Raw genomic sequence first — 57671 nt, forward strand, 5'->3', positions numbered from 1 at the left:
TCAGCCAGAAGGCGTATGTGGTTTCCGACACGACGGTCAACTTCAATCTGAAGAGAGGCAGCGCATACTGCTTCAAGATGACGGTGGTCAACGGCAACGCCATGACGCCGAACTTCACGGTCGGCAACGGTGAAGTGCTGAAGACGCAGTTCGTGGCGAAGATCGGCAACGACTACTACTACAGAGTCTATGCGATCGGCACGCCGGGCCAGAGCACGGGCGTTTACACCACCCTGCCGGGCAATGCCCCAGTGAAACACTGTGCAGTAACGATTGCGTAGGAGCTTTCGTAGGACTTCCTACGTGGAGCACAAAACAAACCAATCGCGGTTTGCTTCCGTGGTTGCCGCCGTAGGCGCGAAAGACGCTGCGCGTCCGCGTAAGACGTTGAACGTCCCGTCAAGCATTGCACGGTGACGATTGGATAAATGCTTCTAAAGGACACTCCCTTGTGGAGCGAAACACGCCATAATCGCGGTTTACTTTCGTGGTTGCCGCCAGAGGCGTGTCCCGACTGGAGGTCCTTCCCTATAAGCAACGAGGGCCCAGTCCGGGAGTTTTCCCGAGGCTGGGCCCTTTTCTATATTCCATGCTTTTCTTTTTCAGATCGGATGCAGAACGATGGCTTCCTGTGTCTTTAGGCGTTTTTCCCCTTGTTCTTGTAGGACTTTCCCTGTGGAGCGGAAAGTAAACTCCTCGCAGTTTGCTTTCGTAGGGAACGCCGTAGGCGCGGAAGGCACTGTGTGCCCGCGTCCCGACCGGAGGTCCGCGAAAGACGCCGTGCGTCCCCTAATAAACAGCAAGGCCCTCACCCCGGGAGAATTTCTGGGGCGGGGGCCTTTTGTGTTTTTATTATATTTTACAGATTGGCTCGCTCAAAAGGTTAGGAATCGTATGCATTGAACAGCGTTTCTGGTTAGATAGTGAATCCCAAAATGCATAAAAAATTGTAAAAGAATCCAGGAAAACTGTAAATACTCGTGCGCGTTAGACTGCTATACTGATAGACGTAAAATTGGCATAAGGATGCCAAAATTTGAATAGGAGGAGTGAATTTTATGAAAAAAACTGGAAAGCTTTGGCGGCGGGTCTCGGCCTGCGTTCTGGCAGTATCCATGCTTTGTAGTATGGCAGTACCAGCTTCCGCCGAAGCGGAGTCCTCCCGACGTGGAAATGTTAATTATGTTTCCAATCAGGGAGAGTTGTTGGAAACCCCGCTGGTGCAGCTGCCTCTGGGAGCAGTAAAAGCGCGTGACTGGTTGGAGAACCAGCTTTTGCTGCAAAAGGACAATTTGACCGGCAATATGAAAAAATTCAACAATTACAACTATGAGACCAGTGAATGGCTCAACCACCAGAGCGGGGATAACTGGGAAAAAGGCACCTACTTCTTCCGCGGGTTGGTGGCATTGGCGTATGCGTTAGATGATGCCGAATTAAAAGAAGAGGCGCAGCAATGGGTGGAGGCGATTTTAAGCAGCCAGACGGAGTCAGGCGCTTTTGGCCCCACCAGCAGCCTGGGAAATTGGTGGTCCCGTATGCCTGCCCTGATGGGAATGCGCGATTATTATGAGGCTACCGTTCACCAAGGGAATCCGGATGAGCGGGTACTGCCTTTCTTTGAAAAATACTACCGTTATCAGGCAAAAGAACTTCCCAACCGGCCCCTCAGCGATTGGGGCGACGCCCGCGGGGGAGACAATCTCGAATGTGTTTTCTGGTTTTATAACCAGGTATATGATCCCGCAGACCCGGAAGCCAGCCAGTGGCTGCTCGATCTGGGAACGTTGCTCTATGAGCAAACCTGGGATTGGCAGGACAAATGCAACAATACGACAATACGCGAGCATGTAGTCAATACCACACAGGGAATCAAAGCGCCGCCGGTTTATTATCAGCTTAGCGGCGATGAGGCGGATAAAGTCGCCTATCGTAATGGTATTTTCAATTATAGTGTGGATCATGGCCGAATTGACAATCAGCCCAATGCCGATGAACGGGCTAGGGATAATCGTTCGACACGCGGCAATGAGACGTGCAGCGTGGTGGAAGGATTGTTGACAGCGGAAATATCGGAGCGTATCTTTGGAGACGTCTGGACGGCGGATCACATGGAACGCTTGGCATACAATTCGCTGCCCGCTTGCTTTACGCCGGACTTCAGTGGACAGTGCTATTATCAGCTGCAAAACCAGGTGATCTCCACAGTGGGATACCATGAGTTCGATTGTGACCACGGAGATGACATCGCTTATGGCGCTCCGGCCGGGTACGAATGCTGTTTCCCGAACTGCCACATGGGATGGCCAAAATTTGTCCAAAATATGTGGATGGCAACAGAGGACAATGGGCTTGCGCTGGTGGCCTACGGGCCAAACAGTGTGACCGCTAAGGTTGCAGACGGAAAAACGGCACAATTTGTGCAGGAAACGGATTACCCCTTTAAGGATGCAATCCACCTGACTTACAACGGGGAAACCGCGGAATTTGAACTAAAACTGCGCATTCCGGAATGGTGCGAAGCTCCGGAAGTTTCGGTCAATGGAGAGGAACAGGAAGGCGTTATTACCGGCGAATATTATACCATCAAACGCGACTGGCAAGCCGGTGATGAAGTCGACGTACGCCTGCCGAGCGAATTGGAGACCTCCACCTGGTACAACGATTCGGTTGCTGTGGAAAAAGGCCCCCTGATTTTCAGCCTCAAGATTGAAGAAGATTGGCGCACAGAAGACAGCAACGACGCCCGCGACATTCAGCAGGCACATCAGGAGCAGTCCCCTCTGCGTGAAATTTATCCGGCAAGCCGTTGGAACTATGGATTGATTGTCAACCGGGAAAATCCAGCGGAGAGCTTCGAGCTTGTGGAAGCAGAAGATGTGGCGCTTCAGCCCTTTAGTGTGGACAATGCGCCCGTTATCCTAAAAGGGAAAGGCCAGATCATCCCGTCTTGGACGTTGGACGGTAATATCGCCGGCCCGCAGCCCTTTGGCCCGACCCCATACGATGAAAGCTTGGTCGAGGATATCGAGCTGATTCCCTATGGATGCGGCCGCCTGCGTGTTACCCACTTCCCCAAAATCGGAGAACCTTCCGATACAATCATAAAGACAGCGGATGTGGATGCGAAGGAAGTTACAGTCCATGGAACTACTTATCAGGAATTTGACAATGTTGTGGTACCCGCAGCGCGCGACTATACCCTGGAAATTCGCGGCGAGGGAACGGGAAGCGTCATCATTAACGGAAAATATTCTCAGGAGATCGATCTTTCTTCCGGACCGGCGACCATTGAAAACCTGAAGGGATTGATCCCCGGAGACCTCCGTTTTGATGCCGGCCAATACAACAATATCCGTTTGGTGGATGCACGGGCCGATCAGATCGAAGTGATTCCGATTCGCCGGACAGTGGATACCATCAAGATTGTCCACACAAAGCGTTCGGACGATGTGGTGAAGGTCATTACAAACCTTGATCCCCAGGAGACGCCGTTCCGCGTGGAATATGGAACGCAGGAAGGGGTCTATACCAACACGGTCACTGGGTTTGAAACAGGGACGATCACACTTTCAGGCATTGATCCAGAAGAGACCTGTTTTGTACGGATTGCAGCCGTTATTAAGGGCGAAGAAGTTACAGCCGAATGCGCTGTTGAACCTGGTTCGGAGGATATTCTAAAGCCAAATCCCGATGTACCACAGGCCTCTTATACCGGATTTGGAACCGTCGAAGATACAGAACGCGATTGGCTTCTGTATGATCCGGAAGGTTTGGTAGAAATCCAGGAAACACCGGACAACCGCTCGCAAATTCATTTCGGAGTAGGCGAGCGCGTAAAAGCGGTTTTGGATCTGGAAGAAGCTTACGATTGGTCGGACTATGTTGCAGAAGCACAAGTTACCATTGATAAAAACGAATACCGGGATGTAGGGCTGATTTTCCGCGGAACAAAGTTCGGCAACAATGCGGATGAATATTATGGATACTACGCCGGTATCGGCAAAAATGGTATTGTGATAGGCTATGCTGACGGAGGCTGGAACCAGCTTGCTGGGATTCCGCGCGATTTCCAGGCAGGCCAGACTTACACCATTAAGGTAGTCGCCCGCGATGAGTACTTTGCAGTCTATGTAGACGACGAGCTGGTATACCGCTTCCATGATAGCCGTTATGCGGTTGGAACCGTTGGTTTCCGCTCTTGGAAAGAAGCCTTTACGGCGAATGGAGTCCAAGTCCGTCCGGTGACAGAAGAGGATTTGAAGGTCTTTGAAGGTTTTGTAAATGAGGATGATCAGCCTGATTCGGAATATCCACCTTATGTCGAAGCGAATTTCTCGGATGATTTTTCCGATGTAGACGCTTCTAATGCCGCTTGGACGAAGCATGGTGCAACTGACAAAATTCAGATTTCCGATGGATTGTTGCACTTTGGTTCAGACGGCGACGTCAAAGCAATGGCGGGAGACGATACATGGAGCGATTATGTTGTCAAGGCCGACATCACGTTGACACAGGATAACACACAAAATGCCGGTATTATTTTCCGCAGTACCAATGAAGGCGCTGGAGCCAATAATTTCCATGGATATTATTTTGGCATCGGACACAATTATTGGATTATGGGCTATGGCGATGGAAATTGGTATCAGTTGGCCAGAGAAGAAGGATTTGACTTTAAAGTGGGAGAACCCCACACGCTTCAGGTCATTGCATGGCATGATACCTTCCAATTCTACATCGATGGAGAATTGGTATACCGTTGGGCAGATGCAAATAGCCGCTATCAAACCGGCAAAATCGGTATGCGCAGTTATCAGCGCAGCTTTGATGTGGATAACGTCCTTGTGCGGCCTCTAAGTGCGGAAGAGCTGGAGGAAATGCAGAAACCCACTGTATTGGATGTAGATGTCACTTCCGCGTACAATACCCTGATGGCTTACTATCCGCTGAATTCCGGCGCAAACAGTTATAAAGTGCTATATGGAACCGAGCCAGGTGTTTACACCCATGAGGAAACCAATATTGCGCATCACCCAAGCCATGCGAAGGACAAAGTCGCTTTCACCGTTCCAGAGGCGGGGACCTATTATGTGAAGTTTGTTGCTCTCAAGGACAATACGGTGATTGCAAACTCGGAAGAATTGGAAATCACGACCGATTTCCGCGCGGATACCATGGAAGACCGCGAGAAACTAGTGGATGTTTTGGCACAGGCAAAGGCAGTTGACACATCCAACTTTACTGAAACCAGCCTGGCCCGTTTGGAGCGCGCCATTGCAGATGCGGAAGCACTCCCAGAAAATGCCAGCCAGATGGCAGTCTGCATTGCAAGGAGCATTCTTTATGCAGCCATGACCACGCCGAATTCCCCGGACTTCCCCAATGAGCCGGACGTGCCGAGCGAGCATACGCTGACCGTCACCTTCCCGAAGACGGTGGAACTGAGCATCGACGGCGAAAAGCAGACGATTGCAAACCTGCTGGGCAAGTATTCGGCCAACGTGATGGCGGACACCGAACTCAATCTGGCTTTTGCACCGAGCGTGGAAGGCCGCGAGATCGCAGGCATCACCGTGAATGGCGAAGCGGTGGCGGAAGAGAACTTTGACGTTACCGAGTATGTCTACAGCGCGGCTATGCCGAACGCGGACACCACAATTGAGCTTGGCTTCACGGTCGTTGACAAACAGAACCTGCGCGCGGCAATTGAGATTGCAGAGGGCAGGGCGGACGAGGCCGATGCAGCTGTTCCGTCCGTAAAGGAAAAGTACGAAGCGGCTTTGAAGGCGGCGAAGGACGTCGAAGCCAAGAAGACCGCAACGCAGGACGAGATCAACACCGCATGGAGCAACTTGATCGACGCACTGCATTATCTGAGCTTTGTCGCAGGCGATAAGAGCCAGCTGGAAATCCCGATGGAGATCGCAGAGTCCATCAACCGCGACCTGTTCACGCCGGACAGCCTGGCAGCGCTGGACGAAGCGTATGCAGCAGCTGCTGACCTGATGGACGACGAGGAAGTTCTGGAAGCGGACATCACCGCAGCAGTGGATGCGCTGTATGACGCGATTTACGGCTTGGTTTTCCGCGCAGACATCAGCGAATTGGAAGCACTGGTCACCAAGGGCGACAGCATTGTTGCAAATGCGGATCAGTACATCCAGAACGACGCATGGACGAGCTTTGAGACCATCCTGGCCGAAGCGAAGACCGTGCTGGACAACCCGAATGCGACGCAGGATGCTGTGGACACCGCAGTGAAAGACCTTACGGCAGCGATTTCCGCCCTGCGCCTGATCCCGGATAAGGATGCGCTGGAAGCATTGATCGGGGAAGCCGAGGCAATCAATACCAATAAGTACACGACGAAGAGCGTGGCAACGATGAAGGCCGCATTGAGCACGGCAAAGGCAGTTTTGAACGACGACCAGGCGACCGAAGAAGAGGTTGCGGATGCAGTCGAAGTGCTGGAGAACAGCATCGACGGCCTGGTCGAGAAGAGAACCTCCACGAGTTCGAAGGGCAGCACGTCTGCCAACATCGGCAACGCATACGGCGCAGCGGGCGTTGTATCTGCAAGCCAGAGCGTGGCAGCGAATGCGTATGTGGTTTCCGATACGACGGTGAACTTCACCTTGAAGAGAGGCAGCGCGTACTGCTTCAAGATGACGGTCGTGAACGGCAACGCCATGGCGCCGAGCTTCACGGCCGGCAACGGCGATGTGCTGAAGACGCAGTTCGTGGCGAAGGTTGGCAACGACTACTACTACAGAGTCTATGCCATCGGCACGCCGGGCCAGAGCACGGGCGTTTACACCACCCTGCCGGGTCAGAACGCTACAAAACACTGCACGGTAACGATTGGCTAAGTATTTCCTTAGGGCTTTCAATGTGGAGCAAAAAGCGAACTCCTCGCAGTTTGCTTTCGTAGGGAACGCCGTAGGCGCGAAAGACGCTGTGCGTCCGCCGTAGGCGCGAAAGGCACTGTGTGCCCGCTGTGCGTCCGATTGGATAATCGAAGATACTAGAATAAAGGGGAAAGGGCACTGCCTTTCCCTGAAAACGGCAAGGACCCAGTCCTCGGAACTCCGAGGCTGGGTCCTTGCTGTTTTTAGAAAAATTTTGGCTCAGGGAGCAGAATCATCTGCTTCATCGATAGGAATACGGACAAAGACTTTCCGATTTTCCATAGGATTTCTTGCTACGATGAAGTGTTCATAGCATTTCTTTCAGTTGTTCCAGTTGCTCTACCGGCGCCAGACAAGCCCCATTTCGGCATAGATAATACATCACACCGTTTGCCGGGATAGGATAATTCGCGGTATATGGAGCAATTTTTTCCAAGGCCGGTGCATTATTTGTGTTTTTCACCAAGATATGGATAGGTTGCTTTCGAAGAAACGGTTGGGCCTCGGACGGGACAGAACCAACGGTAGAACATAAGAGGCTCTTTGGCGGATCTAAGGCCTCTTCCAACGCCAAAAGTGCAAAACAATGCGCCATGGAAAAATCGGCAATATTCCCTGCGAGAAAACGAAGCTGAAGATCCGCATACGTGCGCCAATCTGGTTCATTCGTCAGCGCAGCCAGACGAACCAGCACAAGCGTTGCCACCGCGTTGCCGGAAGGAAGCGCACCGTCATAGAATTCCTTGGGGCGGGTCAGCAGTTGTTCTGCATCCGATGCATAAAAGTAAAAACCACCGTGTTGGTTGTCGAAAAAGGAATGAACCATCGTTGTGGCAAGCGTAACCGCTTCGTCAAAATAGGAAAAATCAAAGGTTGTATGGTACAATTCAAGCAATGCCCAGGCGTAATAGGCATAATCATCCAATTGCCCTGGATAGGCCGCTTCTCCTGCCCGCCAGCGCACCAGAAGGCGGCTGTCGGCCGTGCGCAGATGCCTTTGCAGAAATGCGTGCGCTTGTTGCGCAGCTTCTAAATAGCGGACGTCATCCAAAACAGTATAAGCCTTCGTGAAGGCTACAATCGCCAGAGCATTCCAAGAGGTCAAAATCTTATCGTCCAGATGCAATTCCAGGCGGGAGAGGCGGTACTGGTAGACGGTTTTGCAAAGGCTTTCTATCTCTGCGGGCGGCTCCGTGTAAAGCGGATGATCCAAGAGATTGGGAAGATTCTGTCCTTCAAAGTTTCCACGGGGTGTGATCCCGAAATACGCACAGAAAGCAGCGCTATCCTTGGGGCCAAGTAGATGCTCGATTTCCTGCGGCGTGAATCCGTAATATGCCCCTTCCTTTCCGTCACTGTCCGCATCCTGCCCGCAGTAGAACCCTCCCTCCGGGGAGGTCAATTCCCGCAAGAGATATTGGAGCGTCTGCTCTGCCATCGTACGGAAAAAGGAGCGGCTGGTCATTTGAAATGCCTCCAGCGTGGTATAGGCGAGAAGCGCGTTGTCATAGAGCATCTTTTCGAAATGCGGAATGAGCCAACGACGGTCCGTGGAATAGCGGGAACAGCCGCCTCCGATATGGTCAAAGAGGCCGCCGCGATACATGTGGCCGAGCGTTTGGAGAGCCATTTCTTGCACTTTGCGATTTTTTGTCCGCGCCGCATACCGAAGCAAAAAGAGCAAATTGTGGCACATCGGAAATTTGGGCGCGGCCCCGAATCCTCCATAGTGGGGGTCGAAACGATCCTGTAATTGGCGAACCGCCCGGTCGGATAAAGACAAACTTGGCTCGGCTGCCCTGTGAAACTGCGCGGAGCGTTCTTGGAGTTCCGCGGCGATTTGCTCGCTGGAATGTAAAAGCATCTCCGGTTGTTCACGCCAGAGCTTAGAAACCTCTTGCAGCAGCTCTATAAGCCCCGCTGTTCCATATTGGGCATGTTTAGGGAGGTACGTTCCAGCGAAAAAGGGCTTTTGTGCAGGTGTCATCAAAATCGTGAGGGGCCAACCACCGGAACCGGTAAGCGACTGGCAAACCTCCATGTAGACCGTGTCGATGTCGGGGCGCTCCTCACGGTCTACTTTGATGGAGATAAACTGTTGATTTAGCAGATCGGCAACCTCTTCATCCTCAAAGGATTCATGTTCCATCACATGGCACCAATGACAGGTGGAATAGCCGATGCTCAAAAAGATGGGCAGGTTGTTTTGCTTTGCTACACGGAACGCCTCCGGCCCCCAGGGATACCAATCCACCGGGTTGTGGGCATGCTGCAAAAGATAGGGCGATTTTTCATGGATCAGATGATTTTCATGCATGGGGAAGATCCTCCTGTGCGGGATTATCCAGAAGATTGCCTTTATAATCGAACCGGGAGCCATGGCAAGGGCAGTCCCAGCTTTTTTCGTCCGAATTCCATTCCAATTGGCAACCCAGATGCGGGCATTGCACAGACACGACGAAAATCTCCCCGTGTTCGTCTTTATATACGCCCGCTTTTTTGCCGTCGTATTCTACAATTCCGCCGTGTCCTGGCGAGAGGGCGTCCAGCTCCGCGCGCGGTGGATTGAAGAAGGTACGCGACAACCCGGCGGTTGCATGCGCTGTTTCCTCGATCAGCATTTTGGCAGATGCAGAGGGCTTGAACCGCTGTGGAGAGAAGACTTCGGCGTCCGGATGGTTTCGTCCCATGATTTGGCTGGTCAAAATCTGTGCCGCCACCATGGAGGAAGTCATTCCCCATTTTTGGAACCCTGTGGCGACATACCAATGGGGCGTTGAGGAGGAGAACGGGCCGATGTAGGGAACGCCATCCAAGGTCATGCAATCCTGTGCAGACCAGGCGGCAATTTCACGGCTTTCCGGCCAATAGCGCTGTGCCAGCCGGCGCAGACGGGCATATCGCCCGCCTGCGGCATTTTCTCCGGTGCGGTGGCTTCCCCCGCCGAGAAGGAGTACATTTTCATCCGGCCGGAAGGAAAGCCCGTTCTCGTCGATACCAAGATACATTCCTTCCATCTTAGCGGTATTTTCCAATGCCAGCACATAGCTGCGCTCCTGATGCATGCGCATAAAATAATATCCCGGCATGTTAAGAAAGGGGTAATGGCAGGCAAAAACAATCGTTTCGGCCATCACCACCCCATGCGGCGTCAAAAGGCGATGCTCTTCTACCGATTGGACGGGCGTATGCTCGTAAATTTCCAAATGGGAAGCGATTACCCGCAAAAAGTGCAGGGGGTGGAAACGCGCCTGTCCGTCAAAGCGGACCGCAGCGCGGACCGAAAAAGGGAGTTCGGTACGCCTAGTAAAGTTTGCCTCGATGCCCAGCCTTCTGGCCACTTGTGCCTCCCGGACGAGGGGTTCCTCTTCCAGGGTGGAATACAAATAGGCAGGACATTGGGTGAATGCACAGTCAATGTCCAGTTCCGCGATCAGAGTGCGGTAGTGTTCCAATGCCTTTTGATTGGCGTGTGCGTACTGCTGAGCCAATTCTTCGCCAAATTGTTCGACTAGGCGGGCATAGAGCAAACCATGTTGGGAGGTGATTTTGGCGGTAGTATTTTTGGTTTGCCCGCTTCCTATCCGCTCGGCTTCCAGGACCACCGGGTGAAGCCCTGCTTTTGCGAGAAAGTAGGCAATTAAAATGCCCGCCATTCCCCCGCCGATTACCGCGACATCTGCACGGAGCTCTCCGCGCAGTGGGGGATAAGCGGGCATATCCGTTGTTTTACTCCAAAGCGACTCCATCAAGAACGAAACGCCTCCCTTCCATCCTTTTGGGAAAAGAGAGGAAAGAAATCTGTTTGATACATAAAAAACCGCCCTTCCATAAAGAAGTGATACTTCTAGTCTTTGAAAGGGCGGAAAAAATATACAGTGGATTGGAAGGGTCAGGTGGCAATCTGGACGGAAGGCCCCTCGACAGAGACGTCTTCCTCTGCGCGCAGCTTGACGGAGGAGGCGTATTCCGTCGGGGTCATTCCTGTGATGGCCTTAAACCGGCGGGAAAAATAATGGATGGTGGAGAACCCAAGCGCGTGTGCAATCTCTGTGAAGTTTTGCCCGCCCTGGCGGATCAGCCGTTTGGCGGCCTCAATCTTGAGCCGGCAAAAGTATTCCATCACCCCGCCTCCCGTTTTGGCGCGAAACATTTTTTGCAGGTTCGAGCGGCCGATCAAATTGTCCTGGCATACATCATCCAATGTGAGGCTGCGGTGAACATTGTTCTCCAAATACGTGATGATTTTGGTGAAGGTGTCCTGGTTGGCCTTTTCGCGGATGGAGGAACTAATTTTTAAATTTGCATCGACGATATTCCCTTTTCGAATCAGGTCGATCAGCATTTGTTCCAGGCTGATTCGAATCAGTTGTTCCGCCCCAAAGGGAGCGTTTTCGCGCCGCTCTAAGGGTTGCGAAGGCGGAGCGTCCAAAGGAGTCGCGTATGCATTGCGCGCCTCGCGGATCATGGCCGCCAAGAGCAGGCTTTCCGAATCGCTCACACGAAGAATTTTGTGCTCGAAGAAACGCATGGCGGGGGAATGGCAACAAAAATTAACCAGAATTAAGTTGGGTGTATGCGCTCCCCGGACCGATATGCTGTGGACCTCCTCCGGTTTATGGAAGATAATATCCCCCTTCCGAAGAAGATAGATGGCATGTTCCGTAGACACTTCAACTTGCCCATTGTCCACATAAAGAAACTCCCAGCAGTCATGTGCAACTTTTGGGGAAGAGAAGTCCTGTGTAAATTCATAATAATGTACAGAAATTAAATAATCGAGTGCGATTCCTTGATTGACCAGCGGGCTAAAAACATCCATGTCCTCACCACATTTCTTTTGCTTGGTTTCGTTCCCTTAAAGCCGTTTAAGGATATGATCGATAGAAACATTTTACACTAAAATTTTAAAATTTTCAATAGATTACTATGTAAAATATACATTGAAAAAGGAGGCTTGCAGAGAAATTTTGTCATTAACACGACATAACAAAAGCACCATCGAATGTGCAGACAGCGAATCCGATGGTGCTTCCATTGAGCGAATCTATGCTTATTCCAAAAATCCTTCCACGATGCGTGTTTCGGCTTCCTTTTCCGTCAAACCGAGCGTCATGAGTTTGATCAACTGCTCGCCGGCAATCTTGCCGATTGCCGCTTCATGGATCAGGGCAGCATCCACGCAATTGGCGCTGATTTCCGGAATCGCGCTCACACAACCGTTGTCCATGATGATGGCGTCGCATTCCGAATGCCCGGCGCACTTGGCGTTGCCGTTCACCTTGGAGAGGAAGAGCTGTTTCGAATCGTCGCGCGCAACCGAACGCGAGACGAGATGCGCGCTGGAATCCGTCCCATTCAGATCAACCTCAAAGCTTGTCTCCGCATACTGCTTGCCGTGCGTCATGATTTTTTCCTTAATGACCAACTTTGCGCGATCCTGCAAAATGGCCTTCGAGAAGCGCTTGGTGGAATCCACACCCTTGATTTGGGTGGTTTCCATCTCCATATAGCTGTCTTCCGCCGCTTCGATATATGTCTGCGGGTTGATGATGCGTTCACCCGTACCCTCGCCCATGCCGATATGTTTCTCCACATAGACGACCCGTGCATTTTTTTCGAGGAAAAAGCGGTGGATGCCGTTGTGCTCCGCACCGTCGCAGCCGTCGGAATTGACGCCGCAGCCGGCGACGATTGTCACATCGGCATTTTCTCCGATGTAAAAATCATTGTAGACCAAGTCCTTGACACCGCTGTGCGTGACCAGCGCGGGGATGTAGATCTTTTCGCCTTTGGTGTTGTTCTTGACGATGATATCGATGCCAGGGCGGTCCGTCTTGGATTCGATGCGGACGTTTTCTGTATTTTGCCGTCCGGCACATTCCGAATCTTCGCGGATATTAAAAGCCGATTTCGTCGGTTCGCCCTTCCAATCGGCGACCAATTCCAATAACTTTTTTGCAATGTTGTCCATCATACACCCTCCTCTCGCGGGCAGAAATGGCAGGTATCTGTTCCGCCCAGCAGCTTGGGCAGCACTTCCTCGCGCGTCCCCTGCGTCAAGACTTTTCCGTTGGAAAGCACCACGATTTCGTCGGCAATTTCCATGATGCGCTCCTGATGGGAAATGATGATGATCGACGAACCGTGGATGCCGTCGTGCAGCTTACGGAATACCTGAATCAAATTTTGGAAGCTCCACAGGTCGATGCCGGCCTCCGGCTCGTCAAAAATAGAGAGCTTTGTCCCGCGCGCCATGACCATGGCGATCTCGATGCGCTTGATTTCGCCGCCGGAAAGGCTTGCGTTGACCTCACGGTCCACATAGTCGCGCGCGCAAAGGCCGACTTCCGAGAGATATTCGCACACCCCGGAGGTGGTCAATTCCCGGCCGGCAGCCAGCGTGATGAGGTCGCGCACCTTGATACCCTTGAAGCGGACCGGCTGCTGAAATGCATAGCTGATCCCCATACGCGCACGATCTGTGATGCTGGCGTTGGTAATATCCTGGCCGTCAAAGAGAATCTGGCCGGACGTCGGCTTGAAAATGCCGGCGACGATCTTTGCCAATGTGGACTTTCCGCCGCCGTTTGGCCCAGTGATCACGACGAATTTTCCACTCTCCACATTGAGGGAAACGTCGTTTAAAATGTCCTTGCTATCGGCAAGGTTGAGAGATATATTTTTTAATTCCAGCATAAAAATTCCTCCAAAGGGACCGCCGGAAAGGGGCGTACCCTTTTATTGTAGATAAATTTACTCCAATTTATCTCTATTATACCAATGCCATGCAGAAAAGGCAATGCATCTACGCAATTTGTTTGCGGTAGCGCACGATGGTGACCGGTTTCCCCAGCGTCAACTCTTGGCGGCCTTCGTCCGGAAGGAAACCGTAGTGGGCGTAGAAAGCGCGCGCCGGTTGATTTTCTTCCAGTACCCAGAGGATTGCCTCCCGGCAGCCGAGCGCCTTTAGTTTCTCCAAGGCCCAATCCATCAACGCGCGGCCAAATCCCTGCCCTTGAAATGGAGGGAGAAGATACAGGCCCTTCACATCCCCAACGTTGGCATCCTCTGTGGGGCAGAAGGCCAACATGCCAGCGGGGACGCCGTCCACATAAACGATGTAAAATTGCTCATTGGAACGATTTTCCCAGGATTTGCGCAGAGCGGCGGTCCTCTTTTCCGGCGTGTATTCCTGCTCGAGAAAATCATCCGGCAATATCCCGCGATACACAGAACGCCAGGACAACGCATGCAGGCGGCCATATTCCTCCAGGAGTGTTTCATCCAGCGGGCGGAGCTCCAAACGCTGCGCGATACTTTGGCGCGCGACCGTGCGCAGCGTATCCCCTGTGAGACGGTAGGTTGTCCATTCGCTCATGGGCACCGCTCCCATAGACCGGTAAAAATCGATGCTCGGCTGGTTCCAGTCGAGGCAGCTCCATTCCAGCCGCCCGCAGCCACGTGCAACGGTGATGGCCGCGAGGCGCTCCAACAGGGCTTTGCCATAGCCATTTCCGCGCTTTTCCGGCAGGACAAACAGGTCCTCCAAATAGATGCCCGCGCGCCCCAAGAAGGTGGAAAAATTGTGGAAAAAGAGGGCCATGCCGACCGGAAACCCTTGTTCCTCGCCGATCAGAACCTCGGCCTTTTTCTTCTCAAAAATCCATTCCCGCAGCAGGGCGTCGTCCGCGATTACCTGGTCGGACATGTGCTCGTAATCTGCCAGGGCGTGAATAAATCCTAAGATGGCGGAAATATCCGCTTCTTGTGCAAAGCGGATGTGAAACGAGTTTTGTGCAGGGGTTGGCTTGTCCATCGTTTATTTCCTTCCTTTGTGCAAATGCCCGGCATCCCCGGCGGCGTGACATCCAGGGGTGGCCGGGCACGAAATTATAGTTTGAAATCTTCCGGATTGTATTCGCGCAGCGGCGGTAGATTCTGCGGCGTGCGCTTGAGCGGATCATAGGAAAAGCTGCGGCATTCGCCTTCCGGTGTGCGGTACTTCCCCAATTGACAGACGCATGCCCCGTCAAAATCCGAACTGTGTGCACAGTATTCGCAGCGGACTTCGATATCACTGCGGAAAAATTTTTTGATCCCTTTCCAGGCCATGTTGCATCTCCTTTGCCGGTTGTCCTTGAAACCATACCATAGGCTAACTATTATAGCAGAATTTCTGCAAAAATTCCACTATTGCTTTGCAGTTTCGATTCGGTTGTCCTTCCGGCATTGAAGCAGGAGAAGGATGCATAGGCCGACGATGGCAACAGCGGCGGGGACGGAACCCATTAGGACGCCGTGCAGGGGCGCGGTTGTGTTGCCAAAGGCCGGCGCTGCCTCCGGAAAAAGGACACAGAGGCCAAAGGTGATCCCGCCCGCCAACAGGCCGTGAAACAGGCGAAACAGCATAAAGCGGGGTATGCTGATCGGGATGCCGGAGATCGAGGAAAGAATCTGAAAATGCACGCAGATGCCGCCCCAGCCGATGGCAAAGGAGAGGACCCATAGGGGGAGGCCCTGCTGCACCGCATCGTTGCAGCCGCCGGTCACCTCCAGCAGAATGGAAACAAAGGTGGACGCGGTGGGGGAGGAAAGAAATACCCGCAAAAGATCTAGCAAGACGGCGAACAAGATGACAAAGCAGCACATGGAGAGCATGGAGCGCGCCGCATCGGAAGCAGAGCAGATCAGCGCTTGCGCAGCGCCCATCCCCTTTTGGGAGGTAGCTTTCCCGCGTTGTTTGCGGGAGACGCCCAAGCTGCACAGAATCCCCAGGAGCAGGGACGCGGAGAGCTGTGAGGCCAAAAGGATTACGCCAGCTTGGGCGTTGCGCAAAAGGCCCGCCCCCACCACACTGAGGACGAACGCGGGGCCGGAGTTGACGCAGAAGCAGAGCATGCGCGCCGCTTCCTGCGGGGTGATTTCCCCCTCTTGGCAGAGCGCGGCCACGGCACGCGCGCCCACCGGATAGCCGCCCACCATGCTCATGACAATCGCCGCCGCTGCGCTCCCCGGCAATCCAAAGAGGATGCGGCATGGGCCGGCAGTAAGCCGGCCCATGGAAGCGGCCAGCCCGGATTTTACAACAAACACGGAGAGCGCCATAAAAGGGAAAAGGGAGGGGATCAAAATATCCACACAGTATCCAATCCCTCGTTTGGCTCCGGCCGCAGCCTGAGTGGGATAAAAGAGCAATGCCGCGGCGGCGCAAAGAACGCCGAGGGGCAGGAGCAGGCGTGCAAAGTGTTTTTTCATGGAAAGGGCCTCCCTTGTTCAAACAGGTTCGTCCCAATCATATGATGCTTTGAGCCGCGTTCAGACCCATATGCATGGACTTTTTTGGATAGAAAGTTTTATTTAGGGATTTGGCTGCATAGGTTTATGAGAGCACGATATAAAGTGAGAAAGTTTGGGGTGAGGCGGATTGGCCGAAAAAAAGATCGAAAACAAGCGACCACAGAGATTCAACAGCCTCCCCATGTCCACATATATGGAGGTCAAAGGGAATCATGAGGTCGTTTTGGAGGGATGCCGGGGAGTATTGGAATACGATACGGATGTGGTGCGCGTCCGTGCCGGGAGGATGACGCTTCGGTTTACCGGGCGCTGCCTGGTGATCCGTTGCCTGACCGCCGATTCCTTAGTCGTGGAAGGCTTCATTACCGGGATTGAATTTCTCTCCTAATACACATCCAAACTGGGAAGGGAAGGATTGTGCGTGATCGTATTGCATGCTCTCCGCTGGGTGATGGGCACCGTCCGCTTTTCCATACGCGGCGCGCCGGAACAATTTTTAAACCAGTGCGCGCGGAGCGGGATCAGCCTTTGGAATATCGAAAAAAATGAAACGTTTACCGCTTGCATTTTCGCGGGAGGTTACCGCCATTTGCTGCCGGCCGCCCGTAAAACGAAGTGCGTCTTGAAAGTGCAGGAGCGCCGGGGCATGCCGTTCCGGCTTGCGTTTCTCCGGCGCAGGAAAGGGCTGGTGGCGGGAGCGGTCCTCGCTTTCCTGCTCATTCAAGTTTTGTCGCTCCACGTTTGGAGCGTGGAGGTTTCAGGAAACGAGGGAATCCCAACGGAGCAGATCGAATCCGTGGCAGCGGAGCTGGGGCTGAAGCCCGGCGTATGGAAAAAGGACGTGCAGGCGAAACTCTTGCAGCAGCAGCTGATGAACGCCTTCCCGCAGGCGAGCTGGCTTTCCGTAAACACGTCCGGTTGCCTCGTCCAAATAGAGCTGGAGGAACTCTCGGAAAAACCGGACCTGGACACCAACAAGCGCGCCTGTAATATCCTGGCAAAGGCAACCGGGCAGATCCTTTACATGGAGGTCTATGCCGGCACACCGGAGGTGAAGGAGGGCGACGCTGTGGTGGAAGGCCAATTGCTCTTAAACGCCGTGGTGGAGGACACCTATGGACGGAGCACACTGAAGCACGCGGCGGGGAAGATCATCGCCGCGACCAAACATACCTTTACCACTCAGGTGGAGATGCAAAAGGAGATCGTACAGGAGACCGGGCATGTGGTGACGCGGCGAAGCGCAACCCTGTTTGGCCTGCGGGTTCCGCTGAGTTTTACCGGAAAGCCGGACGGCGTCTACCGTCTGGAAGCGGAGCAGGTGCGGCTCAAGGTGATGGATTCCCTATTGCCCATCTCGTTCTATACGGAGAATTGGGTGGAAGAAACGCGGCAGCCCGTGCCGCTCTCCCAGGAGGAGGCGCTGGAAAAGGCGCGCGAGGACGTCGCAATTCAACAGAAGGAACAGATCGGGGACGCCAAGATCACGGCTCAGAAGGAGACCGTTGAGGTCCGGGATGGGGTGCTGTACTATCGCGTGGATGTGGAGTGCGAAGAAAATATCGGTGTAGAGTCGGAAGTTTTTCTGCAATCTTGATTTTTTTATGAATTTTGCGGTCAAATTAATGACGAACGAATTTATGTGTGTTATAATCATTTTATTCGGATCGGTGTGAAAAGGAATGGCGCGGGTGCCGGTGTGATCGAAATTTTGCTGCGCCAGGTTGGAGATTAAGGATGTTTGAGCAAAGAATCAATATTGACCGAATGGAGCAGGCCGTGGCGCTTTTCGGCAGCTTCGATGAAAATATTAAGTTGATCGAAAATGAATATACCGTCAATGTGGTCGGACGCGGGTCGGAGATCAAGGTGAGCGGTGAACCGGAAAACGTGGCAAAGGCCGTCCGGGTGATCGAGAGCCTCTTGACCCTGATTAACCGCGGCGAAGTGTTGAGCGAACAGAATATCCGGTATTGCATTGCCCTGGTCAACGAGGGGACGGAGGAAAAGATCGAAACCCTTGCAGGGGACTGCATCTGCGTTACCTCGAAGGGCAAGCCGGTGAAGCCCAAGACCCTGGGCCAGAAAAAATATTGCAACGCGATTAAAGAGAACACCATCACCATCGGCGTTGGACCGGCGGGTACCGGAAAGACGTACCTGGCCGTTGCGCTGGCCGTCACAGCGTTCCGCGCCCAGCAGGTGAACCGGATCATCCTCACCCGCCCAGCGGTGGAGGCGGGCGAGAAATTGGGCTTTTTGCCCGGCGACCTGCAGCAGAAGGTGGATCCCTATTTGCGGCCCCTTTACGACGCATTGTTCGACATGCTGGGGGCGGAGACCTACCAGCGGTATGTAGAGCGCGGAAACATTGAGGTTGCGCCGTTGGCCTATATGCGCGGCAGAACATTGGACGACAGCTTCATCATCTTGGATGAGGCGCAGAACACCACGCCGGAGCAGATGAAAATGTTTTTGACCCGCTTGGGTTTTGGTTCCAAAATGGTCATCACCGGCGACGTCACACAGATCGATCTCCCGGATGGGCGTCATTCGGGATTGAAGGAAGCCATCAAAATCCTGCGCAATGTGGACGATATTGCACAGGTCACATTCAACGAAAAGGATGTGGTGCGCCACCGTTTGGTGCAGGATATTATCAAAGCGTATGAAAAATATCAGGAAGGCAGGCGTTAATTATCATGGAAAAAGTCAGAGTAATCATCGACAACCGGCAAAAAGCAGTAAAAATCCCCACGGGCCTGCGTATGTTGGTGCGCCGCTGCTGCAACGCAGTGCTGCGCATGGAAAATTTCAGCGAGCCCGCTGAAATCAGCGTGACGTTTGTGGACAACAAGCAGATTCAAGAGCTGAATAAGCAGTATCGCAATAAGGATATGCCTACGGATGTCCTCTCGTTCCCGATGGGCGAAAACGGCGTCTACGATGAAAACCACGCCACCGGCGCGAAGATCCTGGGGGATATTGTGATCTCCATGGAAAAGGCGGTGGAGCAGGCGGAATGCTATGGCCACGGTCTAGACCGCGAGGTCGGCTATCTCACGGCGCATTCGATGCTGCATCTGTTGGGGTATGATCATGAGCAGGGCGGCATTGACCGCGTGCGCATGCGTGAGAAGGAGGAGCAGGTGATGACGCAGCTCGGCCTGCCCGCTTCCAGCAGCTATGTTTTGGATGAGGATGAGGAGTAAACTTGCGGTTTGTTAAAAGCCTGAAATATGCCCTGCGAGGCATTGTTTACTGTATCAACAACGAACGGAACATGCGGATACATACAGTCGCTGTGCTGTATGTATTGGCTTTTTCGCCCTTCTTTGAGATGTCACGCGCGCGGTATGCCATCCTTTTGGTCACGTTCGCCCTCGTTTTGATGGCGGAGACGTTCAACACCGTGGCGGAGGAACTTTGCGACCTTGTGGCGCCCAGTTTCCACCCGGTGGTGCGGATTGTGAAGGATATGGCGGCGGGCGGCGTGCTGATTTGCGCCGGGTTTGCCGTGGGAGTCGGGGTATGCCTGTTTTGGCAGCCCGCTGCGTTCCTGCGCATCTGGCGCTATTTTTTGGACAACCCCGCCATGATCGCTGTGCTCTTGGCGAGCATCGCTTTGGCGTTGGTATACATTCTGGCAGGACCGCTCGGCATCCGGGACTTTTTCCGAAAGAAAAAGCTCCCGCGGACGCCCTAAATGCGGCAGAAAGGAAACAAAAAACGGATGGAATTGGAAACGATGCGGCCGGAGGACCGGACCGCTTTTATTGCGATCGTAGGCCGCCCCAATGTGGGAAAGAGCTCGCTTTTGAACCGGATGCTTGGGCAAAAGGTGGCCATTGTGTCCAGCAAACCCCAGACAACGCGCACGAGGATTATGGGCGTGTTGACGGAAGGGGCCGATCAGCTGGTCTTTATCGACACGCCCGGCCTGATGCGCCCGCGCAACCGGCTGGGGGATTATATGGTGCGTTCTGTGACGGAGTCCGTCTCCGGCGTGGACGCTTGCCTGCTGGTGGTGGAAGCAGGGCAGAAGATTTCCCCGGCAGACCTCGATTTGATCGAAAAATTCCGGTCGCTTGACATGCCCGCGGTGTTGGCCATCAACAAGATCGACCTCTTGCAGGACAAGAGTATCCTGATGGCGCAGATCGCAGAACTTTCCGGGCTGTTTGCGTTTGAAGCGGTGGTGCCGGTATCGGCGCAAAACGGCGACGGCGTGCGCATCCTGATGGACGAGCTCAAAAAGCTCGCCATGCCCGGCGGCCATTTCTTTGACGACGACACTCTGACCGACCAGCCCGAGCGCGTGCTGGCAGGGGAGATCATCCGCGAAAAATTGCTCCGCTTGCTGGATAAGGAGATCCCCCACGGCGTGGCCGTGGCGGTGGAGCGGATGCGCGAGCAGGAGAACGGCGTGACCGAAATCCACGCGACCATTTTCTGCGAGCGCGATTCCCACAAAGGGATCATCATCGGCAAGGGCGGTGCCATGCTGAAAAAGGTCGGTACCTATGCCCGCGAGGATATGGAGCGCTTTTTTGGCTGTAAAATCAATTTGCAGCTTTGGGTCAAGGTGAAAGAGGGTTGGCGCAACAGCGACGCGATCCTGCGGAGCCTTGGCTACGATAGCAGCAGTTTCGACACATAATTCTATAAACATATAACAGATATTACCGTTCATACCCGTTTCCCTTTTTGCACATAGTAAGCATGAACAGGTTCCACAAATCTTAGGTATTATGGAACGAAGGAGTTGCGCGAAGATTGCTTGGAAAAGGGGCGAACGGAATGGACGACTATGACGAGCAGGCGGCGTGGTCCTGCTTTACGCAGACGGGCCGCGTACAGGACTATCTGATCTACACCCAATGCAAACAGCAGAACGCCGCCCGGCAGGAGGATTCCCATGCAGATCGAGACAGACGGCCTGGTGATTATGGAGCGGCAGGTGGGTGAGAGCGACCGGCTGATTACGGTGCTCACCCGGGAGGAAGGCGTGTTGCGTGCTTTTGCGCGGAAGGCCAAGCTGCTGCGCAGCAGCAAGCTCTCCGCTACCCAGTTGCTCTGCTATTCCCGCTTCCTCATTTATAAGGGGCGGGATAAATACATAATCGACGATGCACAGCCGGTCGAAGTGTTTTTTGATCTGCGGCGCGACATCGGGAGCCTATCCCTTGCCCAGTATTTCTGTGAGCTCGCCGGTGCGCTTGCTCCACAGGAGGCTGAGGCGGGGGATTTTTTGCGTCTGCTTCTGCGGGCGTTTTACTATTTATCGAAGGGGACCCGGCCGCATTTGCTCGTCAAAGCGGCGGTGGAGATGCGGATGCTGTCCTTGGCGGGCTATATGCCGGACCTAGTCTGCTGTGCCGGCTGTGCCTGTTACGAGGCGGAGACCATGCTGTTTTTGCCGCGCAGCGGCGTCCTCTATTGCCAATCGTGTTATTCCCAGGGGGCGGAGCCGGCGGTGCCGCTTTCCCCCGGCGCGCTGACCGCACTGCGCCATACCGTATATGCGGATTTTGACAAGCTGTTTGCGTTCCGCCTTCCGGAGGAAGGGCTTTGGGAAGTGGCCAGGGCCAGCGAAGCCTATGTGCTGAACACCTTGGGGCGCAGCTTCCCCACCCTGGATTTCTATCACCAGGCGGAACCGGGCGGGAGGGCAGCGTCCGCAGAAGGAACACAAACGAAAAAAATGGATAAAGGATAGGAATGTATATGATTACCGAGCAATGTACAAAAGGATTGGAGGACAATCCGGAAGCGTGCCGGATTCGCCAGGCCGTATTTGTGGACGAACAGGGGTTTCACAACGAGTTTGATGAAATCGATCCGGAGGCCTGGCATGTGGTGCTTTGGGAGGACGGGGCTGCACTTGCGACCGGGCGCGTGTTCCCAAAGCAAGGTTCGGATGGCATTTGGACCATTGGCCGCGTGGCGGTTTTGAAACCGTACCGCGGGAAAGGGCTTGGCGCGCTGGTTGTGCAGAAGTTGGAACAGGTCGCTGCCCAGCATGGGGCCAAGGCGTTTACCCTCTCCGCCCAGGTGCGGGCGCAGGGGTTCTATGAGGCTATCGGCTACCATGCCAAGGGAGAAACCTATTTGGATGAATACTGCCCGCATGTGACCATGACAAAACCGGCGGGCGAGGAGAATCAAGAGGAACAGTCATGAGTGAAACAATGGAACGACATTTTAAGGCTTTAGAGCTGGATAAAATCTTACATTTATTGGCGGAAGAGACCTCCTGTGACGCGGCGGCGGAACTGGCGCAAAATTTGCGCCCCTCCACGTCCCTGTCCCAGGTGAAACGCCTTCTGACGGAAACGGACGAGGCCCATACCATGATGGCGCGCTTTGGTGCGCCGTCCTTTGGCGGCCTTAAGGACGTATCGAATTCCCTGCGCCGGGCGGAAGCGGGCGGTACGCTCAATATGACGGAGCTGTTGCGCATCGCCACCGTCCTGCGCACGCTGCGTGGGATTGTGGATTGGCGCAGCAAAAGCGAGGGCGTGAAGAGCATCCTCGACGACCGGTTCGATGCGATTATGCCGAATAAATACTTGGAGGACCGGATCAACCATGCAATCCTCTCCGAGGAGGAGATGGCGGACAACGCCTCCCCACAGCTGGCGACCATCCGGCGGAAGATCCGCTCCGCATCTTCGCGCGCCAGGGAACAATTGGAAAAAATGGTGCGGTCGCCGGTCACCCAAAAATACCTACAGGACCCGATCATCACCATGCGCGACGGGCGGTTCGTCGTGCCGGTCAAGGCGGAGTGCCGCGGCGATGTGCCGGGCTTGGTTCACGATACCTCCTCCTCCGGCGCAACGGTGTTCGTTGAGCCCATGGCCGTTGTGGAGGCAAACAACGAGGTCCGCGTGCTGCTCTCCCAGGAGCAGGCGGAAATGGAGCGCATCCTGGCGGAGCTCTCCGCAGAGGCGGGCAATTTTGCCAGCGGGATCATTTCCGGATACAAAGAGGCGGTGGAGCTGAACCTGATCTTTGCCAAGGCCAATTTGGGCTATAAGATGAAGGCGACCCTGCCTCTGGTCAATGACGAGGGGAAGATCGAACTCAAACGGGCGCGCCATCCGCTGATCGATAAGGAAAAGGTGGTGCCGACCGACATCGAGCTCGGCCTGCATTTTGATACCCTGGTGATCACCGGTCCGAATACCGGCGGCAAGACCGTTTCGTTGAAAACGGTTGGTTTGTTGACGCTGATGGCGATGTGCGGCCTGTTGCTGCCCGTGGCGGACAACAGCCAGATTTCGATTTTCAACCATGTGTTGGCGGATATCGGCGATGAACAGAGCATCGAGCAGTCCCTCTCGACGTTTTCCGCCCATATGACGAATATTATCAAAATCTTTGAACAGGCCGATGCATCCAGCCTGATCCTGCTGGATGAGCTCGGCGCGGGGACGGATCCGATCGAAGGCGCCGCGCTCGCCATGTCCATTTTGGAGGCATTGCGCCGCAAGGGGACGCGCATTGCGGCGACGACGCATTATGCGGAGTTGAAGGCCTATGCGTTGCAGACAGAGGGTGTGGAGAACGCCTGTTGCGAATTCGACGTGACGACGCTGCGGCCGACATACCGTCTCTTGATCGGCGTGCCGGGACGCTCCAATGCGTTTGCGATTTCCCTGCGCCTTGGCATGGACCCGGAGATCGTGGAGCACGCCAGGGAGCTGGTTTCCAGCGAGAATACCCGGTTTGAGGACGTCGTGCAGAGCTTGGAGACCAGCCGCCAGCGCCTGGAAGAGGAGCGCAAGGAGGCACAGCGCCAGCGTTTGGAGGCGGAGGAAGCCAGCCGCGCGGCAAAGGAACGCAAAGATGCCATCGACGCGCAGGCGGACCGCGAGATGGAGGAAGCCCGCCGCCGTGCCTCCGAGCTGATCGCCCGCACGCGCGGCCAGATCGACGCGATGCTCAACGAAATGGAGGAACTCAAAAAACAGAAGAATAAGGCGCTCACAGCGGAGCAAAAGGCCAAGCTGAAATCCGGCCTGCGCGCGCTGGAGAACGAGGCCGACCCGGTTCGGAAAAAGGACGAGGAAGCCTATGTCCTTCCGCGCCCCCTCAAGAAGGGCGACCCGGTGTTGATCTATGACATTGACAAGAAGGGAACGGTCCTTCAGCCCCCGGATAAGGACGGCAAGACCGCACTGGTCCAGGCGGGCATCATCCAAACGCGCGTGCCGGTCTCCAATCTGCGGCTGCTCAATGAAAAGCCGGTGAAAAAACCGCAGGGATCGGTCACCCGCAGCGTCAACCGCGCCAACGTCCGCGCGGCGATGGAGCTGGATGTGCGCGGTCAGACATCGGATGAAGCGCTGATGAATGTCGACCAGTTCATCGATTCCGCGGTGTTGGCGGGCATCAATATGCTCACCATCATCCACGGGAAAGGGACCGGCGCCCTGCGCGCCGCCGTGCAGCAGCATCTCAAGCGCCACCCCAACGTGAAGAGCTTCCGCCTGGGCACCTTTGGCGAGGGCGAAGCGGGTGTTACCATCGTAGAACTCAAGTAAAGTGAGGCCGAAAGAATGACAAAGGGGAGCGAAAAGAGCAAAATGTGGATTGCATTTGCAGTTGGTTCCGCGGTGTTCGCGGCGTTGACCTCTATTTTGGCGAAGATCGGCATCGAGGATATGGATTCCAACCTGGCGACGGCCATCCGCACCGTAGTGGTGCTGGTTTTAGCCTGGGGAATCGTATTTGCCACTGGCGCGCAGGCGGGGATTAGCCATATTTCGGCAAAAAGCTTTTTGTTCTTGATCTTGTCCGGATTGGCGACGGGGCTCTCTTGGATCTGCTATTACCATGCCATTCAAATCGGCCCTGTTTCGAAGGTGGTCCCCATCGACAAGTTCAGCGTGGTGATCACCATGGTGTTGGCCTTCCTGTTTTTACACGAAAAGGTGGACGTCAAAACGGTCTTGGGTGGAATCCTGATTACCACAGGCACGCTTGTTATGATTTTGTAGATCTCATAGACGGCATGCCCCCGGCATACGGATCATATATAAGGAATTGAGGTCCAGGCAGGCGGCTGGTCGTACTGCCTGGACCTTTTTCGAAGCTTCTGGAAAAGGAGGAATCCAAAATGGATGAGACAAAAAAGAGCAAAAAGGGTTTGGCGATTGGGATAGCGGTGGTGCTTCTGCTTCTGGCGGCTGTGGGAATCACTATCGGCCTGGCACTCAGCGACCCCTATGCCGGTACGGTACAAGCTGCCGCGCAACCGGAGACCGTCGTCATAAAGCTGGCGGAGTCGCTGCTCACCGGGGAACCAGCCGTTTTGACCAAAGAGGAGGTCAGCGGCCTGTTGGCCAGCCAGGTAGCTGGGTTGCAGGGGGGAGGATTTCAGGTGTTGGATCTGCAATGCGTATCCGTGGAGGATGGCATCGCGGAATTTTACATCCCGGTATCCTTCTCCGGCCTGCGGTTGGGGGTCAGCGCCCAGTTTACCGTGGGGTGCAACGCAGAATCGGAGACCATTTGGGCGGAGTTGCAGTCCGTTCATCTGGGAAGATTGCCAGTCAAAACCGAATGGGTGATGGGCGCTGCGGAGGCCCTGCTGCCCGCCCAGGTTTCCGTGGAAGGGAATACGCTGTCGATCCCTTCTTCGTTTTTTGACGAACAGGTCCTGGGGGGAGCGGTCGGGGTGACCGTTCAGGATTTGCGCGCCACGCCCGAGGGCTTTTTGGTACAGGTGCAAGGGAATTTGGAGCGGATTCAGAGCAGTATTGGACAATATTTGGAGCAATTTCTGTCGCCAGGGGATTGACAGAAGCGGGCATTTGTTGTATAATCTCCAACTGTAAAGGAAATGGCTTTACAGTTGGAGGGAGGGCCAGCCGTGGCAAAGGATTTGGAGATTTCCTTTCTGCTGGATTTCTACGGCGACATGCTGACGGAAAAACAGCGTGAGGTGATTGAATTCTACTACAACGAGGACCTGTCCCTTTCGGAAATCGCCGACAATGAGGGCATCACGCGCCAGGGGGTGCGCGATTCCATTAAACGCGCCGAAGCGCAGCTGCTCGATATGGAACAGCGCCTCGGTTTGGCAAAGCGGTTTCGCGAGATGCGCAGCGGGCTGGAACAGATTCGCGAGGCGGCCCAGCGCATCCAGGATTACAACAAGCACTATGTGTATTCCCGCGATCTTTCCGAGGATACACAGACGATTATAGACTTGGCGCAGAAGCTATGTGAATAGCCAGCGCGCGGGAGGGAGATACAATTTGGCATTCGAAGGACTGGCAGACAAACTTTCCGCGGCCTTTAAACGGCTGAAGTCAAAGGGAAAACTGAGCGAGGACGATGTCAAAGAGGCCATGCGAGAGGTGCGCCTTGCACTTCTGGAGGCCGACGTCAACTACAAAGTCGCTAAGGACTTTACCAAAAAAGTGACGGAACGTGCCGTCGGCGCAGAGGTCATGGAGAGCTTGACCCCAGCGCAGATGGTTGTAAAAATTGTCGATGAAGAGTTGACTGCTCTGATGGGCGGCGGCGAGACGCGTCTGGTTTCCCCGCCGAGCCCGCCCGCCATCATCATGATGTGCGGCCTGCAGGGTTCCGGTAAAACCACCCACTGCGGCAAATTGGCGAAGATGCTCAAAAGCAGGGGCCACCGGCCGCTGCTCGTGGCCGGCGATATTTACCGCCCAGCGGCCATCAAGCAGTTGCAGGTGGTGGGTTCCCAGGCAGGGGTCGCCGTGTTTGAAATGGGCACGGAAAAGCCGGTGAAGATCTGCAAAGAGGCGATCCGCCGCGCAAAGGACTACGGCAACGATTATGTCATCATCGACACCGCCGGCCGTCTGCAAATCGACGAGGTGTTGATGGAGGAACTGCACAACATCAAGGACGCGGTCCATCCGACGGACATCCTGCTGGTGGTCGATGCGATGACCGGCCAGGAAGCGGTCAACGTCGCAAAGACGTTTGACGAAAAGCTGGACATCACCGGCGTCATCCTGACCAAACTCGACGGCGATACCCGCGGCGGCGCGGCGCTCTCCGTGCGCGCGGTGACGGGCAAGCCGATCAAGTTTGCAGGTACCGGCGAAAAGCTGGACGACCTGGAAGTGTTCCATCCGGACCGCATGGCGTCCCGTATTCTCGGCATGGGCGATGTCCTGACCCTGATCGAGGAAGCCCAGGTCAAAATGGATCAGAAGGCGGCAGAGAAGGTTTCCCGCCGGATGCTGGAAAATAAAATGGACCTCAACGACCTCTTGGACCAGTTCAAGCAGGTCAAACGGATGGGTCCGCTGAAATCCGTCCTCAGCAAGATGCCGGGAATGGAAAAGCAGCTCAAGGATGTGGACATCGACGACCGCGATATGGACCGCATGGCGGCGATTATCCTTTCGATGACCAAGGAGGAGCGCGCGAAGCCCTCGATCATCAACCCGTCCCGCAAACGCCGGATTGCGGCAGGCAGCGGCATGCGTGTCGAGGATGTCAATCGCCTTCTGCGGCAGTTTGAGCAGACGCAGAAGCTCATCAAGCAGCTCCGTGGAAAAGGCGGAAGACGCCGTTTCGGTTTTTAAAAGGTGATCTTACCAAAACTTTTGGTGGAGATAGAATGATTCTATTTTGGAGGTGAACATCAATATGGCAGTAAAGATCAGACTGCGCAGAATGGGCGCGAAGAAAGCTCCGTTCTACCGCATTGTTGTTGCAGATTCCCGTTATCCGCGCGATGGCCGTTTCATTGAGGAGATCGGTACGTACGATCCGATGCAGGAGCCTTCCGTCGTGAAGGTTGATGCAGAAAAGGCAAAGAAGTGGATTTCCAACGGCGCACAGCCGACCGACACCGTGAAGACGCTGTTCAAGAAGAACGGCATCCTGTAAAGGAGGCAATGCGTTGTATACGGAGGTTAACATGAAGGAACTGCTGATTGCAATTGCTCAGGGCCTTGTGGAAGACCCCACCGCTGTGAACGTCGATGTCGACGATTCCGCGGAGGACGGTTCCATTGTGTACCATCTGCATGTTGCAGAGGCGGACATGGGCCGGGTCATCGGCAAGCAGGGGCGCATCGCAAAGGCGATCCGCGTAGTGATGCGTGCCGCAGCAACCCGCACCAACAGCAAGATTTCTGTCGAAATCGACTGAGCATAAAAAGGAGGGCAGACATGCGTCCGCTCTCTTTTTTGTTATCTGCAAAGGAGGAAACAAGATGCGCAAGCAATTTTTAGAGGCAGGCCGCGTCGTGGGGACGCATGGTGTCAAAGGGGAATTGCGTGTAGAGCCATGGTGCGATTCCGCAGCTTTTTTGGCAAAGATACACACGTTGTATTGGGATCGTGGGAGTGAAGAATTGCAGGTGGTTTCCTCGCGCGTGCATAAAAGCCTGCTGCTTCTGAAGCTGGAGGGCGTGGACACGGTGGAAGAAGCGGATGCCTTGCGCGGCCGGATCCTCTATTTAAACCGTGCGGATGTCAAATTGCCAAAAGATCGCTATTTTGTGCAGGATATGCTCGGTCTGACCGTCCTGGATGCGGATACAGGCAGGCGGTACGGCTTATTGACCGAAGTCATGCCAACGGGCGCGAACGACGTCTATCAGGTCACCGGGGACGACAAGGTGAATTATCTGGTTCCTGCTATCCCGGATGTGATCGTCGATGTGGACATCGACGGGGGGATTATGAAGATTCGGCCCATGAGGGGGATTTTTGACGATGCGGATTGATATCCTCACGCTTTTTCCAGAGATGTGCGAGACCGTCATGGCGGAAAGCATCATCGGGCGTGCCCGCAAGCGCGGGGCGGTGCAGGTGTGTTGTCACCAAATCCGCGATTTTGCATATGATAAACATAACCGGGTAGACGATACACTGTTCGGCGGTGGGATGGGAATGCTGATGATGGCAGAGCCCATCGCTTTGTGCATGGACGACCTGGTGGAACAATTGGGGAAAAAGCCCCATGTTCTGTACATGTCCCCCCAAGGGAGCGTTCTATCCCAAGAGAAAGTGAAAGAATTGGCAATGTATGAGAATATTGCCATTCTATGTGGGCATTATGAGGGTGTGGACGAGCGCGTGCTGGAAGCTTATGTCGACGAGGAAATCTCGATTGGCGACTATGTGCTGACGGGAGGCGAACTTCCTGCCCTGGTGGTTGCGGACGCTGTGTGCCGCATGAAAGACGGCGTCCTGTCCAACGACGTTTGTTTTGAAGAGGAGAGCCATTACAACGGCCTGCTGGAATATCCGCAGTACACCCGCCCGGCAACGTGGCGCGGGAGGAGCGTCCCTCCGGTGCTTTTGTCGGGGAACCACGCAGCGATCGCAAAATGGCGCCGGGAGCAATCACTTTTGCGCACATTGCACAAACGGCCAGACTTGCTCGCCGCGGCGGAGCTGACAAAACAGGACAAAAAATATTTAGTATCGTTGGAAACTCATGTGGAAAAAGAATAGATACTTATACAATTTGTCTGATTTTGGAAGATTTGATTTTTCAAAAATATGGAATACGGCACAAAAGTTTTCAACATTCATAGCAAGATGCACAAAGGTCGCGGGGACAAAAAAGCTCCAATTCGGTTATCAATCCAAAGTTTTTTCAAATTTATTGACGGCCTTCCGAATTGTGATATAATAACTCCATGATCTGGTTTACAGGGTCTTAATTGTATTTTAATTTGGTTTGGTTGGAATGGTTTTGACTTTGATTTTGTTTTAGGAGTGAGTAAGAATGTGCGTTAAAGAGGTTTTGGTTCAGAATCAGGTGGGTCTCCATGCACGTCCGGCGACGTTCTTCATCCAGAAGGCAAATGAGTATAAATCTTCGATCTGGGTGGAGAAGGAAGAGAGACGCGTCAATGCAAAGAGCTTGCTGGGCGTCCTTTCCCTTGGTATCGTAGGGGGCACGTCGATTCGCATTATTGCGGACGGTCCCGATGAGGAAGAAGCTGTAGAAAACCTGGTGGATCTGGTAAAATCCGGTTTTGCTGAGTAATTTTTTGAGAGCCGGGAAGATCTAAAGGTGTGTGGATGCACCTGTGTGCCAAGTTCAGTCCTTGGAACAAGATGAAAAAAGAACGCCCGATGGGCGTTCTATTTTTTTATGACGTCTTGTTTCAGACGGAATATAACCGGTGGGCTGTTTCAATTATCTTGTATTGATCGACCTTGCCCGATAAAACCGGAATGAACCATTTTGCAGGAGGGAGGGACGGCCGTGGAAGAGCAGGAGAAACATTTGGAGCATATCCGGAAACTGCGAAAAAAGGCCATGCGCTTGCCATTACACCCCGGTGTGTATATCATGCACGACAAAACAGGGAAGATCATCTATATTGGAAAAGCCAAGGCGCTGAAAAACCGCGTCAGCCAGTATTTTGGCAGTGAAAAGAATCACGACAAAAAAGTCCGCCAGATGGTCAGCAACGTGGAGGACTTTGAATATATCCTCACCGACAGCGAATTCGAAGCCCTGGTGCTGGAATGCAGCCTTATCAAGCAGCATACCCCAAAGTATAACATCCTTTTGAAGGACGACAAGGGGTACCATTACATTAAGGTGACGCGCGGACCCTGGCCGCGCATCTCGCAGGCGAAGCAGATGTTGGACGACGATGCGGACTATATCGGTCCGTTTGTCAGCTCCTGGGCCACGAAGGAGACTGTGGACGAAGCGCTGAAAATCTTCCGCCTGCCCTCGTGTTCCCGCAAATTCCCCCAGGATATTGGAAAGGGGCGGCCGTGCTTAAACTATTATATCAAGCAGTGCAGCGCACCCTGCCAGGGCAAAATTTCGCAGGCGGATTACCGGGAAGCGGTCAAGGAAGCGATCGATTTTCTGCGCGGCGGAAGTGCGGAATGCGTGCGGAACCTGACGAAAAAAATGGAAGAGGCGGCGGAGAACCTTGAATTTGAACGCGCCGCGCGCATCCGTGATCGCCTTGCGGCAATCAAGCGCATGGGCGACCGTCAGAAGGTGGTGGCCTTAAAGGTCCCGGAACAGGATATCATCGCCTTGGCGCAGGGCCCGGAGCGGAATTGCTTTGAAGTGTTCCGCTTTATGAATGGCCGCCTGTGCGACCGGGAAACGTATTTGATGGGGGAGATTGGCGAGCCAGAAGCTGCACGAAGCGAGTTTATGGAGCGCTATTATTCCATGCGCGACCGCGTGCCGCCGCGCGTAAGCCTCGATGGACCGGCATCGGATATGGAGCTGCTCTCGGAATGGCTGAGCCAAAAGGCCGGGCGGAAGGTCCTGGTATACGTCCCGCAAAAGGGCGAGCAGGCCCAGCTGGTGGAGATGTGCCGCAACAATGCGGCGGAGCAGTTGGCGCAGTCGGTCGGGCGGACGGGGCGGGAAGCCTCCGCGCTGGACGAGCTGGCCCGCTTGTTGGGAATGGCGCATCCCCCTGCCTATATCGAAGCGTATGACATCAGCAACCTGGCTGGCGGGGATAATGTCGCAGGAATGGTGGTGTTTGAAAATGGCCGCCCACTTAAAAGTGCGTACCGTAAGTTCAAGATCAAAACGGTTGTGGGGCAGGACGACTACGGCTCCATGCGGGAAGTGATCGGGCGCCGTTTGCAGGAATACTTCGCAAACAAGGACAGCGGCGAAGGCTTTGGCCGCCTGCCGGACCTAATCTTGCTGGACGGCGGCAAGGGGCATGTGGCGGCGGTGAAGCCAATTTTGGAGGCGTCCGGGCTGGACATTGCGCTGTTCGGTATGGTCAAGGACGACAAACACCGTACGCGGGCCATTGCAGAGGACGGCGGGGAAATCGCCATCAACTCCAACCGGAAGGCGTTTACGCTGGTTTCCTCCATTCAGGAGGAGGTCCACCGCTTTGCGATCGGGTATCACCGCCAGACGCGGAAAAAGAACACCCTGACCACCACCCTGACCGAAATTGAAGGGATTGGGGAAACGCGCGCACGCGCCCTCCTGCGGCATTTCCGCACCTTGACGGCAATCCGCCAGGCGGATCTTGCAGAGTTGGAAACCGCTCCAGGGATGACAAAACCGGCGGCTAAGAAGGTCTACGAGTATTTCCATGGGGAAGAACCTTCAGACACACCATCGGTATTGTTCTGAGCGGTTTGCCTTGCGCTTGACAGATGCAACAGATAATGGGATAATAAAAGGACAATTTTACATCTTCGATTTTTGAAGGAGTATGTATATGCGAATTATTACTGGATCAGCCCGTGGGAGGCGCCTCTTAACGCTGGAAGGCGAGGACGTCCGTCCGACAACGGAGCGGGTGAAGGAGGCTTTGTTTAGCATCCTACAGTTTCAAATAGAGGGGCGGCGTGTGCTGGATCTATTTGCGGGTTCCGGGCAACTGGGCCTGGAGGCGCTCAGCCGCGGCGCACGCGAAGCAGTCTTTGTGGATGCGGGAAAAGAACCCATTTCCATTGTAGAAAAGAACCTTGCTAACACCGGTTTAGGAGAACACGCCAAAGTTTTGCATATGGATTATGCGGCGTTCCTCTTGCGGCGAAACGATCCCTTTGATATTGCATTCCTAGATCCACCCTACCGGACAGGCCTTTTGCAAAAGGCGCTCCCGATGACTGCCGCGATTATGAATAAGGGCGGCGTCATTGTATGTGAGCATCCGGTTGACGAGGAAGTCCCGGATACGGCGGGGGATTTTGAAAGGAAGCGCGATTACCGTTATGGGAAAATTTTATTGACGGTATACCGGCATAGGGATTTATGATAGGGCAGTTCTATGAGGGACGAGTTTGGAAAGGAAGAACGCTATGAAACTTGCAATTTGCCCGGGAAGCTTTGACCCGGTCACAATTGGGCATCTTGATATTATTGGGCGAGCTAGGAAAATCTTTGACCATGTGATTGTCGCCGTGATGGTAAATCCTGAAAAACATACCATGTTTACCACTGAAGAGCGGATCGCGCTGATTCAGAAATGTACAAAGGACATGGAAGATGTAGAAGTGGTCAGCTTTGACGGGCTTTTGGCGGACTATGCCAAGATGCGTGGGGCAACTGCGATTGTCAAGGGGTTGCGCGCGATGTCCGACTTCGAATATGAATTCCAGCAAGCGCTTACAAACCGGAAGCTCAACCCGGAACTGGAAACCGTTTTCATGATTACAAGGGCGGAAAACATGTTCCTGAGTTCTAGTATTGTCAAACAGATCGCCAGCTTTGGCGGCGATGTGTCTAATTTTGTACCGGCGTGCATTTTGGACGACATCAAGGAAAGAATCTATGCCGCAAAGAAGTGAAGCGCCTTGGTTGGGGACCCGTTTTCCCAATAGATAACACTGCGGCTCTCGGAAAGGAATGATCGAGACGATGAACGTAGAAGAATTGATCGATGAACTGTATGAGATGGTAGAGAAGGCGTGGAACCTTCCACTCAGCCGCGGCCGAGCGGTGCTGGATGGGGAAGAGGTCAAACAAATTTTGGATGAGATCCGCGAGAATCTGCCCCAGGAGCTGCTCAAAGCAAAGGCGATTGTTGCGGATCGCAACCAGATCATCAGCACGGCGAAGATGGAGGCCGAAACCAAGATCCGCGTGGCAGAGGAGCGCGCCCGGGCCATGGTCAATCAGGATGAAATTGTTAAACAGGCACAACAGAAGGCAAATGACCTGCTGACGCAGACGCAGATAAAAACGCGTGAGATGCGCAAAGCGGCCAACGAATATGTGGATGATTTGATGCGCCGCACGGATGAGGCGCTTGCCGCCAACCTTGCAGAGCTGCGCAAAACCCGCCAAAACATCAAAGCAACGCAGCGTTCCGGTCAAAATTGATCGAATGAATTGTATTGTTCCACTAGAAAAGTATGGTAATATTTGGATAATATAGAAAAAATTAATTTTTTCTTGAAAACGCACCACAAGATCTTGTGGTGCGTTTTTTTATACCACTAGATAAGCGGATTTCGTCCAAAAGAAGATTGGGATTTGTCGAATTGGTTGACATAATCAAAATAAATTAGTTGCATTTTTGTTACGAATCGAGTATAATCGTAATCAATAAGTGGAGGAAGGTGGGGCGAAATAGTAAGATGTGGTTTATAAACCCATCGTTCGCCCTGGAAAGGCGTTGCAATTATGTTGATCGGCGAATACCAACATAATATTGACGCGAAAGGCCGCGTGATTGTCCCCGCCCGGTTCCGGGAGGATCTGGGCGAGCGTTTTTATGTCACAAAAGGCCTAGATCACTGTCTGTTTGTCCTTCCCCCCACTGAATGGACCAAGTTGCAGGAAAAAATCATGGCGATGCCCATGGGAAAGGCCCGTGGGATCCAGCGCTTTTTCTTCTCCGGAGCCGCAGAAGTGGAGCCGGACAAGCAGGGGCGTATCCTGCTCCCACAGCACTTGCGGGAGTATGCGGGATTGGAAAAGGATGTGGCTTTTATCGGGACTTCTAACCGGGCAGAGATTTGGGATGCCCAGCGGTGGGCTTCCTTTAATGCAGAGCTAGATGATAGCAGCTTGATTGCCGTCATGGAAGAGTTGCAGTTCTAAGTTTGAATGGAAAACCAAAAAGAGCGCTTCCAGATGCCTGTCCATCGTAAAACAAACCCAAAAACCGGAGGCACATAAGGATGGAATTTCAGCATAAACCCGTGTTGTTTGATGAGGCAATCGCCTCTTTGGAGATTCGCCCCGACGGGGTTTATATTGATGGAACCGCAGGCGGTGGGGGGCACTCCAAGGCGATTGCAGACCGCCTGACAACCGGAACGCTGCTCTCCATCGACCAAGATCCGGACGCGGTTGCCGTGGTCAAGGAACGGTTAAAGGGGATGGCGTGTTCGACCGTCGTACGCGCGAATTTCAGCGATATGGACCGCGTGGCGCGGGAGAGGGGCCTTGTGCCTGTGGATGGCGTTCTGCTGGATATCGGTGTCTCCTCCTATCAGCTGGATACGCCGGAGCGTGGGTTCTCCTATCATTCCGATGCACCGCTCGATATGCGTATGAGCAAGCAGGGGCCCAGCGCCAAGGATTTGGTGAATACCCTGTCCTGGCAGGAGCTGGCGGAGATCATCAGCCGCTACGGGGAAGACCGCAATGCAAAAAGCATTGCCAAGGGGATCGTCCGTGCCCGTGAGGATGGGCCGATCGAGACCACCGGGCAGCTGGCAGAGATCATTAAAGCGTCCGTTCCCGCAGCTGTGCGCAGGGAACAAGGGCATCCGGCCAGGAAAACATTCCAGGCGCTGCGCATCGAAGTAAACGGCGAGTTGGATGCGCTGTCCGATGGGTTGGACGCTGCGTTCTCTATCCTGAAGCCGGGTGGGCGCCTGGCAGTCATCACCTTTCATTCCTTAGAGGATCGGATGGTGAAACAACGTATGGCATCTTGGTGCCAGGGTTGCACATGTCCACTGGATTTTCCGGTGTGTGTATGTGGAAAAAAGCCGAAGGCGAAGCTGCTCTATAAAAAGGGGCTTGCTCCAACCGAGGCGGAATTGGAACAGAATCCCAGAAGCCGCAGCGCGCGGCTGCGGGTTTGCATCAAACTTTGATTTTGTAAAGAAATGAGGAAAGAAGGGTCTGTGCATGGCGACGCATACCAGAGGCGAGGCGTATGATTTTGAGCTTTTTGAGCCAAAGAGAAAGCAGGAGTTGCAACCGCAACCCCAAAACAATGTCATACGGCTTCCGCGGGAAGAACTGGAAAAGAACCGCCGTCCGAAACACAGGGCCTTCAAGGTGATTTCTGTGTGTACATTCCTGGTGGTGATGTTGGGAATTGTTGGGACGTTCGTGTACGGACAGGTCCGCCTTTCCGAATTGACGAATGAAATCAACAGCACGACCACAGAGCTGTCTGAGCAGGAGAGCTTATATACCCAGTTGAAAATGAAATCCCAGGCAAAGCTGTCGTTGGAAACCGTTGAGGAATACGCAGAGACGCAGTTGGGAATGCGCAAGTTGGAGCAAAACCAGGTGGAATATATTAGTTTGTCCGAAGGGGACAAGGGCGAAGTCCTGGAAGAGGATTCTTCGGAGAACTGGCTGACCTCTGCTTGGAACTTTATTCAACAGTTATTATCATAATGTTTACCAATGCGCATATAGATTGAAAGGGACCGTTCATAAGAGGGGATTCCTGTTCCATGGGATACATCAGGATTCCTCCCGAAATCAATGATTGTAGAAGCGGGAGAGTTAAGAGGGTATCTTGACTCTCCGCTTTGTAATATGGAGGTTGCAAATGGCAAAAGGAACAACGATCCGAATGTGGAGACGCACCGCTTTTCTATTGGCCATTCTCATCATTGGCTTCGCTGTGGTTGTAGGGAGCCTATTCCGCTTGCAGTTGGTGCAGGGGGAAGAGATGCAGACCCGTGCGGTAGACCAATATCTGAAAGATACGTCTATCAGCGCTAAACGCGGTACGATCTATGACTGTAATATGAAGGTGTTGGCAAAGAGCGCCGGTGTCTGGAAAGTGGTATTGGAGCCCAATTATATCACCGATGACAACCGGGGATTGATCTGCAACGGGCTGTCCCAGATTCTCGGTCTGGACAAAGCGGACTTGATCGAGAGAAGCAAGAAAAAGACCTATTATGATGTGGTTCAGAACAAGGTAGAAACCGACGTCAAGGACCAGATTGTAGCCTTTAAGGAAGAAAATGAGATCACCAATGGGATTCGGCTGATCCCGGATTACAAGCGCTACTATCCATACGGAAAGTTTGCCTCTTCCGTGCTGGGATTTACAGGTTCGGACAATCAGGGCTTGGCGGGCATTGAAGCGCAGTATGATTCGGAGTTAACGGGCGTCCCTGGGCGCCTTGTTACGGCGAAAAACGCCGTTGGAACCGATATGCCATTTGACTATGAACAGATGGTGGATGCACAAAACGGCCACAGCTTGGTCCTCACTATCGACGAAGTGGTACAGCATTTCCTGGAAAAATATCTGGAAGAGGGCGTAGCGAACAGCGGCACCAGAAACCGTGCCTGCGGGATCGTGATGGATGTCAATACAGGTGCAATCCTTGGAATGGCGGTCAAAGGGGACTTCGACCCCAATGATCCGTTTACGTTGAGCGATCCCAAGGAACAGGCAGCGGTCGACGCCCTCCAGGGGGAAGAACGGACCAAGGCGCTGAATGAGGCGCGGCAGAAGCAATGGCGGAATAAGTGCGTCAGCGACACCTATTACCCAGGTTCCGTCTTCAAAATGGTGACAGCTTCTATGGGATTGGAAGAGGGCATCATCAGCGAGAACACCTCCTTCTCCTGCCCGGGTTATTACGTGGTTGCGGACCGCCGTATCAGCTGCTGGAAGTCGGGCGGCCATGGTTCGGAGACCTTTGCCCAGGGATTGTGCAATTCTTGCAACCCAGTATTCATTCAGGTGGGTGAAAAGTTAGGCCCGGAAACATTCTTTAAGTATTTTGAAGCGTTTGGATTTACCCAGAAGACGGGCATCGACCTGCCGGGCGAGTCCCGCAGTATTTACTACGACGAGACAATGGGCCCCGTGGAACTGGCGACCGAATCCTTTGGTCAGAACTTCAGTATTACGCCCATTCAGATGATTACTGCGGCAGCGGCCGTTGCAAACGGCGGCTATCTGGTGCAGCCGCATGTGGTAGCCCAGGTGATCGACGATGAAGGGAATATCGTCCGAACAACGGATACGACGGTCAAACGCCAAGTGATCTCCAATGAAACATCCCGCAGAGTGAGTGCGATGCTCCAGGAGACTGCAACCACAGGTACAGCTAAGAACGGCTATATTGCAGGCTACCGCGTGGCTGGTAAGACCGGTACTTCCGAAAAGATCGCGGAATGGGTTGCACAGGGAAAACAGGGAGAAAAGAAATACATCGCTTCTTATTGCGGTTACGCCCCAGCGGACGATCCGCAGGTGGCTATGCTAGTGTTCTTCGATGAACCGCTTCCGCAGGGTGGCCAGGTGTTCGGCAGCGCGATTGCAGGCCCGCCGTTTGCAAAGGCGATGAGCGAAATCCTCCCCTATCTCGGCGTGGAGGCCAAATATACGGAGGAAGAACTTGCGAAGCTGGATACCAGTACCCCAGATGTGTTAGGCAAGAACGTACAGGAAGCTCAGAACACTCTACAGAGCGCAGAGCTTGATGTAAAGGTATACGGCCAAGGTGAGACTGTTCTCTCGCAGGTACCAGAACCGGGCAAAAGTATTCCGAAGAGCGGTTGCGTGGTTTTGTTCACCGACGAAGAGAGCACTTCGCAGACAGTGACAGTTCCCAACCTTGTAGGGCTTACTTTATCACAAGCTAACTCCGTGGCGGCCAATGCAGGGATCAACATCAGTATTTCCGGCGCAGCGCTTACCGGGAACAATGCGGTTTCCAACCTGCAAAGTATCCCGGAGGGCAGCCAGGTTCCTCCAGGGACTATGGTAACAGTTGATTTTGTGGAGTTGGATTCCGTGGAATAGAACCAAGAAATGGTTTAAAAAAGGCGATATATCCGTGCTTTTTCCCAATGAACCTAGGGGGAAAAGATGGTATAATGAACATATATGGAAAATTCCCATTGGGAATGTAGAAAAGCCGCCGGAATGGCAATCCTGGGCGGCTTTTCTACGCAGATGGGTTATAATAATACCGCGTGTGCGCGGAAATGGTGACAAAGGGGATATTGCATATGGCGGACGGCATCTGGATACTGGCGGCGGCGGTCATTGCGTTTGCAGTGACGGGGTTGCTTGGGAAATGGCTGGTACCATTTCTGCACAAGATCAATTTCGGACAGACGATCCGGGAAGTGGGCCCCAAGTGGCATCAAAAGAAAAACGGAACGCCGACGATGGGCGGTTTTATGTTCATCATCGGCATTTTTGTGGCCGCTGCGGCCTGCCTTATACTGTTCTACCGGGCTTCTGGGCAAAACCCCCAGGATATGAACATGCAGACAAAGCTGCTGGGCGGCTTCCTCATGGCAGTAGGTTTTGGCGGTGTCGGCTTTATCGACGACTATATCAAGGTAGTCAAGAAGCGCAATTTGGGCCTCAACGAAAAGCAGAAGCTGATTTTGCAATTTCTGGTGGCAGGCGCGTATCTTCTTTCCCTCTATCTCTCCGGCGGTTCATCGGTCACCTTGATCCCGTTCCTGGGCGGTGTGGACCTGGGCATTTTTTATTGGGTAATTTCCCTGCTGGGGATTGTGGGAATGGTCAATGCAGTCAATTTTACCGATGGGATCGATGGCCTGAATGCCTCGGTGACATTTTTTGCCTCCTTGATCTTTATGGTGATCGCCGGGATTTTGGGGGCGAACGGCATGGGAATCCTCGCCGCTGCGACAGCAGGCGGATGCCTTGGGTTCCTGATCTGGAATTTCAATCCGGCGAAGGTCTTTATGGGCGACACCGGTTCCCTGTTCCTGGGCGGGATGGTCTGCGCATTGGGCTTCGGCCTGAATCTGCCGGTTTTGATTCTTCCCATCGGGATTATTTATATTGTAGAGATCCTTTCCGTCGTCTTGCAGGTCACCTATTTTAAGGCGACCGGTGGAAAGCGGCTGTTTAAAATGAGCCCTATTCACCATCATTTTGAGATGTGCGGCTGGAGCGAGGTCAAAATTTGTGCCGTTTTCAGCCTGGTGACGCTGTTGTTTGGCGCGTTTAGCGTGGCGGCGGCCTGGTTTGGGCTGTAAGCGTTAAAATGACATTTTTGGCAATCGATTTGTGGTTTAATGGAAAAAGAGCCCGTAAGTTTTAGACTTTTCCGAGGATTGACCGGATTCGAAAGGGGGACGTCTTTATGGCGACAAGGGCGGACAGCAAACGCGGAGCAACCGTAACGCGCTTGCCCACCGCGCGGAATTCAGACACGGGGGAGATCCCTCGGAAGGCGTCGTTTGGAAGGCGAATCCGGAAAAAATTCCGCTTGTTTTCCGTGCGTGCAGGGATGGACCTGCCTTTCTTTTTCCTGGTGCTCACGCTCATGGTGATCGGCCTGATTATGCTGTTCTCTTCCAGCTATGCCTATGCCTATTATAATTATGGAAACAGCTATTATTTTATCATCCGGCAAGCTGGCTTTGCAGTTGCGGGTATTTTCATTATGGTGGCGATCTCCTATTTTGATTACCACCACCTACACAAATTGGCCATTCCAATCCTATTAGTCACTTACATGCTCCTGGTGTTAGTGCTGTTTATGCCCGAAAGAAACGGCGTGCGGCGCTGGATCTATCTAGGGCCGGTCAATTTCCAGCCTTCTGAGATCGCCAAGTTTGCTTTGGTCCTCATTTTTGCCCATTTGATCTCCATCAATTTCAAGCGTATGAGTACCTTCCGGTATGGGGTGCTGCCGTACCTATTGATCTTGGGTTCGATTGCGGTTTTGGTCCTGCTTGAAAAGCATGTCTCTGCAACCCTGATTTTGGTAGCGTTGGCGGGCGTGATGCTGTTTATCGGAGGCGTCCAATTGCGTTGGTTTGCCATTGCCTTTGGGGTGTTGGGTGCGGCCGTGGCTTATATTGTCTTGTTTAGCGCAAAATTTGGCTATGCGAGCGACCGCATCTCTGGATGGCTGGACCCCTTCGGGACAACCGTGGATACGTGGCAGACGCGCCAATCGCTGATGTCGATTGGATCGGGCGGTTTGCTGGGCCTTGGCTTGGGGCAGTCCCGTCAAAAATATCTGTATCTTCCGGAACCGCAGAACGATTTTATCTTTGCGGTGGTCTGTGAGGAGCTTGGTTTTATTGGTGCCCTGCTGATTGTTATTTTGTTTGCCATGTTGGTGTGGCGTGGGATCACTGTGTCCCTCAAAGCGAAGGACAAATTTGGCATGCTGTTGGGGATCGGGCTGACTGTCCAAGTGGGCTTACAGGTGATTTTGAACATTGCCGTGGTAACCAATACCATTCCCAATACGGGCATCAGCTTGCCCTTCTTTAGTTATGGCGGTTCATCCCTGATGATTCTTCTGGCGGAGATGGGGGTTGTCCTGTCGATCTCACGAACTTCCACGATTGAAAAGACATAGCCCCGGGCAGTTGGATTATGATAGGAGAAGGTATTTATGAGAGTTTTGTTTGCTGGCGGCGGGACCGCCGGGCACATCAACCCCGCATTGGCAATTGCGGGATACCTGCGTGAGCGGGAACCGGATGCGGAAATCTTATACATCGGTGCCAAGGGCGGCATGGAAGAACGTCTGGTTCCGGCCGCAGGGTACCCGTTCCAAAGCATCACGATTTCGGGCTTCCAGCGAAAGTTGAGCTGGGAGAACTTGAAAAAGAACGCAAAGACCGTTGTGCGGATGTTCACCTCAAGCCATGAAGCGCGGAAGATTATTGCCGAATTCAAGCCGGACGTCTGTGTGGGAACGGGAGGTTATGTGAGCGGGCCTGTGATCCGCGATGCCATCAAGATGGGGATCCCGTCCGTGATCCACGAGCAAAATGCGTATCCGGGCGTTACCAATAAGGCGCTGAGCCGGCACGCGACACGGACCATGTTGGCGGTGGCAGATGCCCAGCGGCATCTTGACCCCAAAGCACGCTGCGTGCTGACGGGCAATCCTGTGCGGCAGGAGGTCATCCGCGCCCGGCGGGAGGATGCGCGCAAGAAGCTGGGGTTGGACGAGCGCCCCCTGATCCTTTCCTTTGGCGGGAGCCTTGGCGCCCGTAAGATCAATGAGGCGGTGGCCGACCTGCTGGTATGGAGTGCCCATTCGGGGAGGTTCCAACATATTCATGCTTATGGCCAATGGGGGAAATGGTTCCCCAGCCTTCTAAAGGAAAAAGGGTTAGATCTTGCCAAACATCCCCAGATGGATATCCGGGAGTATATCAACGACATGCCGGATTGCCTGGCGGCGGCGGATCTCGTGATTTGCCGTGCCGGCGCCATTACGCTCAGCGAGTTACAAGCGCAGGGGCGTGCATCGATCTTGATTCCTTCCCCGAATGTGGCGGAGAACCACCAATACCACAACGCCATGGCGTTGGTCAACCGCGGCGCTGCTGCAATCTTGGAGGAAAAAGACCTGAGCGGGGAAGCGCTCTGCAAAAAAGTCCAGGGATTATTTGAAAATCCCGATACGATTCCTACATTTGCGGCAAACGCCAAAAAAATGGCAATTCTGGATGCAAATGAGCGCATTTATCATATCATAAAAGAGATTATAAAGTAGGGCCTGCGCTCTTTTTTCTAATGTGCACAGCATACACCCCCTGTGCATAGTATACAGCAGTTCAAAAAATTCCTGTAATACGTGGAAAACGCCGGGCGCCGGCATGTTTCCCAGGGGAAAAGGGGTGCGGCTATGTCAAAACTTTTGATTCAAGGGCCCAGCCGGTTAAAGGGGGAAATTCGCGTACATGGCGCGAAAAACAGTACACTACCTTTGATGGCGGCTTCGCTGCTCTGTGACAGCACATGTGTGCTACATAACTGTCCGGTCCTTTCCGATGTAAAGACTTCGGAAAAGATTTTACAGCATCTGGGGTGCCGCACGGGGCGCTCCGGCTCGGATGTTTTGATTGACCCGCGCGGCGTGGAACAGAGCGATATTCCAGAGCACCTGATGCGAGAAATGCGCTCTTCCATTGTCTTTTTGGGTGCGATCCTTTCCAGGATGGGCCGTGCAGAGCTTTCGTTTCCAGGAGGTTGCGAGTTGGGTCCGCGTCCGATCGATCTGCACCTCTCCGCTCTGCGGAAGATGGGGGTCACCATTCAAGAGGATCACGGTTGTTTGAAGTGCAGTGCGCCGGAAGGACTCAAAGGCGTCCAGATTGCCTTTTCTTTCCCGAGCGTTGGGGCGACGGAAAATGTCCTGCTTGCCGCCTGCTGTGCAGGTGGAACGACCACGATTACCAATGCGGCCCGTGAACCAGAAATCTGCGATTTGGCGGATTTCTTAAACTGTTGCGGTGCGAAGATCAGCGGTGCAGGGGATAGCACCATTGTTATTGAGGGTGTAAAAAGCCTGCACGGCTGTGAGCATGAGGTGATCCCAGACCGGATTGCCGCTGCAACTTATCTGGCGGCAACGGCGGCGACGGGGGGCAGCATTATATTGAACCACGTCGTCCCGGAACATCTGGCGCCAGTCCTTCCATTGTTTGAAGAAAGTGGATGCCGTTTTGCTATTCATGAAAAGGAGATTTATATGTCTGCGCCAAGCCGGTTGGGCCGGATAAAGAATGTGCGGACCATGCCTTATCCGGGTTTCCCGACAGACGCACAAGCGCCTATGATGGCAATGGCCGCCGTAGCGAATGGCACAAGCATCTTTGTTGAAAATATTTTTGAAAGCCGTTATAAGCATGTGGGGGAGTTGCTCCGCCTGGGGGCCAATATCAAGGTGGAGGGGCGCGTAGCTGTGGTGGAAGGTGTTGGACGCCTTTCCGGCGCGCCTGTGGAAGCGGCAGACCTGCGTGGAGGCGCAGCGTTGGTCGTAGCCGGGTTGGCGGCCCAGGGGGAAACCCTCGTCAGCGGTGTGCGGCACATTGACCGCGGGTATGAATGCTTAGAAGAAAATTTGTGCCTTCTCGGCGCGCAGGTAAAGCGGCTTCCGGATTGATAGGGAGCCAAGCGGCAAGTCCAAATGGAAGGAAGTGAAACCAGCATGGTAAGGACACCCAACGGCACGAGAGACGGCCCGCAAAGCCGGAGGACTCCACAGAACCCTCCGAGAGAACCGCCGCACTATTCCAGTGGGCGGCAGGTCCCACACGGAATTGAGCAGCGGGCGGCTCTACGCCGCCGCCGGAAGCGCCGGCGGGCAATCCTATTTTACATAGCGATGTTTTTGTTTGTCGTCGTTGCAGCGGTGACGCTTTCTTTAACGGTGTTGTTCAAAATCGATACCATCCAAGTGACGGGTAGTTCTCGTTATCCAGCGCAGCAGATTGTTTCGATTAGTGGAATCGTGCAGGGGGAAAACCTGTTCTTAGCCAAGACAAAAGAGGCGCGTACGGCCATTGAAAGCCAGTTGCCTTATATCAAAGCAGCAACCGTTTCCCGGCAGTTACCTGCCACCATTGTGATCCATGTCGAGGACGATACCGCAAAGGGTGCGATCGCCTATGAAGGGCAGTATGCGCTGATTGGAAGCGGCGACAAGGTATTGGAATTTGTGGATACTCTCCCCCAGGGGGTTACTTTGGTGAAAGGGCTGGATCTTGCAAAGGCCGAAGTAGGGCAACCGATTGTATACACGGATGATGTGGAGTTGAGTTCCTCGCCTGCGGACGATGCTTCGGAAGCGGATGGGTCGTCTGCCGAAGCATCGGGGAGCAGCCCTAGCGAGTCCACACTTGCTGGGGGGGAAGATTCCAGCCACAAGTCAAAAGAGATCTTTCAGGAGCTTTGGACGGCCATTGAGGAAAGCGGATTGGACAAGATTACGGAGATCGATCTTAGCGACCGGTATAACCTCGTGATCCTTTACGATAACCGCATTACGATGGAGCTGGGGTTGCCCACCGATTTGGAGTATAAACTCCATTACGCAAAAGGAATATTAGATGCCGGAGGGATCAAAGATACCGAAAAAGGAACTTTGAAGCTTTCGGATGCCATGGACAATAGAGTACCATTCGAACCGGATTATTCAAATTCGAGTGCAGCGGCGCCTGGATAGCTTGGGAAAGTTTGGAAACTTTTAAGCTTACGCAAATAGTTATTGAAATTGTTTTGTAAAAGTGATAAATTAGTAATATCCTAGGCAAAGTCTGGCGCTATGGAATAAAAGGATGTTTAAGGGGGACGCAGCAATGCCTTTTGAGATTGATAATGATTTTGACAATATTGTACAGATAAAAGTGATTGGCGTCGGCGGCGGCGGCGGGAACGCTATCGACCGCATGGTGTCCATGGGGGTCCAAGGGGTGGAGTTTATCTCCATCAATACAGATAAGCAGGCACTTTACCGTTCAAAAGCAACCCAAAAGATTCAGATTGGCGAGAAGGTGACCCACGGAAAGGGCGCCGGCTCGAAGCCGGAGATGGGCCAAAAGGCCGGTGAGGAAAGCCGTGAGGCAATTGCGGCGGCGATCCGTGGGAGCGACATGGTATTCATTACCGCCGGTATGGGCGGCGGTACGGGCACGGGTGCGGCGCCGATCGTTGCGGAAGTGGCGCGCGATATGGGTGTTTTGACCGTTGGCATTGTCACAAAACCCTTTGCATTTGAAGGCAGACGCCGCATGGAACAGGCGGAGAGCGGAATCGCCGCCTTGCGTGAACATGTGGATTCCCTTGTAGTCATTCCGAATGAACGCCTGAAGTTGGTGAGCGAGCAGCGGATTACGCTGGTGAATGCGTTTTCCATCGCGGACGATGTGCTCCGCCAGGGCGTGCAGAGCATCTCGGACCTGATTAAGCTCCCCGGATTGGTCAACTTGGACTTTGCGGACGTTACGGCGATCATGAAAGACGCTGGCTATGCGCACATGGGCGTTGGCCGCGCATCCGGCAAGGATAAGGCGGAGGCAGCGGCAAATATGGCGATTTCCAGCCCGCTGTTGGAGACGGCGATCAATGGCGCAAAGGGTGTGATTGTGAATATTACTTCTTCCCCGGATATCGGTTTGGACGAAATCGAAACAGCCTCTTCTATGATTGCTTCCCAGGCACACGAAGATGCAAATATCATTTGGGGCGCTGCCTTTGATGAGAGCATGGAAGACGAAATGAGTGTTACGGTTATTGCTACTGGATTTGCAACGCACGACGGCACCAACGAAGCCGCCCAGGATGACCGTAAGAGCAGCGCGCCTACGGGGACGTATTCCAATAATACACGCGATAGCCGTGATAGCCAGTCCCGCCGGTCAGCTCCAGCCCCCATCGACGACGATGATACTTTCATAGATATCATGTCGATTTTTAATCGCAAGTAATCGTACATAAGGACGCTTAAAGCCCGGAACATTCCGGGCTTTTTTCGTGCCCATTCAAAACTGGAATAGAAAAAAGATGATTTGAGGCCAAATTGGGCCCTGTGTGGCATTACAGGATAAATTTCTGAAAATAATGCGCAAAATGTGCTGCGCACCCTTGAAATCTCCACTTTTTGTGCTATAATGAATTTGTTATCGAGAGAAAAAGTGTTCGCGCGTACATCCGCGCGCATTTTTTTGCGCATTCCTGCGCCCGTTGGGAGGTGGCATTGTGAAACCGGACCCTTTATGTAGTCACATAGAAAAAGAGAATAAAGGAGATGAACGCAATGCTGTCCTACTACAAGACGATTGATGGACATATTACTCAGTTGGAGGCATGCGAACCGGGTTGCTGGATCAACTGCATTGCCCCGACCGATGCGGAGATTAGCGGCCTGATTGAAGATTTCCAGATTGAACCGGACTTCTTCCGTGCCGCAATGGACGAAGAGGAATCTTCGCATATTGATACCGAAGATTACAGCACGTTGGTCATCATCGATATGCCGGTGGCGGAAACGTCCGGCGACAATGTGACCTATTCCACCACGCCGCTCGGCATCATTATCACAGAAAAAAATGTGATTACCGTCTGTACAAGGGGGAACCCCGTCCTGGATGAGTTTACAGATGGGGCGGTCAAAGGGGTACAGACCAATCTGAAAACGCGCTTTATCCTTCATCTGATGCTCCGGATTGCAACAAAATATTTGCAGTATTTGAAGCAGATTGATAAACTCAGCAGCCATGTGGAGCGTGAGCTGCGCAAATCCATGAAGAATTCTGAGCTGATTCAGCTTTTGGATATTGAGAAGTCCTTGGTCTACTTCTCCTCTTCGCTAAAAGGCAGTGAAATTACCATTGAGAAAATTTCACGCGGACGCGTTGTGAAGCTTTATGAGGAAGACCAGGACCTGCTGGAAGATGTGCTGATCGAGGTCCGGCAGGCGATTGAGATGTCCAGCATTTATTTGAACATCCTTTCCGGCACGATGGATGCCTTTGCCTCGGTCATCAGCAACAACTTGAACATCGTGATGAAGGTCTTGGCCTCCATCACCCTGATCATCTCCATTCCGACGGTTATCTCCAGTTTCTATGGGATGAATGTCGAGGGGCTTCCGCTGCCGTTTTTCTGGTTCCCGTTGCTTTTGGCCATTGTAAGCATGGGGATTGCATATTTGATCCTTCGGAAGAAGGATATGTTCTAAAGGGACGAACCAAACGAGGGAACTGCAAAGGCAGCTCCCTTCTTTTGTGGAGGGATAAAATCATGGAACGGATTCGGGTTCATACCAGTGAATTGATGGAGCGCGCGAAGACGCTCCGCGCGGGCGACCAGCTCCTGTTGAGCGGCACCATTTACACCGCCCGCGACGCAGCGCACAAGCGCATCTGCGCACAGTTAGACCGCGGAGAGGAGCCGCCCTTCCCGATACAGGGGTCCACCGTTTATTATGCCGGGCCGACGCCCGCCCCGGAGGGGTTGCCCATCGGTGCCTGTGGCCCGACCACTTCTTCAAGGATGGACGTCTTTGCCCCGCGCTTGCTGGATCTGGGCATGGTGTGCATGATTGGGAAGGGGAACCGCGCCCCAGCCGTGGTGGATGCCATCCGCCGTAATGGGGCTGTATACCTCTGCGCCATCGGCGGTGCCGGCGCATTGGCGGCCAAATGTGTGCGCAGTTTAAAGGTGATCGCTTATGAGGATCTCGGTTGTGAGTCGGTCAAGGAACTTCAAATTGAAGATTTTCCACTCTTTGTGACCATTGATTGCGCGGGGGGCAGTCTCTTCGCAGATTGATCCCATTAGAAGCGAGGGGGATTTTATGACCAATTTATTGATACGCCTTTTTGTCAAGGATTATCAGGACGTGGAAAATCACACCGTGCGCGAACGCTATGGGAAATTCGCCGGGATTGTTGGCATTGCCACCAATATCCTGTTGTTTTGTATCAAGATTTTTGCAGGGATTGTCTTTCACAGCGTCGCGATTGTGGCGGATGCGGTCAACAACCTGTCGGATTCCGCATCCTCCGTGGTGACTTTGGTAGGATTCAAGCTTTCGGCAAAACCGGCGGATAAAGAGCATCCCTATGGCCATGCGCGGATTGAATACATCAGCGGGCTGATCGTATCGCTGGTGATCCTTCTGCTGGGATTCCAATTGGCGCAGTCCTCTCTGGGAAAGATCCTCCATCCGGAAGAGAGCGAAACCAGCCTGGTGGCGGTGGGAATCTTGGTCGTTTCGGTGCTGATCAAGTTGTGGCAATTCCTGTTTTATCGGACGGTTGGCCGGCGTATTTCCTCAACCACACTGGAGGCGACGGCGGCGGACAGCCGCAACGACGTATTCAGCACGGTTGCCATTTTGATTGGCATGGGGATCACCTGGTTGACCAGCTATAATTTGGATGGCTGGATGGGCTTGATTGTGGCGCTTCTGATTGTGGTCGGCGGCGTGCAGTTGATTATGGAAACCAGCAATCCGCTGTTGGGGGTCGCGCCGACCGAAGAATTGGTGCAGGGTATTTACCAAAAGATCTTGAGCTACGACGGTGTTCTGGGCCTGCACGACCTGAATGTACACAACTATGGGCCGGGCCGCTGCTTTGCTTCGGTACACTGCGAGGTCCCTGCGGAGCAGGATATCTTGGTCAGCCATGATATCATTGATAACATTGAGCGCGATTTCCTTCGGGATATGAACATCCACCTGGTGATCCATCTGGATCCCGTGGTGACGGACGATGAACGCACGACAAAGCTGAAACAACAGGTGGAACAGATTTTAAACGGACTCTCGGATCAGATCAGTATGCACGATTTCCGTGTGGTTTGGGGGACGACCCACACCAATGTGATTTTTGACGTTTGTGTGCCGTTTGGATTCCAATGGTCGGATACGGAGCTGATCCAGCGCATTTCGGAACAAATTGCAAACTTGAACGCTACTTACTTCGCAGTGCTGACCGTAGATCACGATTACGTACCTCGCATCGCAGAAAAAACGAAAGAGTAAGATCACAGATAAACATTCGGCATCCATTGTATTGGGCAATATGGAGGAATCCATGTTGTCCAATTTTTTGTTTCAGAACGAGTTTGTTTGTTCATAATTTATTCATTGCATTTTGGGAAAAGTTGTACTACAATACAATTAGCACTTAGGTGTAAAGAGTGCTAAATTTAAAGAGATACAAGAGGTTGATTGATCATGGAAATGAAGCAGTTTCAGGCGGAGTCGAAGCGCCTTTTGGATTTGATGATTAATTCCATCTATACACATCGTGAAATTTTCCTACGCGAGTTGATTTCCAACGCAAGCGACGCTATTGATAAGCTCTATTATAAAACGTTATCCGACGGGGATACCGGCCTTTCCAGGGAGGATTTCAGCATCTCCATCCAGCCGAATAAGGAAGCGCGGACGTTGACCATCACGGACAATGGCTGCGGCATGACGAAGGACGAGTTGGAAAACAACTTGGGTACGATTGCGAAAAGCGGTTCGCTGAACTTTAAGAAGGACAACGAGCCCAAAGAGGATATTGAGATCATCGGCCAATTTGGCGTGGGCTTCTATTCGGCCTTTATGGTGAGCGACTGCGTCACCGTGGTCAGCCGCGCTTATGGCAGCGATGAGGCTTGGAAATGGACCAGCCGGGGCGCTGAGGGTTACACCATGGAACCGTGCGAAAAAGAGGGCCATGGCACAGAAATCGTTCTGAACATCAAGCCAAATACGGAAGAGAACAATTACGACGAGTTCCTGGATACCTATACCATCAAGAACCTTGTCAAGAAATACTCTGATTATATCCGCTATCCCATCCGCATGGATGTGGAGAAGAGCCGCATGAAGGAGGGGTGCGACGAAAAGAACCCCGAATTTGAGACCTATACAGAGAATGAAACCCTGAATAGCATGGTACCACTCTGGCGCAAAAATAAGAATGAAATCACCGAGGACGAATACAACCGTTTCTATCAGGAGAAATTCAACGATTATGAGAAGCCGCTCAAGGTGATCCACAGCAGCACGGAGGGTGTGGCCACCTATAACGCCCTGCTGTTCATCCCGGCGCGCGCCCCGTTCGATTTTTACACCCGTGATTATGAAAAGGGGCTTCAGCTCTATTCCAACGGCGTGTTGATCATGGAGAAATGCCCGGATTTGCTGCCCGATTACTTCAGCTTTGTGAAGGGCCTTGTCGATTCGCAGGATTTATCGCTGAATATTTCCAGAGAAATGTTGCAGCATGACCGCCAGCTGAAGGTGATTGCTTCCAGGTTGGAGAAAAAGATCAAGTCCGAGTTGGAGAGCATGCTCCTCAATGACCGCGACAAATACGAATCCTTCTATAAGAACTTCGGTTTGCAACTTAAATACGGCGTGTACGAAGACTATGGAATGCACAAGGATGTCTTGCAGGATCTCCTGCTGTTCTACTCTTCGAGCGAAAAGAAACTAGTCACGCTCAAAGAATATGTGGGCCGCATGAAAGAAGGACAGAAATATATCTATTACGCCTGTGGCGAAACAACGGATAAGATTGACATGCTGCCGCAGACCGAGGCGCTCAAGGACAAAGGCTATGAGATCCTCTATTTGACGGACAACGTGGATGAGTTTGCCCTGCGCATGATGATGAAGTACGACGATAAGGAATTCCGCTCCATTTCGGCAGACGACTTGGATTTGGAGACCGAAGAAGAGAAGCAGGCAGCCGCGAAAAAGGTGGAAGAGAACAAGGATATGCTAGCCTTTATGAAGGAGTCCTTGGACGGCAAGGTCAAAGAGGTCATCCTTTCGCAAAAGCTGAAGACGCATCCGGTGTGCTTGTCTTCGGAAGGCGCGATCTCCATTGAAATGGAGAAGGTGCTCAATTCGATGCCGAACGATCAAAAAGTACAGGCGCAGCGTGTGCTTGAGATCAATTCCAACCATCCGATTTTCGAAAAGTTGTGCAGCCTGTATGCAGAGGACAAAGACAAGCTCAAAGAGTATACACAGCTCTTGTACGATCAAGCGTTGCTGATCGAAGGCGTTTCCATCGACGACCCGGTAGCCTTCTCGAACCGGATCTGCAACCTGATGGTATAAAACCGGTTTCTTTCATTTACAAAGAAGAGGCTATATCGCTTTGGCTTTCCAGCCAAAGCGATATAGCCTCTTTTGTATAGGATTCTTTTTTCTCTAGGGGTCCCTATATCCATCCCCCTATCAAGGGAAGTTTCAGGGGAACACTTTTTCAAAGGGATTGGTTTACAGCAAGCATTTCCCATATTTAAAGAACAGCTTGCGAACCGCAGGTAAAGTCCGGTATGTTTCATGCGCCGCCCGGTCTGCATCGGAGAGCAGCGCATTCATTTCCTCCTCTGTGAGTGTATGCTGGCTGAATTTGGCCTTGAGGGCCAGCTCCTCTGAATAGGGATCGATCGACGCCCCAAATGACGTTAAGTCGGTCAAATACTTGTAAATAGCGATTGCGGATTGGTTGACATTTGCTGAATGGAACCGCTTTTTGCGGCGTTTGATCAGGAAAATACGCCGCAGGACAACCAGCAGAATAGCACCGCCTGCCACCCCAATCCCAGCCAACACGTGCTGCAAGGTGCGGAAATCGAACGGGATTGCACCGGTGGTTTCATCGGTCCCAAGGGCAGAGGAATCCTCAAGCGCGCTGGAAGATTCGGGCGAACTGGATTCCGGTTCGCTGCTGGATTCCGCCTCGCTTTCTGGAGTGCTGGAGTCCTCCGAGAGGGCGTCCTGTGCTTGCTGATTCAACTCTCCGGTCGAGAGGCGTACGCCGGGCGTAACCTCTAGCGGTTGCCAGCCTAGGCCAGGGGTATAGACCTCTGCCCAGGCATGTGCATGCTGGTCCGGGATGTCGGCCCATCCCTCCTCGTCGTAATCCATTGCCGTTACCGCATATCCCTCTGCATAGCGGGCGGGAATCCCCTGCGACCGCAGGAGCGCAACGGCGGCGCTTGCGAAGTGGACGCAATAGCCCTTCTGGTTTTCAAAAAGAAAATAGTCTACAAAGTCGCGGCCCTCCGGCGTTGTGCCGGGGGAAAGGGTATATTCCCCGCTGGTGCGCACCAGGTTGGCGATCGCATAGATCACAGCTTCCTGTCCTGCGGTTTCTGCATCGGGAATCCCCACTTGTGTACAGTACCATTGCAATTTTTCACGCAGGTTCTGTGGAAGCTGCGTGTAGTAGGTATTGGCAAAGGAACGGTATGCCGCTTCCGCCGAATAGAACGGCTCGGAGATCAAATTGAGATTTACAGCCCGGGGAAAATGGGGAATGTCCCATGCCTGTAGGGTGTAGTCCGAGATGCCAAAGGGTGAGGTGACACGGATGTAGGCGTCGTGTACAAAGGCTGTGCCAGAAAGCTCCTCCGGGCGGGAGGCCAACCCATAGGGAGCATAGATGCAATTCCGGTTAGCAGCGACATTTTCAACTTGGATCTCCATCAGCAGCGACTGTTCTTCTGGAAGCGAATAAAACGAAAGCAGCTGTCCCGCCATGTTTTGTGGATTAAAATACAGCGAATTCTCCAACTCGGCGTAGGTGGAGTCGGGAAGGGATTCCCAGCTAACACCGGTATAAACGCTTCCGGAAAAAGCGTGCAGATACAGCGGCGTTTTGCTTGGGTTGTGTACGCGCAGTACCGTCTGCCCTGTATATTGACGGTTGCCCGCAGAATCTAAACTGACGCGCCCCAGCGCTCCATTTTGTTGGGAAAACAAGGAAGAGCGGTAAATGCCGCCTTCCAGTTCTTGACGGAGCGACTCGATGGAAGCTGGGCGCGTATAGGTGTCCTGTGGCATCAAGATGCTCATAGCAATCAGGCAAAGGGCGACGGCGGGCAACACGAGCAACGCAACGCGGCCCGCGGCGGCCGTTCGCCCAAATGAGCTGTTTGCGCAAAGGCGGCTGAGCAAAAGGGTGGCCCAGAAGCCAAGCAGCATCAATACGGAGGGCCAAGCGGGTGTAATGGTAAAGCCGAGGGGAACAAGTAAAAAAGGCGCTGTCCCCAGCAGGGCAAGCCAAAAACTGTGCCGCCGGACCGCCCAGCATACGTAACACGCTAAGAAAAAAAGCACAAATGCCAGGAATACCGAGCAGGCATTTGTATACTCTCCTACGGGCAGGTTTACACGGAACTGCGGCAGATCAAAGCGGGAGTTGTCGCTGATTGTAGAGAGAACTTGATTGGTGGAGATCACAAACCCCTGCAAAAAGTATGTGCGCAGCAGGTAGGCGGTTACGCAGTAGGCGGCAGATAAGATCAATAGGATGGGCATCCGCCACCGTTTTAAAGAAAAGATTGCGAGAAACAGGAAGGCAAACAGGGCGATACAGATGGACAAAAAGATCGGTTTCACCGGTATGGAAAAAGCGGACACCGTACATTGCGCCACTCCAAACAGGCCAAGCAACACCAGGAGCGTATCCGCAAGTAGGGCAGAGAGATTCCCATGCATGGGCTCTTTCCAAGCTGGCTGGCTCAAGAGGATTCCTGCTTGATTTCCATCTTTCATAGCGTTTCCTCCCAGACCGTGCCGCTGACAAGCTCTTCAATGCGCTGCGGCGTGATATAAAAGAGATAGGGATATTCCTTTGTATCCCCCAGGCGGGCCCGGCATTCCGGTATTGGTAAGCCCTCCTTTGGGGCTGGGTGCGCCAACAATTGATTTAAAACTACATACAAATCATCCATACCGGACAGATGTATCTGGCGGAGCTGGACGGCGTCCGGGTCGTACCACTCTACATCATGTTCTAAACCGTTTTCCAGAAGAAACTGGCAGAGGGCAACCAACTTGTCCAAAACGAGATCCAACGCATAAATATCCCCGAATAGGTCCATTGTGACCAACGCAGAACTGCACACCGGCAGGCTAAATTCCTTTACCATGAGTTCGCCGGTGCGGGAAGAAAGCTTCCAGTGGACGCTGCGCAGGCGGTCCCCCTCCCGATAGGGCCGGACATCGAAGATTTCCGATGGATCGTCCCCGGGTTTCACCTTAGAAAAGGTGTCGCTCTCCGGGTCTGGCGCTGCGGACGGTTCCAATGGAAGCTCCAGGGGTTCGAGATCGGGAAGGATAAACAGCTCGTTTGGGCTGGACGTCTTATGCCGGCAGGTAAACAGCCCGAGGAAATCATAACAACGGATTTCCTCTAAAACAATGATCAGTTTGCCGCAATGCTGGGAGATCCCTTCCCGGTCTACCCGCTGTTTCCCATGGAGAGCTGGAAGAAACACGGTTTCCGTGGTTTCATCCCCGCTGAACGGATTGGAATACCGCAGCCGCAGCCGGGTGCGCGCCATGGGAAAGAAGGTCCGGTTCTCCACGACCAGCTGGATGGGGAACGGGTTGTTCCGCGGGACAGCGGCCAGGGGAAGCTCCACATGCGCACGGACCCCGCACATCCCCGGCAGGCTCAACAGCAGGGAAAGGAGCGGCAGCAGCAGGGCAAAGACCAGCACAAAAAAGGATAAATATCCATTAAAAAAAATGAAAAACAATACAGCGCCCACAAGGGCGATCAGGTAAACGATACGGCATCGCAACATAGGCCCACCTCATTTAACCGAGGGCGCATCGACGCGGTTGAGGATTTTTTCCAGAAGCGCGGCAGCCGTGACATCCCCCATTTTTGCCTGGGGGCTCAGGACAATCCGGTGGCCGATTACGTCGTGGAAAACGATCTGGACGTCGCGCGGGATTACGTAATCGCGCCCGCTCAGGTAAGCGGCTGCCTGCGCCATGCGGGTCAAGGCGATGGAACCGCGGGGGCTTGCTCCCAGGCGGATCATCGGGTCCTTCCGGGTGGCAGAGGTCAGGCGCGCAATGTAATCATAAAGGCTGTCAGCCAAATAGACATTTTCCACTTCATGCTGCATGGCAAGAATCCCCTGGGCGTCCACAACCTTCTGTACCTGCTCCAATGGGTCTCCACCCTGCTTGCGGCGCAAAATCTCCACCTCATCCTCCAGCTTGGGGTATCCCATGCGCAGGCAGACCATGAAGCGGTCCATCTGGGACTCCGGCAGCAGCTGGGTCCCCGCGGAGCCGACCGGATTCTGCGTGGCGATGACAATGTACGGTTTGGGCGTCTCGCGCGTCACGCCGTCCACGGTAATGCGCCCCTCTTCCATCACTTCCAGCAGCGCGGCCTGCGTTTTGCTGGACGTGCGGTTGATTTCGTCCGCCAAAAAGAGGTTGCACAGCGCTGCGCCGGGTTTGTATTCCAGCTGTCCAGTCGCCTTATTATATACGGAAAAACCGGTCACGTCGGTGGGCATGACGTCCGGGGTGAACTGCATGCGGCGGTAATCCAACGCCATCGCCTTGGAAAAGGCCAGGGCCAGGGTGGTTTTTCCGACGCCAGGGATGTCCTCCAACAGGATATGCCCTTGGGCAAGAATGACCATGAGCATCTTGCTGACGACAGCGTTTTTTCCGACAACCGCTTTTTTCACTTCCTCAATGATCTCTAAAGCTTTTTGCATTCCTCATTCTCCTATTTTCAAATTGAAAGATATTACAGAAATTTTTATAAAAATTAACTGTGTCTATTATAGAAAATCCAGTGGCTCTTTGCAATGGAAGGAGAGAAGAGTTCAAAAAACATTCAAAATTGCTTGCTCCATGACTTGCAGAGGCGTACAATAAGGTTAACAATAGAGGGAGGCGTTAATATGCAGGAACCCAAACAATTGCAGCAATTGCAGGAAATGGTGGACCGGAGCAGGCGGATTGTCTTTTTCGGCGGCGCAGGGGTTTCGACGGAGAGCGGGATTCCGGACTTCCGCAGTGTGGACGGCCTTTACAACCAGCGCTATAAATATCCGCCGGAGGTCATGCTCAGTCACAGCTTTTATGTAGCGCACACGGAGGAGTTTTTCGATTTCTACCGGACAAAGATGCTTTACCTGGATGCGCAGCCCAATGCGGCCCATAAAAAGCTGGCGGAATTGGAGACAGCGGGAAAACTTACTGCGGTGGTCACGCAAAATATCGACGGCCTGCATCAGAAGGCCGGGAGTAAAAACGTGTTGGAACTGCACGGGTCGGTCCACCGCAATTTCTGCCAGCGCTGCCACAAGATGTACGACGCCGAATTCATGCTGCACAGCACAGGGATTCCCACCTGTACATGCGGCGGGAAGGTGAAGCCGGACGTAGTGCTCTATGAAGAAAGCCTGGATCAGCACACGCTGACAAAGGCATTGGACGCAATTGAACATGCGGATATGTTGATCATCGGCGGGACGTCGCTGGCCGTATATCCGGCCGCTAGCCTGGTCAACTATTATCGCGGCGACCGGTTGGTCCTCATCAATAAGTCCACAACCCCGATGGATCAGAATGCGAATTTGGCGATTCAAGGCAGCATCGGGGAAGTCCTTGGAGCGATTCAGGTTCGATAATAGCAGGGCAAAACAAGAAAAGAGCTGCGTAAAAACGGCATTTCCGCTTTTACGCAGCCAATTTTTTGCTTATCTCATTTTAAAGGTAGCGCATTCGGTCTGGCTCTTGCAATCGGCTTTTCCGCAGGAGCCGTCCGCCACATGGATGTTTTCTGCGATGCATTCGTTATTTTCATTATAGATGCAATTGCGCGCTTCACAGCGGACATGCAGGGACGGATTGGGGTTGGAACAGCCACAAGACGAGACGTTGCTTGCAGAACCGCTCTTTCCTGTAAAATCAGAACAGCAGGTCTGCTCGCATCCGCAAGCGCAGGCGCCTGCAACCTTGATATCCGGGCGGCAGCAGCAATCCTGGCTATTGTTCGCGCAGCTTGTGACGGTACATCTTAAATTCGTCATATCCACACTTCCAGTACAATAGAATCACACCCGAATTCTGCCGGGGCGATTGTCCAATCGGCCCGGCAGAAGAGGATGCAAATCTATTGTTCGCCGAATCTAAGAAATTATGCATGCGCTTGCGATTTTATTTCCAAAATTTGATCAAAAATGCGGGCAGCCGTCTCTTCCTTCGAGAGCTGGGGTAATTCCGTTTCGGAGTTTGCGGTGATGAGCGTTACAATATTGGTATCGGTTCCAAAGCCTGCGCCCGCCACCTTCAAATTGTTGGCGACCATCATGTCCACATGCTTTTTGGCAAGCTTTTTGCGCGAATTTTCCAGCATGTTTTGCGTCTCCATGGAAAAACCGCAGAGGAACTGTCCCGGATGGCGGTGTTCTCCCAGATATTGAAGAATGTCCGCAGTCCGTTCGAGGGGCAGGCTGCTATCGCTATCCTGCTTTTTCATTTTATCCTCGTATACGTACGAGGGACGGTAATCGGCCACCGCTGCCGCCTTTACGATGATGTCCTGTGCATCGCTGCGGGAGGTGACCGCCTCAAACATTTCCTGCGCCGTGGTCACAGGGACTACGTCTACAAAGGCAGGCGGCTTGAGCGGGGTCGGGCCTGTGACCAATGTAACGGCTGCACCGCGCCGGGCGGCGTTCTGCGCGAGCGCATATCCCATTTTCCCGGTGG

The 57671-nt window shown here is 53.3% G+C and carries 53 protein-coding genes (1 of these 53 running past the window's edge); 40 read left to right on the forward strand and 13 right to left on the reverse strand.

The window, feature by feature from the left end; translation table 11 throughout:
• Window positions 1-281: hypothetical protein (locus tag I2G69_RS06980; protein WP_195560497.1), on the forward strand; the 281-nt coding region annotated here is incomplete at its 5' end.
• Window positions 282-1058: 777 nt separating this feature from the next.
• On the forward strand, window positions 1059-6872 hold the full coding sequence (locus I2G69_RS06985; RefSeq protein ID WP_195560498.1) for a family 16 glycoside hydrolase: 5814 nt from the start codon (window positions 1059-1061) through the stop codon (window positions 6870-6872).
• Between the two features lie 346 nt (window positions 6873-7218).
• Here the strand turns inward: I2G69_RS06985 and I2G69_RS06990 are convergent, their stop codons facing one another.
• From I2G69_RS06990 to I2G69_RS07025, 8 genes are all read right to left on the reverse strand, one after another.
• Window positions 7219-9228, reverse strand: coding sequence for a thioredoxin domain-containing protein (locus I2G69_RS06990; protein ID WP_191395636.1), 2010 nt, complete (start codon window positions 9226-9228; stop codon window positions 7219-7221).
• Window positions 9221-10660, reverse strand: coding sequence for an FAD-dependent oxidoreductase (locus tag I2G69_RS06995; RefSeq protein WP_191448736.1), 1440 nt, complete (start codon window positions 10658-10660; stop codon window positions 9221-9223). The genes I2G69_RS06990 and I2G69_RS06995 overlap by 8 nt, the downstream gene beginning before the upstream one ends.
• A gap of 143 nt (window positions 10661-10803) precedes the next feature.
• Entirely contained in the window at window positions 10804-11733 is a 930-nt protein-coding gene (locus tag I2G69_RS07000) for a helix-turn-helix transcriptional regulator (protein ID WP_191362447.1), read from the reverse strand.
• A 231-nt stretch (window positions 11734-11964) separates the two neighbouring features.
• Window positions 11965-12888: a SufB/SufD family protein gene (locus I2G69_RS07005; protein ID WP_243254901.1), complete on the reverse strand. Its 924-nt coding sequence runs from the start codon at window positions 12886-12888 to the stop codon at window positions 11965-11967.
• Window positions 12885-13610, reverse strand: a complete 726-nt coding sequence (locus I2G69_RS07010; RefSeq protein WP_087235278.1) for an ABC transporter ATP-binding protein — start codon at window positions 13608-13610, stop codon at window positions 12885-12887. Before I2G69_RS07010 ends, I2G69_RS07005 begins: the two co-directional genes overlap by 4 nt.
• A gap of 109 nt (window positions 13611-13719) precedes the next feature.
• Entirely contained in the window at window positions 13720-14730 is a 1011-nt protein-coding gene (locus tag I2G69_RS14520) for a GNAT family N-acetyltransferase (RefSeq protein WP_195560499.1), read from the reverse strand.
• Between the two features lie 74 nt (window positions 14731-14804).
• A complete protein-coding gene (locus tag I2G69_RS07020; RefSeq protein WP_087235280.1) occupies window positions 14805-15026 on the reverse strand; it encodes a hypothetical protein in 222 nt (73 codons plus the stop codon).
• 78 nt (window positions 15027-15104) lie between these two features.
• Entirely contained in the window at window positions 15105-16169 is a 1065-nt protein-coding gene (locus I2G69_RS07025; RefSeq protein ID WP_195560500.1) for a sporulation protein, read from the reverse strand.
• 169 nt (window positions 16170-16338) lie between these two features.
• Between I2G69_RS07025 and I2G69_RS07030 the strand changes: the two genes are divergently transcribed.
• From I2G69_RS07030 to htpG, 37 genes are all read left to right on the forward strand, one after another.
• A complete protein-coding gene (locus I2G69_RS07030) occupies window positions 16339-16599 on the forward strand; it encodes a YabP/YqfC family sporulation protein (protein WP_243252596.1) in 261 nt (86 codons plus the stop codon).
• A gap of 33 nt (window positions 16600-16632) precedes the next feature.
• The gene (locus I2G69_RS07035) at window positions 16633-17808 is read left to right on the forward strand and encodes a sporulation protein YqfD (RefSeq protein ID WP_195560501.1); all 1176 of its coding nucleotides are present in this window, start codon (window positions 16633-16635) and stop codon (window positions 17806-17808) included.
• A gap of 140 nt (window positions 17809-17948) precedes the next feature.
• The gene (locus I2G69_RS07040) at window positions 17949-18908 is read left to right on the forward strand and encodes a PhoH family protein (RefSeq protein ID WP_087234830.1); all 960 of its coding nucleotides are present in this window, start codon (window positions 17949-17951) and stop codon (window positions 18906-18908) included.
• Window positions 18909-18913: 5 nt separating this feature from the next.
• Window positions 18914-19423 (forward strand): rRNA maturation RNase YbeY, encoded by a 510-nt coding sequence (gene ybeY / locus I2G69_RS07045; protein WP_087234829.1) that lies wholly within the window; start codon window positions 18914-18916, stop codon window positions 19421-19423.
• Between the two features lie 2 nt (window positions 19424-19425).
• Entirely contained in the window at window positions 19426-19917 is a 492-nt protein-coding gene (locus tag I2G69_RS07050) for a diacylglycerol kinase family protein (protein WP_191362443.1), read from the forward strand.
• Between the two features lie 27 nt (window positions 19918-19944).
• A complete protein-coding gene (era, locus tag I2G69_RS07055) occupies window positions 19945-20871 on the forward strand; it encodes a GTPase Era (RefSeq protein WP_087234835.1) in 927 nt (308 codons plus the stop codon).
• Window positions 20872-21011: 140 nt separating this feature from the next.
• On the forward strand, window positions 21012-21179 hold the full coding sequence (locus tag I2G69_RS07060) for a hypothetical protein (protein WP_191362441.1): 168 nt from the start codon (window positions 21012-21014) through the stop codon (window positions 21177-21179).
• Window positions 21130-21930, forward strand: coding sequence for a DNA repair protein RecO (gene recO, locus I2G69_RS07065; protein ID WP_195560502.1), 801 nt, complete (start codon window positions 21130-21132; stop codon window positions 21928-21930). Before I2G69_RS07060 ends, recO begins: the two co-directional genes overlap by 50 nt.
• Window positions 21931-21938: 8 nt before the next feature.
• Entirely contained in the window at window positions 21939-22394 is a 456-nt protein-coding gene (locus tag I2G69_RS07070; protein WP_243254911.1) for a GNAT family N-acetyltransferase, read from the forward strand.
• An 8-nt stretch (window positions 22395-22402) separates the two neighbouring features.
• Complete coding sequence (locus I2G69_RS07075; protein ID WP_087234834.1) at window positions 22403-24763, forward strand: endonuclease MutS2; 2361 nt, start codon at window positions 22403-22405, stop codon at window positions 24761-24763.
• A 42-nt stretch (window positions 24764-24805) separates the two neighbouring features.
• Window positions 24806-25219 carry an EamA family transporter gene (locus I2G69_RS07080; protein WP_195560536.1) on the forward strand — a complete coding sequence of 138 codons (414 nt, stop codon included), beginning with the start codon at window positions 24806-24808 and terminating at the stop codon, window positions 25217-25219.
• A 119-nt stretch (window positions 25220-25338) separates the two neighbouring features.
• Entirely contained in the window at window positions 25339-26022 is a 684-nt protein-coding gene (locus tag I2G69_RS07085; protein ID WP_195560503.1) for a hypothetical protein, read from the forward strand.
• Window positions 26023-26094: 72 nt separating this feature from the next.
• Window positions 26095-26457, forward strand: a complete 363-nt coding sequence (gene ylxM, locus I2G69_RS07090) for a YlxM family DNA-binding protein (protein WP_087234824.1) — start codon at window positions 26095-26097, stop codon at window positions 26455-26457.
• A gap of 25 nt (window positions 26458-26482) precedes the next feature.
• Window positions 26483-27796 (forward strand): signal recognition particle protein, encoded by a 1314-nt coding sequence (ffh, locus tag I2G69_RS07095; RefSeq protein WP_087234823.1) that lies wholly within the window; start codon window positions 26483-26485, stop codon window positions 27794-27796.
• Window positions 27797-27860: 64 nt separating this feature from the next.
• On the forward strand, window positions 27861-28103 hold the full coding sequence (gene rpsP / locus I2G69_RS07100) for a 30S ribosomal protein S16 (protein ID WP_054324378.1): 243 nt from the start codon (window positions 27861-27863) through the stop codon (window positions 28101-28103).
• A gap of 31 nt (window positions 28104-28134) precedes the next feature.
• Complete coding sequence (locus I2G69_RS07105; RefSeq protein WP_054324403.1) at window positions 28135-28368, forward strand: KH domain-containing protein; 234 nt, start codon at window positions 28135-28137, stop codon at window positions 28366-28368.
• Between the two features lie 64 nt (window positions 28369-28432).
• Window positions 28433-28948, forward strand: a complete 516-nt coding sequence (gene rimM / locus I2G69_RS07110) for a ribosome maturation factor RimM (RefSeq protein WP_087234822.1) — start codon at window positions 28433-28435, stop codon at window positions 28946-28948.
• Entirely contained in the window at window positions 28938-29681 is a 744-nt protein-coding gene (trmD, locus tag I2G69_RS07115; protein WP_087234821.1) for a tRNA (guanosine(37)-N1)-methyltransferase TrmD, read from the forward strand. The genes rimM and trmD overlap by 11 nt, the downstream gene beginning before the upstream one ends.
• Window positions 29682-29958: 277 nt before the next feature.
• Window positions 29959-30222: an HPr family phosphocarrier protein gene (locus tag I2G69_RS07120; protein ID WP_087234820.1), complete on the forward strand. Its 264-nt coding sequence runs from the start codon at window positions 29959-29961 to the stop codon at window positions 30220-30222.
• A gap of 222 nt (window positions 30223-30444) precedes the next feature.
• The gene (gene uvrC, locus I2G69_RS07125; protein WP_330610152.1) at window positions 30445-32322 is read left to right on the forward strand and encodes an excinuclease ABC subunit UvrC; all 1878 of its coding nucleotides are present in this window, start codon (window positions 30445-30447) and stop codon (window positions 32320-32322) included.
• 88 nt (window positions 32323-32410) lie between these two features.
• Window positions 32411-32953: a 16S rRNA (guanine(966)-N(2))-methyltransferase RsmD gene (gene rsmD / locus I2G69_RS07130; RefSeq protein ID WP_191362437.1), complete on the forward strand. Its 543-nt coding sequence runs from the start codon at window positions 32411-32413 to the stop codon at window positions 32951-32953.
• 43 nt (window positions 32954-32996) lie between these two features.
• Window positions 32997-33485 (forward strand): pantetheine-phosphate adenylyltransferase, encoded by a 489-nt coding sequence (gene coaD / locus I2G69_RS07135; RefSeq protein ID WP_087234818.1) that lies wholly within the window; start codon window positions 32997-32999, stop codon window positions 33483-33485.
• Between the two features lie 70 nt (window positions 33486-33555).
• On the forward strand, window positions 33556-34020 hold the full coding sequence (locus tag I2G69_RS07140; protein ID WP_054324402.1) for a hypothetical protein: 465 nt from the start codon (window positions 33556-33558) through the stop codon (window positions 34018-34020).
• Window positions 34021-34323: 303 nt separating this feature from the next.
• Entirely contained in the window at window positions 34324-34743 is a 420-nt protein-coding gene (gene mraZ / locus I2G69_RS07145) for a division/cell wall cluster transcriptional repressor MraZ (RefSeq protein ID WP_087234817.1), read from the forward strand.
• Window positions 34744-34823: 80 nt separating this feature from the next.
• Entirely contained in the window at window positions 34824-35750 is a 927-nt protein-coding gene (rsmH, locus tag I2G69_RS07150) for a 16S rRNA (cytosine(1402)-N(4))-methyltransferase RsmH (RefSeq protein ID WP_195560504.1), read from the forward strand.
• A gap of 34 nt (window positions 35751-35784) precedes the next feature.
• Entirely contained in the window at window positions 35785-36285 is a 501-nt protein-coding gene (locus I2G69_RS07155; RefSeq protein ID WP_087234815.1) for a hypothetical protein, read from the forward strand.
• Between the two features lie 157 nt (window positions 36286-36442).
• Window positions 36443-38665 carry a penicillin-binding transpeptidase domain-containing protein gene (locus I2G69_RS07160; protein ID WP_191362435.1) on the forward strand — a complete coding sequence of 741 codons (2223 nt, stop codon included), beginning with the start codon at window positions 36443-36445 and terminating at the stop codon, window positions 38663-38665.
• A 209-nt stretch (window positions 38666-38874) separates the two neighbouring features.
• A complete protein-coding gene (mraY, locus tag I2G69_RS07165; protein ID WP_087234813.1) occupies window positions 38875-39885 on the forward strand; it encodes a phospho-N-acetylmuramoyl-pentapeptide-transferase in 1011 nt (336 codons plus the stop codon).
• Window positions 39886-40139: 254 nt separating this feature from the next.
• Window positions 40140-41225, forward strand: a complete 1086-nt coding sequence (gene ftsW / locus I2G69_RS07170) for a putative lipid II flippase FtsW (RefSeq protein ID WP_172749748.1) — start codon at window positions 40140-40142, stop codon at window positions 41223-41225.
• Between the two features lie 36 nt (window positions 41226-41261).
• Entirely contained in the window at window positions 41262-42377 is a 1116-nt protein-coding gene (gene murG, locus I2G69_RS07175) for an undecaprenyldiphospho-muramoylpentapeptide beta-N-acetylglucosaminyltransferase (protein ID WP_087234811.1), read from the forward strand.
• Window positions 42378-42509: 132 nt separating this feature from the next.
• The gene (murA, locus tag I2G69_RS07180) at window positions 42510-43769 is read left to right on the forward strand and encodes a UDP-N-acetylglucosamine 1-carboxyvinyltransferase (protein ID WP_087234810.1); all 1260 of its coding nucleotides are present in this window, start codon (window positions 42510-42512) and stop codon (window positions 43767-43769) included.
• A gap of 45 nt (window positions 43770-43814) precedes the next feature.
• Window positions 43815-44831, forward strand: a complete 1017-nt coding sequence (locus I2G69_RS07185) for a cell division protein FtsQ/DivIB (protein WP_195451195.1) — start codon at window positions 43815-43817, stop codon at window positions 44829-44831.
• A gap of 133 nt (window positions 44832-44964) precedes the next feature.
• Window positions 44965-46092, forward strand: a complete 1128-nt coding sequence (gene ftsZ / locus I2G69_RS07190; RefSeq protein WP_191395625.1) for a cell division protein FtsZ — start codon at window positions 44965-44967, stop codon at window positions 46090-46092.
• Between the two features lie 329 nt (window positions 46093-46421).
• A complete protein-coding gene (locus I2G69_RS07195; protein WP_087234807.1) occupies window positions 46422-47345 on the forward strand; it encodes a magnesium transporter CorA family protein in 924 nt (307 codons plus the stop codon).
• Window positions 47346-47407: 62 nt separating this feature from the next.
• On the forward strand, window positions 47408-47938 hold the full coding sequence (locus I2G69_RS07200; protein ID WP_087234806.1) for a FumA C-terminus/TtdB family hydratase beta subunit: 531 nt from the start codon (window positions 47408-47410) through the stop codon (window positions 47936-47938).
• A gap of 25 nt (window positions 47939-47963) precedes the next feature.
• Entirely contained in the window at window positions 47964-49157 is a 1194-nt protein-coding gene (locus tag I2G69_RS07205; protein ID WP_087234805.1) for a cation diffusion facilitator family transporter, read from the forward strand.
• Between the two features lie 195 nt (window positions 49158-49352).
• Window positions 49353-51242: a molecular chaperone HtpG gene (htpG, locus tag I2G69_RS07210; protein ID WP_191362434.1), complete on the forward strand. Its 1890-nt coding sequence runs from the start codon at window positions 49353-49355 to the stop codon at window positions 51240-51242.
• 162 nt (window positions 51243-51404) lie between these two features.
• Here the strand turns inward: htpG and I2G69_RS07215 are convergent, their stop codons facing one another.
• The 3 genes from I2G69_RS07215 to I2G69_RS07225 are packed head-to-tail and all read right to left on the reverse strand — an operon-like array spanning window position 51405 to window position 55666.
• The gene (locus I2G69_RS07215) at window positions 51405-53690 is read right to left on the reverse strand and encodes a transglutaminase family protein (protein ID WP_195560505.1); all 2286 of its coding nucleotides are present in this window, start codon (window positions 53688-53690) and stop codon (window positions 51405-51407) included.
• On the reverse strand, window positions 53687-54727 hold the full coding sequence (locus I2G69_RS07220) for a DUF58 domain-containing protein (RefSeq protein ID WP_191395624.1): 1041 nt from the start codon (window positions 54725-54727) through the stop codon (window positions 53687-53689). The genes I2G69_RS07215 and I2G69_RS07220 overlap by 4 nt, the downstream gene beginning before the upstream one ends.
• 9 nt (window positions 54728-54736) lie before the next feature.
• On the reverse strand, window positions 54737-55666 hold the full coding sequence (locus I2G69_RS07225; protein ID WP_191448721.1) for an AAA family ATPase: 930 nt from the start codon (window positions 55664-55666) through the stop codon (window positions 54737-54739).
• 189 nt (window positions 55667-55855) lie between these two features.
• Here I2G69_RS07225 and I2G69_RS07230 point away from each other — a divergent pair, with 189 nt between their 5' ends.
• Window positions 55856-56587: an NAD-dependent protein deacylase gene (locus tag I2G69_RS07230; protein WP_087234800.1), complete on the forward strand. Its 732-nt coding sequence runs from the start codon at window positions 55856-55858 to the stop codon at window positions 56585-56587.
• Between the two features lie 69 nt (window positions 56588-56656).
• Here the strand turns inward: I2G69_RS07230 and I2G69_RS07235 are convergent, their stop codons facing one another.
• Entirely contained in the window at window positions 56657-56989 is a 333-nt protein-coding gene (locus tag I2G69_RS07235) for a DUF1540 domain-containing protein (protein WP_087234799.1), read from the reverse strand.
• Between the two features lie 107 nt (window positions 56990-57096).
• Window positions 57097-57671, reverse strand: the 3' end of a protein-coding gene (gene coaBC, locus I2G69_RS07240) for a bifunctional phosphopantothenoylcysteine decarboxylase/phosphopantothenate--cysteine ligase CoaBC (RefSeq protein ID WP_087234798.1). Its footprint extends 631 nt past the window's final position; 575 of the gene's 1206 nt are visible here — the last part of the coding sequence; the start codon falls outside the window, past its right edge; its stop codon occupies window positions 57097-57099.

The sequence above is a fragment of the Anaeromassilibacillus sp. D41t1_190614_C2 genome (assembly GCF_015558525.1).
Taxonomy (GTDB): Bacteria; Bacillota; Clostridia; order Oscillospirales; family Acutalibacteraceae; genus Anaeromassilibacillus; species Anaeromassilibacillus stercoravium.

What these genes read in the sequence shown, in the direction of transcription:
- I2G69_RS06985 (WP_195560498.1), top strand. Translation starts at nt 1,059, where the DNA reads ATGAAAAAAACTGGAAAGCTTTGGCGGCGGGTCTCGGCCTGCGTTCTG.
- I2G69_RS06990 (WP_191395636.1), bottom strand. Translation starts at nt 9,228, where the DNA reads ATGCATGAAAATCATCTGATCCATGAAAAATCGCCCTATCTTTTGCAG.
- I2G69_RS06995 (WP_191448736.1), bottom strand. Translation starts at nt 10,660, where the DNA reads ATGGAGTCGCTTTGGAGTAAAACAACGGATATGCCCGCTTATCCCCCA.
- I2G69_RS07000 (WP_191362447.1), bottom strand. Translation starts at nt 11,733, where the DNA reads ATGGATGTTTTTAGCCCGCTGGTCAATCAAGGAATCGCACTCGATTAT.
- I2G69_RS07005 (WP_243254901.1), bottom strand. Translation starts at nt 12,888, where the DNA reads ATGATGGACAACATTGCAAAAAAGTTATTGGAATTGGTCGCCGATTGG.
- I2G69_RS07010 (WP_087235278.1), bottom strand. Translation starts at nt 13,610, where the DNA reads ATGCTGGAATTAAAAAATATATCTCTCAACCTTGCCGATAGCAAGGAC.
- I2G69_RS14520 (WP_195560499.1), bottom strand. Translation starts at nt 14,730, where the DNA reads ATGGACAAGCCAACCCCTGCACAAAACTCGTTTCACATCCGCTTTGCA.
- I2G69_RS07020 (WP_087235280.1), bottom strand. Translation starts at nt 15,026, where the DNA reads ATGGCCTGGAAAGGGATCAAAAAATTTTTCCGCAGTGATATCGAAGTC.
- I2G69_RS07025 (WP_195560500.1), bottom strand. Translation starts at nt 16,169, where the DNA reads ATGAAAAAACACTTTGCACGCCTGCTCCTGCCCCTCGGCGTTCTTTGC.
- I2G69_RS07040 (WP_087234830.1), top strand. Translation starts at nt 17,949, where the DNA reads ATGTTTGAGCAAAGAATCAATATTGACCGAATGGAGCAGGCCGTGGCG.
- ybeY (WP_087234829.1), top strand. Translation starts at nt 18,914, where the DNA reads ATGGAAAAAGTCAGAGTAATCATCGACAACCGGCAAAAAGCAGTAAAA.
- era (WP_087234835.1), top strand. Translation starts at nt 19,945, where the DNA reads ATGGAATTGGAAACGATGCGGCCGGAGGACCGGACCGCTTTTATTGCG.
- I2G69_RS07060 (WP_191362441.1), top strand. Translation starts at nt 21,012, where the DNA reads ATGGACGACTATGACGAGCAGGCGGCGTGGTCCTGCTTTACGCAGACG.
- recO (WP_195560502.1), top strand. Translation starts at nt 21,130, where the DNA reads ATGCAGATCGAGACAGACGGCCTGGTGATTATGGAGCGGCAGGTGGGT.
- I2G69_RS07070 (WP_243254911.1), top strand. Translation starts at nt 21,939, where the DNA reads ATGATTACCGAGCAATGTACAAAAGGATTGGAGGACAATCCGGAAGCG.
- I2G69_RS07075 (WP_087234834.1), top strand. Translation starts at nt 22,403, where the DNA reads ATGGAACGACATTTTAAGGCTTTAGAGCTGGATAAAATCTTACATTTA.
- I2G69_RS07080 (WP_195560536.1), top strand. Translation starts at nt 24,806, where the DNA reads ATGTGGATTGCATTTGCAGTTGGTTCCGCGGTGTTCGCGGCGTTGACC.
- I2G69_RS07085 (WP_195560503.1), top strand. Translation starts at nt 25,339, where the DNA reads ATGGATGAGACAAAAAAGAGCAAAAAGGGTTTGGCGATTGGGATAGCG.
- rpsP (WP_054324378.1), top strand. Translation starts at nt 27,861, where the DNA reads ATGGCAGTAAAGATCAGACTGCGCAGAATGGGCGCGAAGAAAGCTCCG.
- I2G69_RS07105 (WP_054324403.1), top strand. Translation starts at nt 28,135, where the DNA reads ATGAAGGAACTGCTGATTGCAATTGCTCAGGGCCTTGTGGAAGACCCC.
- rimM (WP_087234822.1), top strand. Translation starts at nt 28,433, where the DNA reads ATGCGCAAGCAATTTTTAGAGGCAGGCCGCGTCGTGGGGACGCATGGT.
- trmD (WP_087234821.1), top strand. Translation starts at nt 28,938, where the DNA reads ATGCGGATTGATATCCTCACGCTTTTTCCAGAGATGTGCGAGACCGTC.
- I2G69_RS07120 (WP_087234820.1), top strand. Translation starts at nt 29,959, where the DNA reads ATGTGCGTTAAAGAGGTTTTGGTTCAGAATCAGGTGGGTCTCCATGCA.
- rsmD (WP_191362437.1), top strand. Translation starts at nt 32,411, where the DNA reads ATGCGAATTATTACTGGATCAGCCCGTGGGAGGCGCCTCTTAACGCTG.
- coaD (WP_087234818.1), top strand. Translation starts at nt 32,997, where the DNA reads ATGAAACTTGCAATTTGCCCGGGAAGCTTTGACCCGGTCACAATTGGG.
- I2G69_RS07140 (WP_054324402.1), top strand. Translation starts at nt 33,556, where the DNA reads ATGAACGTAGAAGAATTGATCGATGAACTGTATGAGATGGTAGAGAAG.
- mraZ (WP_087234817.1), top strand. Translation starts at nt 34,324, where the DNA reads ATGTTGATCGGCGAATACCAACATAATATTGACGCGAAAGGCCGCGTG.
- rsmH (WP_195560504.1), top strand. Translation starts at nt 34,824, where the DNA reads ATGGAATTTCAGCATAAACCCGTGTTGTTTGATGAGGCAATCGCCTCT.
- I2G69_RS07155 (WP_087234815.1), top strand. Translation starts at nt 35,785, where the DNA reads ATGGCGACGCATACCAGAGGCGAGGCGTATGATTTTGAGCTTTTTGAG.
- I2G69_RS07160 (WP_191362435.1), top strand. Translation starts at nt 36,443, where the DNA reads ATGGCAAAAGGAACAACGATCCGAATGTGGAGACGCACCGCTTTTCTA.
- mraY (WP_087234813.1), top strand. Translation starts at nt 38,875, where the DNA reads ATGGCGGACGGCATCTGGATACTGGCGGCGGCGGTCATTGCGTTTGCA.
- ftsW (WP_172749748.1), top strand. Translation starts at nt 40,140, where the DNA reads ATGGACCTGCCTTTCTTTTTCCTGGTGCTCACGCTCATGGTGATCGGC.
- murG (WP_087234811.1), top strand. Translation starts at nt 41,262, where the DNA reads ATGAGAGTTTTGTTTGCTGGCGGCGGGACCGCCGGGCACATCAACCCC.
- murA (WP_087234810.1), top strand. Translation starts at nt 42,510, where the DNA reads ATGTCAAAACTTTTGATTCAAGGGCCCAGCCGGTTAAAGGGGGAAATT.
- I2G69_RS07185 (WP_195451195.1), top strand. Translation starts at nt 43,815, where the DNA reads ATGGTAAGGACACCCAACGGCACGAGAGACGGCCCGCAAAGCCGGAGG.
- ftsZ (WP_191395625.1), top strand. Translation starts at nt 44,965, where the DNA reads ATGCCTTTTGAGATTGATAATGATTTTGACAATATTGTACAGATAAAA.
- I2G69_RS07195 (WP_087234807.1), top strand. Translation starts at nt 46,422, where the DNA reads ATGCTGTCCTACTACAAGACGATTGATGGACATATTACTCAGTTGGAG.
- I2G69_RS07200 (WP_087234806.1), top strand. Translation starts at nt 47,408, where the DNA reads ATGGAACGGATTCGGGTTCATACCAGTGAATTGATGGAGCGCGCGAAG.
- I2G69_RS07205 (WP_087234805.1), top strand. Translation starts at nt 47,964, where the DNA reads ATGACCAATTTATTGATACGCCTTTTTGTCAAGGATTATCAGGACGTG.
- htpG (WP_191362434.1), top strand. Translation starts at nt 49,353, where the DNA reads ATGGAAATGAAGCAGTTTCAGGCGGAGTCGAAGCGCCTTTTGGATTTG.
- I2G69_RS07215 (WP_195560505.1), bottom strand. Translation starts at nt 53,690, where the DNA reads ATGAAAGATGGAAATCAAGCAGGAATCCTCTTGAGCCAGCCAGCTTGG.
- I2G69_RS07220 (WP_191395624.1), bottom strand. Translation starts at nt 54,727, where the DNA reads ATGTTGCGATGCCGTATCGTTTACCTGATCGCCCTTGTGGGCGCTGTA.
- I2G69_RS07225 (WP_191448721.1), bottom strand. Translation starts at nt 55,666, where the DNA reads ATGCAAAAAGCTTTAGAGATCATTGAGGAAGTGAAAAAAGCGGTTGTC.
- I2G69_RS07230 (WP_087234800.1), top strand. Translation starts at nt 55,856, where the DNA reads ATGCAGGAACCCAAACAATTGCAGCAATTGCAGGAAATGGTGGACCGG.
- I2G69_RS07235 (WP_087234799.1), bottom strand. Translation starts at nt 56,989, where the DNA reads ATGACGAATTTAAGATGTACCGTCACAAGCTGCGCGAACAATAGCCAG.